At 65.4% G+C, this 50,668-nt stretch carries 46 protein-coding genes and 2 pseudogenes; 27 read left to right on the top strand and 21 right to left on the bottom strand.

What is annotated here, in order from left to right; genetic code table 11:
- Positions 1 to 31: 31 nt before the first annotated feature.
- Both BST27_RS16275 and BST27_RS16280 read right to left on the bottom strand, forming a co-directional pair.
- A pseudogene (locus tag BST27_RS16275) lies at positions 32 to 955 on the bottom strand (serine/threonine-protein kinase); the annotation flags it as partial.
- 138 nt (positions 956 to 1,093) lie between these two features.
- Complete coding sequence (locus BST27_RS16280; RefSeq protein ID WP_069417256.1) at positions 1,094 to 2,239, bottom strand: thiolase family protein; 1,146 nt, start codon at positions 2,237 to 2,239, stop codon at positions 1,094 to 1,096.
- 126 nt (positions 2,240 to 2,365) lie between these two features.
- Between BST27_RS16280 and BST27_RS16285 the strand changes: the two genes are divergently transcribed.
- On the top strand, positions 2,366 to 3,571 hold the full coding sequence (locus tag BST27_RS16285) for a cytochrome P450 (protein WP_069417257.1): 1,206 nt from the start codon (positions 2,366 to 2,368) through the stop codon (positions 3,569 to 3,571).
- Here BST27_RS16285 and BST27_RS16290 read toward each other — a convergent pair.
- Positions 3,568 to 3,957, bottom strand: a complete 390-nt coding sequence (locus BST27_RS16290; RefSeq protein WP_069417434.1) for a lipocalin-like domain-containing protein — start codon at positions 3,955 to 3,957, stop codon at positions 3,568 to 3,570. The two genes, BST27_RS16285 and BST27_RS16290, sit on opposite strands and share 4 nt — an antisense overlap.
- Before the next feature lie 141 nt (positions 3,958 to 4,098).
- Here BST27_RS16290 and BST27_RS16295 point away from each other — a divergent pair, with 141 nt between their 5' ends.
- From BST27_RS16295 to BST27_RS16315, 5 genes are all read left to right on the top strand, one after another.
- On the top strand, positions 4,099 to 5,157 hold the full coding sequence (locus BST27_RS16295) for an LLM class F420-dependent oxidoreductase (RefSeq protein WP_069417435.1): 1,059 nt from the start codon (positions 4,099 to 4,101) through the stop codon (positions 5,155 to 5,157).
- A complete protein-coding gene (locus tag BST27_RS16300; protein WP_069417258.1) occupies positions 5,141 to 6,007 on the top strand; it encodes an SDR family oxidoreductase in 867 nt (288 codons plus the stop codon). Before BST27_RS16295 ends, BST27_RS16300 begins: the two co-directional genes overlap by 17 nt.
- Positions 6,004 to 7,038, top strand: a complete 1,035-nt coding sequence (locus BST27_RS16305; protein ID WP_069417259.1) for an NAD-dependent epimerase/dehydratase family protein — start codon at positions 6,004 to 6,006, stop codon at positions 7,036 to 7,038. The genes BST27_RS16300 and BST27_RS16305 overlap by 4 nt, the downstream gene beginning before the upstream one ends.
- Positions 7,039 to 7,153: 115 nt before the next feature.
- Positions 7,154 to 8,533, top strand: coding sequence for a PE family protein (locus tag BST27_RS16310; protein WP_069417260.1), 1,380 nt, complete (start codon positions 7,154 to 7,156; stop codon positions 8,531 to 8,533).
- A 2-nt stretch (positions 8,534 to 8,535) separates the two neighbouring features.
- Positions 8,536 to 9,870, top strand: coding sequence for a PE family protein (locus tag BST27_RS16315; RefSeq protein WP_069417261.1), 1,335 nt, complete (start codon positions 8,536 to 8,538; stop codon positions 9,868 to 9,870).
- A 4-nt stretch (positions 9,871 to 9,874) separates the two neighbouring features.
- On the opposite strand, the gene BST27_RS16320 is transcribed toward BST27_RS16315, so the two are convergent.
- From BST27_RS16320 to BST27_RS16330, 3 genes are all read right to left on the bottom strand, one after another.
- Positions 9,875 to 11,530 carry an acyl-CoA synthetase gene (locus BST27_RS16320; RefSeq protein ID WP_372515508.1) on the bottom strand — a complete coding sequence of 552 codons (1,656 nt, stop codon included), beginning with the start codon at positions 11,528 to 11,530 and terminating at the stop codon, positions 9,875 to 9,877.
- A gap of 81 nt (positions 11,531 to 11,611) precedes the next feature.
- On the bottom strand, positions 11,612 to 12,232 hold the full coding sequence (locus BST27_RS16325; protein ID WP_069417263.1) for a PaaI family thioesterase: 621 nt from the start codon (positions 12,230 to 12,232) through the stop codon (positions 11,612 to 11,614).
- Positions 12,229 to 13,245 carry a Rieske 2Fe-2S domain-containing protein gene (locus tag BST27_RS16330; RefSeq protein WP_069417264.1) on the bottom strand — a complete coding sequence of 339 codons (1,017 nt, stop codon included), beginning with the start codon at positions 13,243 to 13,245 and terminating at the stop codon, positions 12,229 to 12,231. Before BST27_RS16330 ends, BST27_RS16325 begins: the two co-directional genes overlap by 4 nt.
- A gap of 256 nt (positions 13,246 to 13,501) precedes the next feature.
- Between BST27_RS16330 and BST27_RS16335 the strand changes: the two genes are divergently transcribed.
- Genes BST27_RS16335 through BST27_RS16350 form a run of 4 tightly spaced genes read left to right on the top strand, consistent with a single transcriptional unit; the run spans position 13,502 to position 16,431 of the window.
- Positions 13,502 to 14,623, top strand: a complete 1,122-nt coding sequence (locus BST27_RS16335) for a PHB depolymerase family esterase (protein ID WP_069417265.1) — start codon at positions 13,502 to 13,504, stop codon at positions 14,621 to 14,623.
- On the top strand, positions 14,620 to 15,003 hold the full coding sequence (locus tag BST27_RS16340) for a nuclear transport factor 2 family protein (protein WP_069417266.1): 384 nt from the start codon (positions 14,620 to 14,622) through the stop codon (positions 15,001 to 15,003). The genes BST27_RS16335 and BST27_RS16340 overlap by 4 nt, the downstream gene beginning before the upstream one ends.
- Complete coding sequence (locus BST27_RS16345; RefSeq protein ID WP_069417267.1) at positions 14,967 to 16,058, top strand: TIGR03857 family LLM class F420-dependent oxidoreductase; 1,092 nt, start codon at positions 14,967 to 14,969, stop codon at positions 16,056 to 16,058. Before BST27_RS16340 ends, BST27_RS16345 begins: the two co-directional genes overlap by 37 nt.
- 10 nt (positions 16,059 to 16,068) lie before the next feature.
- Complete coding sequence (locus BST27_RS16350) at positions 16,069 to 16,431, top strand: MmcQ/YjbR family DNA-binding protein (protein ID WP_232007123.1); 363 nt, start codon at positions 16,069 to 16,071, stop codon at positions 16,429 to 16,431.
- Between the two features lie 79 nt (positions 16,432 to 16,510).
- Here BST27_RS16350 and BST27_RS16355 read toward each other — a convergent pair whose 3' ends face one another.
- Positions 16,511 to 18,016: an acyl-CoA carboxylase subunit beta gene (locus BST27_RS16355; RefSeq protein ID WP_069417269.1), complete on the bottom strand. Its 1,506-nt coding sequence runs from the start codon at positions 18,014 to 18,016 to the stop codon at positions 16,511 to 16,513.
- A 44-nt stretch (positions 18,017 to 18,060) separates the two neighbouring features.
- Between BST27_RS16355 and BST27_RS16360 the strand changes: the two genes are divergently transcribed.
- The 5 genes from BST27_RS16360 to BST27_RS16380 all read left to right on the top strand — a co-directional run bounded on the left by BST27_RS16360 (position 18,061) and on the right by BST27_RS16380 (position 22,795).
- Positions 18,061 to 19,083, top strand: a complete 1,023-nt coding sequence (locus BST27_RS16360) for an LLM class F420-dependent oxidoreductase (protein WP_069417270.1) — start codon at positions 18,061 to 18,063, stop codon at positions 19,081 to 19,083.
- Entirely contained in the window at positions 19,080 to 20,321 is a 1,242-nt protein-coding gene (locus BST27_RS16365) for a cytochrome P450 (protein ID WP_069417271.1), read from the top strand. The genes BST27_RS16360 and BST27_RS16365 overlap by 4 nt, the downstream gene beginning before the upstream one ends.
- A 1-nt stretch (position 20,322) precedes the next feature.
- Entirely contained in the window at positions 20,323 to 21,150 is an 828-nt protein-coding gene (locus BST27_RS16370) for an SDR family NAD(P)-dependent oxidoreductase (protein ID WP_069417272.1), read from the top strand.
- A 142-nt stretch (positions 21,151 to 21,292) separates the two neighbouring features.
- On the top strand, positions 21,293 to 22,075 hold the full coding sequence (locus BST27_RS16375; protein WP_069417273.1) for an SDR family NAD(P)-dependent oxidoreductase: 783 nt from the start codon (positions 21,293 to 21,295) through the stop codon (positions 22,073 to 22,075).
- 264 nt (positions 22,076 to 22,339) lie between these two features.
- Positions 22,340 to 22,795, top strand: coding sequence for a cupin domain-containing protein (locus BST27_RS16380; RefSeq protein WP_069417274.1), 456 nt, complete (start codon positions 22,340 to 22,342; stop codon positions 22,793 to 22,795).
- Here the strand turns inward: BST27_RS16380 and BST27_RS16385 are convergent.
- Positions 22,792 to 23,949 carry a Zn-dependent alcohol dehydrogenase gene (locus BST27_RS16385; RefSeq protein ID WP_069417275.1) on the bottom strand — a complete coding sequence of 386 codons (1,158 nt, stop codon included), beginning with the start codon at positions 23,947 to 23,949 and terminating at the stop codon, positions 22,792 to 22,794. The genes BST27_RS16380 and BST27_RS16385 overlap by 4 nt on opposite strands.
- Positions 23,946 to 25,181, bottom strand: coding sequence for a cytochrome P450 (locus tag BST27_RS16390; protein WP_069417276.1), 1,236 nt, complete (start codon positions 25,179 to 25,181; stop codon positions 23,946 to 23,948). The genes BST27_RS16385 and BST27_RS16390 overlap by 4 nt, the downstream gene beginning before the upstream one ends.
- 322 nt (positions 25,182 to 25,503) lie before the next feature.
- Here BST27_RS16390 and BST27_RS16400 point away from each other — a divergent pair, with 322 nt between their 5' ends.
- On the top strand, positions 25,504 to 26,463 hold the full coding sequence (locus BST27_RS16400) for an alpha/beta hydrolase (protein WP_069417278.1): 960 nt from the start codon (positions 25,504 to 25,506) through the stop codon (positions 26,461 to 26,463).
- Positions 26,464 to 26,739: 276 nt separating this feature from the next.
- On the opposite strand, the gene BST27_RS16410 is transcribed toward BST27_RS16400, so the two are convergent.
- Positions 26,740 to 27,348, bottom strand: coding sequence for a hypothetical protein (locus BST27_RS16410; RefSeq protein ID WP_276014998.1), 609 nt, complete (start codon positions 27,346 to 27,348; stop codon positions 26,740 to 26,742).
- A 194-nt stretch (positions 27,349 to 27,542) separates the two neighbouring features.
- Entirely contained in the window at positions 27,543 to 28,397 is an 855-nt protein-coding gene (locus BST27_RS16415; RefSeq protein WP_069417279.1) for a hypothetical protein, read from the bottom strand.
- Positions 28,398 to 28,559: 162 nt separating this feature from the next.
- Here BST27_RS16415 and BST27_RS16420 point away from each other — a divergent pair, with 162 nt between their 5' ends.
- A complete protein-coding gene (locus tag BST27_RS16420) occupies positions 28,560 to 29,711 on the top strand; it encodes an acyl-CoA dehydrogenase family protein (protein WP_069417280.1) in 1,152 nt (383 codons plus the stop codon).
- Positions 29,708 to 30,943 (top strand): acyl-CoA dehydrogenase family protein, encoded by a 1,236-nt coding sequence (locus tag BST27_RS16425; RefSeq protein WP_069417281.1) that lies wholly within the window; start codon positions 29,708 to 29,710, stop codon positions 30,941 to 30,943. Before BST27_RS16420 ends, BST27_RS16425 begins: the two co-directional genes overlap by 4 nt.
- 23 nt (positions 30,944 to 30,966) lie before the next feature.
- On the opposite strand, the gene BST27_RS16430 is transcribed toward BST27_RS16425, so the two are convergent.
- The 3 genes from BST27_RS16430 to BST27_RS16440 all read right to left on the bottom strand — a co-directional run bounded on the left by BST27_RS16430 (position 30,967) and on the right by BST27_RS16440 (position 34,821).
- Positions 30,967 to 32,934: a SpoIIE family protein phosphatase gene (locus tag BST27_RS16430; protein ID WP_069417282.1), complete on the bottom strand. Its 1,968-nt coding sequence runs from the start codon at positions 32,932 to 32,934 to the stop codon at positions 30,967 to 30,969.
- A 147-nt stretch (positions 32,935 to 33,081) separates the two neighbouring features.
- Positions 33,082 to 33,507, bottom strand: a complete 426-nt coding sequence (locus BST27_RS16435) for an anti-sigma factor antagonist (protein WP_069417283.1) — start codon at positions 33,505 to 33,507, stop codon at positions 33,082 to 33,084.
- A gap of 288 nt (positions 33,508 to 33,795) precedes the next feature.
- The gene (locus BST27_RS16440) at positions 33,796 to 34,821 is read right to left on the bottom strand and encodes a hotdog fold thioesterase (RefSeq protein WP_069417284.1); all 1,026 of its coding nucleotides are present in this window, start codon (positions 34,819 to 34,821) and stop codon (positions 33,796 to 33,798) included.
- A 247-nt stretch (positions 34,822 to 35,068) separates the two neighbouring features.
- Between BST27_RS16440 and BST27_RS16445 the strand changes: the two genes are divergently transcribed.
- The gene (locus BST27_RS16445; protein WP_139805191.1) at positions 35,069 to 35,581 is read left to right on the top strand and encodes a hypothetical protein; all 513 of its coding nucleotides are present in this window, start codon (positions 35,069 to 35,071) and stop codon (positions 35,579 to 35,581) included.
- 5 nt (positions 35,582 to 35,586) lie between these two features.
- Here BST27_RS16445 and BST27_RS16450 read toward each other — a convergent pair whose 3' ends face one another.
- The 5 genes from BST27_RS16450 to BST27_RS16470 are packed head-to-tail and all read right to left on the bottom strand — an operon-like array spanning position 35,587 to position 41,333.
- On the bottom strand, positions 35,587 to 37,092 hold the full coding sequence (locus BST27_RS16450) for a class I adenylate-forming enzyme family protein (RefSeq protein ID WP_069417286.1): 1,506 nt from the start codon (positions 37,090 to 37,092) through the stop codon (positions 35,587 to 35,589).
- On the bottom strand, positions 37,089 to 38,033 hold the full coding sequence (locus BST27_RS16455; RefSeq protein WP_069417287.1) for an acyl-CoA dehydrogenase family protein: 945 nt from the start codon (positions 38,031 to 38,033) through the stop codon (positions 37,089 to 37,091). The genes BST27_RS16450 and BST27_RS16455 overlap by 4 nt, the downstream gene beginning before the upstream one ends.
- Positions 38,030 to 39,190: an acyl-CoA dehydrogenase family protein gene (locus tag BST27_RS16460; RefSeq protein WP_197518054.1), complete on the bottom strand. Its 1,161-nt coding sequence runs from the start codon at positions 39,188 to 39,190 to the stop codon at positions 38,030 to 38,032. Before BST27_RS16460 ends, BST27_RS16455 begins: the two co-directional genes overlap by 4 nt.
- Complete coding sequence (locus BST27_RS16465) at positions 39,187 to 40,281, bottom strand: acyl-CoA dehydrogenase family protein (RefSeq protein ID WP_069417288.1); 1,095 nt, start codon at positions 40,279 to 40,281, stop codon at positions 39,187 to 39,189. Before BST27_RS16465 ends, BST27_RS16460 begins: the two co-directional genes overlap by 4 nt.
- Positions 40,278 to 41,333, bottom strand: coding sequence for an acyl-CoA dehydrogenase family protein (locus tag BST27_RS16470; protein WP_069417289.1), 1,056 nt, complete (start codon positions 41,331 to 41,333; stop codon positions 40,278 to 40,280). The genes BST27_RS16465 and BST27_RS16470 overlap by 4 nt, the downstream gene beginning before the upstream one ends.
- A gap of 58 nt (positions 41,334 to 41,391) precedes the next feature.
- Here BST27_RS16470 and BST27_RS16475 point away from each other — a divergent pair, with 58 nt between their 5' ends.
- Positions 41,392 to 42,258, top strand: coding sequence for an LLM class flavin-dependent oxidoreductase (locus BST27_RS16475; protein ID WP_069417290.1), 867 nt, complete (start codon positions 41,392 to 41,394; stop codon positions 42,256 to 42,258).
- A gap of 133 nt (positions 42,259 to 42,391) precedes the next feature.
- Here BST27_RS16475 and BST27_RS16480 read toward each other — a convergent pair whose 3' ends face one another.
- Both BST27_RS16480 and BST27_RS16485 read right to left on the bottom strand, forming a co-directional pair.
- Complete coding sequence (locus tag BST27_RS16480; RefSeq protein WP_069417291.1) at positions 42,392 to 43,126, bottom strand: SDR family oxidoreductase; 735 nt, start codon at positions 43,124 to 43,126, stop codon at positions 42,392 to 42,394.
- 8 nt (positions 43,127 to 43,134) lie between these two features.
- On the bottom strand, positions 43,135 to 43,956 hold the full coding sequence (locus BST27_RS16485; protein ID WP_069417292.1) for a FadR/GntR family transcriptional regulator: 822 nt from the start codon (positions 43,954 to 43,956) through the stop codon (positions 43,135 to 43,137).
- Between the two features lie 65 nt (positions 43,957 to 44,021).
- Between BST27_RS16485 and BST27_RS16490 the strand changes: the two genes are divergently transcribed.
- From BST27_RS16490 to BST27_RS16520, 7 genes and pseudogenes are all read left to right on the top strand, one after another.
- Positions 44,022 to 46,418 carry a CaiB/BaiF CoA-transferase family protein gene (locus BST27_RS16490; RefSeq protein ID WP_079219983.1) on the top strand — a complete coding sequence of 799 codons (2,397 nt, stop codon included), beginning with the start codon at positions 44,022 to 44,024 and terminating at the stop codon, positions 46,416 to 46,418.
- 15 nt (positions 46,419 to 46,433) lie between these two features.
- Positions 46,434 to 46,625: a ferredoxin gene (locus tag BST27_RS16495; RefSeq protein ID WP_069417294.1), complete on the top strand. Its 192-nt coding sequence runs from the start codon at positions 46,434 to 46,436 to the stop codon at positions 46,623 to 46,625.
- A gap of 81 nt (positions 46,626 to 46,706) precedes the next feature.
- Complete coding sequence (locus BST27_RS16500; RefSeq protein WP_069417295.1) at positions 46,707 to 47,867, top strand: aromatic ring-hydroxylating oxygenase subunit alpha; 1,161 nt, start codon at positions 46,707 to 46,709, stop codon at positions 47,865 to 47,867.
- Positions 47,867 to 49,423 carry an AMP-binding protein gene (locus tag BST27_RS16505; protein ID WP_069417296.1) on the top strand — a complete coding sequence of 519 codons (1,557 nt, stop codon included), beginning with the start codon at positions 47,867 to 47,869 and terminating at the stop codon, positions 49,421 to 49,423. Before BST27_RS16500 ends, BST27_RS16505 begins: the two co-directional genes overlap by 1 nt.
- A 21-nt stretch (positions 49,424 to 49,444) precedes the next feature.
- On the top strand, positions 49,445 to 49,867 hold the full coding sequence (locus tag BST27_RS16510; protein WP_069417297.1) for a nuclear transport factor 2 family protein: 423 nt from the start codon (positions 49,445 to 49,447) through the stop codon (positions 49,865 to 49,867).
- Between the two features lie 37 nt (positions 49,868 to 49,904).
- Positions 49,905 to 50,028 (top strand): annotated as a pseudogene (locus tag BST27_RS34815) (acyl dehydratase); the annotation flags it as partial.
- Positions 50,029 to 50,214: 186 nt separating this feature from the next.
- Positions 50,215 to 50,668, top strand: a 454-nt coding sequence (locus tag BST27_RS16520) for a PE family protein (protein WP_083148549.1), incomplete at its 3' end; no start/stop codon positions are given.

Consider the following 50,668-nt stretch of genomic DNA (forward strand, 5'->3'; position numbering starts at 1 on the left):
CATCAGCGCGCCCAATAGTTACTGTTTAACCGGGGAAACTCGGTGGGGCCGGCGCCGCGGGGGTGGGCGTCGCGCTGGGAACCGTAGCGGCCGGAACGGTGAAGGTGTCCGTTCTACCGCCCAGGGTTGCCAGTGCCTGCTCCGCCGCCCGGGCGAAGTCACCGCTCGTCGCGTATCGATCTTCCGGTCGTTTCGCCATGCCGCGGGCGATCACGTCGTCCAAAGCCGGCGGAAGCCCCAATCGCGCACTGACCCGAGGCACGGGCTCGGACAGGTGGGCGCCGACCAGGCTAGCGGTGTCGCCGGAGAACGGCGGTGCCCCGGAGATGGCTTCGAACAGCACGCACGCCAGGGCGTAGGTGTCGGCCCTGGCGGTCACCTGGGCCGCGTCACCCCTGAACCGTTCCGGAGCCATGTACGCCCAGGTGCCCAGCACGTCACCCAGCTGAGTCACCCGCTGCTCGGTCGCGGCGTTGGCGATTCCGAAATCCACCAGATAGGCGAAATCATCCGCCGTGATCAAGATGTTGGCGGGCTTGACGTCCCGATGCAGTACTCCGGCGTTGTGTGCGGCATCCAGCGCCGAGGCGATCTGACGCACGACGGACACCGCCTTGGCCGGCGGCAGCGGACCGTTCCGCAGCATCGTGTCCAAGTCGACGCCATTGATCAGCCGCATATCGACGTAAAGGTGCCCGTCGATTTCGCCGGTGGCGTGAATCGGCACGACATGTGGATCCTGCAGTCGTCCCGCGATGCGCGCTTCGCGCTGCAGCCGCCGACGGTAGTCCTCGTTCTGGGCGTAGTCACCTGAGATGAGCTTGAGGGCGACTGTCCGGTCCATGACGGTGTCTTCGGCTTCGTAGACCGTGCCCATACCGCCGCTGCCGAGAATGCGCTTAAGCACGTAGGGCCCGAAGCGGTTGCCGACCGTTGGTACCGTGCCGTCGCTCATCGCTGTTCTCCTGCGTCCAGGTATCCCGGCAGAAAAAATCGTAGACCGGCGCCGCCCATTTCTTCGCAAGCAGACGCAAAATCCCCGGTTAAACAGTAACTATTGGGCGCGCTGATGTCTGCTCGGTGATCGGGATTTTCAGGTGGTGAGAATCGTTGCGGCCGACGTACCGGGCGCCCCGTAAAGCTGGGTGAAGCCCACCTTCGGTTCGCCTGGAACCTGGCGATCGCCGGCTTGGCCACGCAACTGCCTGACGATCTCGTGAATCTGGCGCAGACCGGACGCTCCGATGGGCTCGCCATTGGCGATCAGTCCGCCGTCGGTGTTGATCGGCATCGCACCGCCGATCTCGGTGGCGCCGTCGGCCAACAGCTTTTCCTGGTCTCCGTCGCCGCAGAAGCCGCACTCTGCCATGTGGATGATTTCGGCGCCCGCATCGGTGTCCTGCAGTTGGATCACGTCGACGTCGTCCGGGCTGACACCGGCGTTTTCGAATGCGGCCCGGGCGGCGTAGACGGTGGGGGAGACGTCCTCCTCGACCGGGGCGAAGGTGGTGTTCACTTCATACGCGCCGTACTTGCGGGTGCGCAGTTCGATCGCCTTCAGGTACACGGGCTTGTCGGTGTAGCGATGGGCGATGTCGGCCCGGCACAGCACCGCTGCCGCCGCACCCTCATCCGGGGCACAAAACATGTACTGGGTGAGCGGATAGTTCAGCATCGCCGAGTTGAGGATGTCGTCCTCGGGTATCGGCTTGCGCCGGAACGCATTCGGATTCAACGCCCCGTTGCGGAAGTTCTTGGCCGCCACCTTGGCCAGCGTCCGCTGGGAGATGCCGTGGTCGTGCAGGTAGCGATTGGCCTTCATGCCAAAGAACTGGGTGGTGAGGTACTGGCCGTTCTCGGCGTACCAGCGCGGCATCCCGACCAGGGCGGGATCCTCGGTGAACGCACCCCGCGGATGTTTGTCCAAGCCGACGGCGATGCCGATGTCGTAGTCGCCCAGTCGAATTCCGTCGGCGCACGCCTTGACGGCGCTGGCCGCCGTGGCGCAGGCGTTGAAGACGTTGGTGAAGGGTATGCCGGTCAGTCCCACCATTGCGACGATGGCGTCCGGGTTGGCGACGGTCCAACTGCCGCCGGTGGCCGCCTGAATGTCGGACCATTGCACACCGGCGTCGGCCACCGCGGCGAAGATCGCCTCGACGGCCATTTGCATGGCGGTTTTCCCCTCGAATCGCCCGAAGGGGTGGAGGCCTACGCCGATGACGGCTACTTCATTCACGCTGCGCCTCCCACTGTGCCCGCAAAGATGAATGTCTATAATACTGTAACCATTACCGTTGATCGTGCCGAATGGGTGTCGCGTGGCCGGGCCCAGCGGCGACATGATCTCCAGAGGGGCGGCGTCATGACCACTGCCACAGTGATTTTCGACCCGTTCTCCGACGAGTTCTTCAACGATCCGTACGAGACCTACCGGCGCATGCGGACGGAGGCGCCGGTCTATTACAGCCAGGAGTACGACTTCTACGCTTTGACCCGCCACGAGGATGTGGCGGGGGCGTTCAAGGACTACGAGACCTACTCGTCGGCCTACGGGGTGGATCTCGCTCAGGTGCGCAAAGGCCATGTCACCGAGCACGGTTCGATCATCGCCATGGATCCGCCCGCACATCGCCGCATGCGCGGATTGCTGAACAAGGTGTTCACGCCGCGCGCCATCCAGGCGTTGCGTCCGCTGGTGACGGAATCGGTGGACAAGTTCCTCGCTGCTGCTAACCCGGACGGCTTCGACTTCGTCCAAGACTTCTCGGCGCTTTTCCCCGTCGACGTGATGACCACCCTGCAGGGGGTGCCCGAGCAGGACCGCCAGCAGATCCGGCTGTGGATCGACGACCTACTGCACCGCGACGCCGGCGAGGTCGAGATGAGCGAGGCCGGCCTGAAGTCCGCCGTCGACATGGCCGTCTACTACTTCCGTCTCACCAAGCAGCGCCGCGAGAACTTGGGCGACGACTTGTTGAGCAGGCTCATCCAGTCCGAGATCGAGCGAGACGACGGCGAGATGACACCGCTCAGCAACATCGAAATCACTGAGTTCGCAACGCTGTTGGGCGGTGCGGGTGCAGAGACCGTCACCAAGCTGCTCGGAAACGCCGCGGTGGTGTTCGCCAGGAACCCCGACCAGTGGCAGAAGCTGCTGGACGACCGCGCCAAGATCCCGCTGGCCGTGGAGGAACTGTTACGTTACGAGGCGCCCGCACAGTACAACGTGCGGCGCTCGACCCGCGACGTAACGCTGCACGGTGTGACGATCCCGGCGGGCAAACCCGTGTTCTTGGTCGGGGGTTCGGCCAACCGGGATGAACGGGCGTGGACCGACCCGGACGCGTTCGACATCGAACGCGACCGCACCCAAGCGCAGAATCTGGGTCTTGGCTACGGCATCCACAGTTGTCTGGGGGCGGCGCTGGCGCGCCTGGAGAGCTCCATCGCACTGGACAGGATGCTCGACTTCATGCCCCGCTACGAGGTCGATTGGGCCGGCTGCAGACGAGTCAACATGCAGAACGTCGCGGGTTGGAGCAACGTGCCGGTACGGGTACTGCCCTAGCGGTCGGTCCGGCGGCGCCAGACCAGCGTGCTGTGCAGCCGCGTGCCCGACGCGGAGGTCGTGCTCGCCGAGAGTGTCAGCCGGTCGCCGTCGATCCGAGCGCGCCGAAACAGCGGCTGCTGCAACAACTCCGGCATTGTCGCTATCGCCACATCGTGGCGTACCGTCCCGGCTGACTCGTCGACATCGAAGCGGCCACCGTAGGAGATGTATTCGGCGCCCGGGCCAGGGGTCAATTGCGCGGACATGTGACCGTCAGCGGTGTAGAGAATCAGGCCCCTCGGGTGCTCGCCGAACGTGTTCCTCTGTTCACCGGTCTCTTCATTCCGGGTGACGAACGACTCCAGCCACCAACCGCCCAGCAGGGCCTGACGCAGATCGCTCATCACTCAGCCTCCGTTCGCTGCTACCGCTCGCCCGGGTCAACCGGCCCCGGTTGACCCTACCGAATTGGTTACAGTAGCCTCCATGTCCATGGGCGGCAGGTGTGACCGGCGTCACCGGCGAACAACTGTGCCGCTCTGGTGATGATTGCCCCGCCCAATGCCGGAATCAAGGTCGATGGGGGTATTCCCCTGGACCTCCGACGGGTACCGGCCGTCGCCGCCGAAGTCGAACGGCTCGGCTACGACGGCTGCTGGACCGGCGAGATCAACCACGATCCCTTTCTGCCAATGCTGTTGGCCGCCGAGCACACCTCAACGATCGAGTTGGGTACCAGCATTGCGGTGGCCTTCGCACGCAGTCCCATGACCGTTGCCAACGTCGCGTGGGATCTGCAGTCCTATTCGGGCGGCCGCTTCATCCTTGGGTTGGGCACCCAGGTGCGTGCGCACGTCGAGAAGCGGTTCAGCATGCCGTGGAGCCGGCCGGTGGCAAGGATGCGCGAATACGTCCTGGCGCTGCGGGCAATTTGGGAGTGCTGGCAGAACGGCGTCCGGCTGAGCTTCGATGGCGATTTCTACACGCACAAGCTCATGACGCCGATGTTCACACCCGAGCCGCTATCCGGGCCACTACCAAAGGTTTTCGTAGCAGCCGTCGGACCGGCGATGACGCGGATGTGCGGCCAGGTAGCCGACGGGGTCATCGCACACGCGTTCACCACCCGGCGCTACCTGGACGAGGTGACCCTGCCGGCATTGCTGGACGGGATACGGCACGCCGGCCGCGAGCGTGCCGACGTCGCGGTGACGTGCGCGGTGTTTGTGGTGACCGGCCGCACTGACGCCGAGTTGGCCGCCGCCGCGGCGGCCACAAAGAAACAGATCGCCTTCTACGCGTCGACACCGGCCTACCGCAACGTGCTGGACCTGCACGGCTGGGCCGACCTGCACACGGAGTTACACCGGCTGTCCCGGCAAGGTGAGTGGGATGCCATGGGCGCGTTGATCGATGACGAGGTGCTGGCGACCTTCGCCGTCGTCGCTCCCCTTGGCCAGATCGCCGACGCGCTGCGCACCAGGTGCGACGGCGCGGTGGACCGCGTGTTGCCGGCCCTTCCAAGAGATTTGCCCGCGTCGACGGTGGCGACCATCCTCGACGAGTTGCGCGGGGGAGAGGTGCCACATGGACCACAAGGATAAGGTCATCGGCAGGACCATCGTCGTCACCGGCGGCGCCCGAGGCATCGGCTTCGCGACCGCAGCCGCCCTGCGAGGCCGGGGTGCACGCATCGTCATCGGGGACCGGGACCGGGCCGCCCTGGACACCGCTGTAGCCGAATTGGCCACTGCCGGTTCGATTTCCGGTCACCTGGTCGACGTCGCCGACCGCCGGTCGTTCGCCGAGTTCTTAGACGCCGCCCGGGCCGACGGCAGGGGACGCATCGACGTGCTGATCAACAACGCCGGCGTGATGCCCGTGGGCTCGTTCACCGACCAGTCGCAGCAGGCGATTCGCTCCGCCCTCGAGGTGAACCTCTACGGCGTGCTCAACGGCTGTCAGTTGGTACTGCCAGAAATGGTTGCTCGACGTAGCGGCCACATCATCAACATCGCCTCCATGGCGGGTGTGATGGCGATACCCGGACAGGTCGTCTATGCCGCCACCAAGTACGGTGTCGTCGGACTCAGCGTGGCGATGGCCGACGAATTCGCTTCGCGGGGAGTCGAAGTCAGCGTGGTGCTGCCGCCCTTCACCCAGACCGACCTGATTGCGGGGACGAAGTCGTCCGGCGTGGGCAAACCGGTCCAGCCCGAGGTGGTAGCCGCGGCGGTCGTCGGCGCGCTCGATAAGCCGCGCACCTACGTGGCGTTGCCGCAACCCACCCGTCTCGTCGGGCCGCTGGTGTCGATGTTGGGGGCGCGCGGTAGGCGCTGGTTCAACAAGAGAATCGGCGCAGACAAGCTGTTTCTCGATGACATCGACCACACGGCGCGACGGTTCTACGAAGAACGCGCTCAAGCCGCACTCGGCGTTGTGGAGCGTCAATGACGGGCGTAGAAGAAGCTCACGTGGCTGGCGCCGGCCAGCGCGCGTTGGTCATGGGTGCGAGCGGCAATGTGGGATCCTCCGTCGTTCGCCACCTGGTGCGCGCCGGCGCCGATGTTCGGGTGATGTTGCGAAAGTCCAGTTCCACTCTGGGTATTGACGGATTCGATGTCGAGCGAGTCTATGGGAACATCTTCGACACCGAAAGCGTCACCGCAGCAATGTCCGACCGTGACGTCGTCTACTACTGCGTGGTGGACCCCAGGGCGGAATTGCGTGATCCCACTCCGCTGTTCAGGACGAATGTCGAGGGCCTCGGCAATGTGCTCGACGTGGCCGTGAACGCCAACCTGCGACGCTTCGTGTTCATGAGCACCATCGGCACCATCGCGGTCGGCCTCAACGGCGAAACCGTCGACGAGGACACACCTTTCAACTGGGCGGACCAGTGCGGCAGCTACATCGAATCGCGACGCCAGGCTGAGCAATTGGTGCTGTCCTACGCCGCCGAGCGCGGACTGCCCGCCGTGATAACCAACGTGTCGAATCCTTACGGACCGCCGGATTGGCAGCCCCGGCAGGGGATGATCGTTCAATACGCCGCGCTGGGCAAGCTGCCGTTCTACATCCGCGGCGCGGGGTCAGAGGTCGTCGGCATCGACGACGTCGCCGAGGCGCTGGTACTGGCGGCCGAACGCGGACGCGTAGGCCACCGCTACATCATCTCCGAGCGGTACATGACCCACCGGGAAATGGCCACCATTGCCGCACAGGGTGGCGGTGCCCGACCACCGCGCTTCGGCCTGCCCATGGCCGCGATGCACATATCGGGTCGCATCGCCGATGCCATCAGCGCGCTGACCGGCCGTATTCTGCCGATGAGCAGGCAAAGCGCGAAATTGGTGGAGATGACGTCGCCGGCCAGCCACGCCAAGGCCACCCGCGAATTGGGCTGGCACCCGAAGCCCACCGAGGACTTCATCCGACGAGCCGCCGAAAACTACGTCGCGAGAGCACGATTACACAGTCGTTGACTCTGCGCCTTGGGCGGAAAAGTGCGGGTAGACCGCGCCGTCAGCGCAGAGTCAATGTTCAAAAGCCAGTCAAGCCGAGTCTGACCTGCCTAGTATCTGCTAGGAGGGAGCGTCCATGTCGTATGTGATTGCTGCGCCCGAAGCGCTGACCGCGGCGTCGCAGAACCTGGCCGGGCTAGCGGAGGCGATTGAGGCGGCCGCGGCCGCGGCGGCGCCCACGACGACCGACATCGTCGCGGCGGCGGCCGACGAGGTGTCGGCGGCCATTGCGAAGTTCTTCGGTGGTTACGCCCAACAGTTTCAGACATTGACCTCGCAGGCGATGCTGTTTCACGCCCGATTTGTGCGCGACTTGAGCACCACCGCGGCCGCGTATGCGACCGCCGAGGCCGCGAACGTGGGGCCATTGGGGGCGCTGCTGCAACCGCTGTTCGGCGGGACGGTGGGCCCCAACGTTGCAACGGTGGGCGCGTTGCTCAACTTCGCCACCAACTCCGTCGGCCTAGGCGGCTTGCTGCATTTCCCCTCCACCGTGGCCGTCGCGGGCATCGACGGAGTGACCGGGGTCGAGGTCGGGTTCTCGTTCCTGCGCATTCCGGTGACGGGTTCCTTCCTGGGGATTCCCTACGGGTACGAGTGGCCGGCTCCCGCTTTCTGGTACTTCCCGACGCAGGCGGGCGGGGCGGTGAACGCCGTCGGCATCACCTATCTGCAGCATGGTTTCGCCGCGATCGGCTGGTTCTACCAGCCGCTGGCCATCGAGTTGGCCGGGCAGACCAACAGCGTCGTGGTGACTCCCACCATTCCGTCCATTCCGTTGCCGTTCGGCCTGGGGTTGGGCACCCCGGAGATGCAGCACGGCGTGGGTTCGCTGTTCCTCGGCGGGCAACCGGCGCTGAATGCCGCCGCGCATTGGGCCGGCTACCACGGCACGCTCCCGCAGGACTTCGTGCTGACCGGACATTCCGCCGGCGGGAACCTCGCCACGCTGGCCGCCAGCAATTACCTGACCCTCGGCGGTACCCCCGGCAACCTGCACGGGGTGGTGATGTTCGACGGGGTCGCGAGCAATTCGACGGCCTTCGGTGCCGCGATAGCCAACCTGCAATCCGCGAACATTCCCGTCTACGCGGTGGTGGCACCGCCCCAACCATGGAACGCGTTCGGGGCGACCACGAAGCAGTTGGTCAGTCTCTACCCGAACCAGTTCACCGGCGTCGAGATCGTCGGCGGCTCGCACGTCGACTCGATGCTGGGCGGCAACCCGCTCGTCGACTTTGCGGCCCAGTTGCTCACCGGGTTCTCGCCACCCGGCGCCACCGCGGCCGTTTACACCCTGTCCACGGGCTGGATCAACGACCTCTACCACGGCGGAACCCCCGCCGCCCCGATATACGGAATCTACGGACCCGGCGGACCCGGCACCCCGTACGTACCGCCTGGCGGCCAGCAGATAATCCTGGGGCCGGCTACCGGAATCGTGCTGGGAGGCTAGCCGTGTCGTATCTGGTCACGGCTCCTGAGGCGCTGGCCGCGGCGTCGGGGCACCTGGCCCTAATTGGAGACGCGGTCAAGGAAGCGGCCATCGCCGCTGCGCCCTCGACGGAGGGGATTGCCGCCGCGGCCGCGGATGAGGTATCGCTGGCTGTTGCGCAGCTTTTCGGCAGCCATGCCCAGGAGTTTCAAGCGCTGACAGCGCGAATAATGTTGTTGCAAAATGGGTTTGAGCGATTGTTGAGTGCGTCCGGCGCCGCGTATGCTTTCGCTGAGGCAGCGAATATGGTTCCGCTGCAGTCGATTTCGCTTGCCCGCGCATCGCTCGGAGCGGTGCTGAACTCGGCCACCAATGCCGTCGGCCTCGGTGGGGTGCTGCATTTCCCGTCCACCGTGGCGGTCGCGGGGATCGACGGAGTGACCGGGGTCGAGATCGGGTTCTCGTTCCTGCGCATCCCCATTGGCGGTTCGGTTCTCGGCATTCCGTATGGGTACGAGTGGCCCGCTCCCGCTTTCTGGTACTTCCCGACGCAGGCGGACGGCGCAGTCAACGCCAACGGCACCGTCTATCTGGCGCACGGCTTCTCGGCGATCGGCTGGTTTTACCAGCCGCTGGCCATCGAGCTTGCCCAGCAAACCAACAGCGTCGTCGTCACTCCCACGGTGCCGTCGCTTCCGTTGCCGTTCGGTCCCGGGATCTTCAGCGGGGAGTTGCACCAGGGCGTGGCCTCGTTGTTCCTTGGTGATCAAACGGCACTGAACATCAGTGCGCAGGCGGCCGGTTACCAGGGCACGCTGCCAGAGAAATTCGTCTTGACCGGACACTCGGCCGGCGGTGGGGTCGCAGTAACCGCCGCGGGCGATTACGTCGCGGCGATCGGCTCAAACCTCGCCGCAAACAACCTGCTCGGTGTCGTGCTGTTCGACGGGGGCGACATCAATTTCCTCCACTTCGCGGCTTCGGTAACCAACCTGCAGGCGGCGGGCATCCCGCTGTACACGGTGACCGCGCCGCCCCAACTTTTCAACGGTTTCGGCATCCCCACGAATTACTTGGTCAGCATGTACCCGGGCCAGTTCGTGGGTGTCGAGATCGTCGGCGGCTCACATATCGATCCGATGCTGGGCGCCAAGCCCGTCATCGACTTCGTCAGTCAGCTGATTACCGGATTCTCTCCGCCCGGCGCCACCGCAGCCATATACATCCTGGCCACGGGTTGGATCAACGACTTCTACGCCGGGGGCGGCCCGACCAACCCGATATACGGCATCTACGGCTCCGCTGGGCAGCACATCGCTCTCGGTCCGGCAACCGGGATCGTGCTGCCCGCCCGTTAAACAGTCACCCTTGAAGCGCCTGTTCCCGCGCCCACCGGTAGTCGGCCTTGCCCGAAGGGCTGCGTTGCAGGACCGGGCGGAACACGATGGCTTTGGGAAGTTTGTAGCGCGCCAACGACTTTCCGGCGTGCGCGACCAACTCGTCGGCTTCGGCGGTGGCTCCCTCCGCGAGGGCGACGATCGCGACGACTTCCTGGCCCCAGCGTTCGCTCGGGCGTCCGGACACCACCACGTCGGCCACCGCGGGATGCGACGCGATGGCCGTTTCGACCTCCTCGGCGAAGATCTTCTCGCCACCGGAGTTGATCGTGACCGAGTCGCGGCCGAGCAGTTCGATGCGTCCGTCGGCGAAGTGGCGGGCCCGGTCGCCGGGCACCGCGTACCGAACGCCGTCGATGACCGGGAACGTCGCGGCGGTCTTGGCGGCGTCGCCCTTGTAGCCGAGGGGAACATAGCCACGTTGGGCCAGCCAGCCGTTCCCGTCGTGACCGGGCGGCAGGATGGACGTCAGGTCCTCGGCGGCGACGAAGGTGTCCGGCCCGGCGTTGAACGTGCCCGTCGACACCGCCCCGGAGGTGGACAGATGGTGCATCTGGGCGCCGGTCTCCGAGGACCCGACGCCATCGATGACCATGGCGTTGGGCAGGGCTTCGATCAGGCGCTGCTTGACATACGGGGTCAACAGCGCGCCGCCGTTGGCAATCACCGCCAACGACGACACGTCCGCAATGCCCTTCTCGATCGCGGCCACCAATGGCCTGGCTATCGCGTCGCCCACCACCGTCACCACCATCACCCGCTCCCGCTCGATGGTGCGCACGACCTCCTCGGCGTCCAAATGGTCTACGACGGAGGGGAATACGATGGTCTGGCCGGTGTTCATCGCGGTCATCACGCTCCACTGCGCGGCGCCGTGGATCAGCGGCGGCAAGATCATCAGCTTGGTGCCCGGATTCGCGCCCACCCGCGTCACGATCTCGTCGATCGAGGTCACGAACTGCCCGCCGACCAGGTCGCGGCCACCGAACGACGTCATGAAGATGTCGTGCTGGCGCCACAGCACACCCTTCGGCATCCCCGTCGTGCCGCCGGTGTAGAGGACGTAGAGGTCGTCGGGCGAGTGCCGCACCGGGGGCTGCTCGGCGGCAAGTTGCGCGCCCAACGCCAGGGCTTCCTCGTAATCCACTGCGCCGTCGAGCAATTCGTTGCCCGAGTCGTCGGCGATCTGGATCAGCACCCGCAGGTTCGGCAGATCCGGGAGGACCTCGGCCACGCGCGGTGCGAATACCGAGTGGTACAGCAGCGCGATCGCACCCGCATCGGACAGCAGGTATTGCAGCTCATTCTTCACGTAGCGGAAGTTGACATTGAACGGAGCGACCCGGGCGGTGAAGCTGCCGAGCAACGCCTCGACGAACTCGTTTCCGTTGTAGGCGTACAGGCCAAGCAGGTCCTGTCCCACCTCGTGGCCGGCGAGTTCGGACCGCTCGGTATGACAACCCAGCCCCTGCGCGCGCAGGTATGCGGCGAGCTGTCGTGATCGCTCGACGATCTGCGCGTAGGTGTAGCGCCGGTCGCCCTGAATGACCAGTTCTCGGTCGGGTATGGCGGCCGCCACCGCCGCCGCTACTTCAGGAACCGTGAATTCCGTGGTGACCAAGGTCAATCCTCTCCGCGAGCAGTAGACACAAACTCGTACTCATGAGGCTCGCACAGCACAATTTTGCGTCTGCTCGCGCGGTCAGGGTTGGTGGGGGAGTAGGCGAACCATCAGGCCGTTGGCTTCGGTGAGCAGGGTGCCGTCGGCGCTGGTCATGGTCGCCGCGATGAAGACCTTACGGCCCTCCTCGTGGCTGATGCGCCCATGCGCGACGAGCGGCTCGTCGATCGGGGTGATGGCCCGGTAGTCAACGTGCAGATAGCCCGTCCGGATGGGGTGAATCTCGGCGGTGGAAACCACCATGCCGAAGAGCCAGTCGTAGAACAACGGGATCATGCCGCCATGCACGGCGTTGTTTCCGCCCACGTGCGACCTGCTGAAGTGTCCCTCCATGGTCACGCCGTCGGGCCCGGACTCCGTGATCATCCAGGGCGGCAGCAGCGGGTGGCCCAGCCCGGGCAGGTCCAACACCCGGCCGCCGGGCGCCTCGGTCTCCGGCGCCTGGTGGCATTCGATCAGCGCACAGGCGTCCTTGACAAGGCGGGCCGCACTGACCCACAGCGCCGGATCGGGATTTGTCGACACGGCGAGATCCTGTAACCGGCGCAGCGCGGCCACGAACTCCCCCAATTCGGGGTGTGGTTTGTCGACGGGTTTGATGTCGGGAAAGCCGCCGTGCGTCCCGGAAGCGGTGTCGGTCATGCTGGCGCCTTCGCGGGTTCGCGTGGTGGCACGTCGTAGAACTGAGTGGCCCATTTACGGAGTGCCATATACCCTTTCGCGTCGACCTTGGACAGCGGTGGGTGCTCGACGTATACCTGGTAGCGCCAAATCTGCAGATCGTCGAACACGGTTGACAGGAACTGCTTCTCGACAAGCTCGCGGAGCTTCCCCTCAGGCACGGGCGCGTCATCGCCCGGGTTTCGCGGCCACCAGATGGAGTAGAACAGGTCCGAGCACTCCTCGTCGACCGGTGTGCAGGTGAATATCAGCCGATGATTCTGTGCGCCTTCGAAAACACTGATTGCGCCGCCGAGGCCGAACAGGTGGCTGTGAAACTTCAGCGCGAAATCGTCGGGGTTGTCGCTGCGCGCGTCCGGCCAGCCCGCGGTGAACTGCCATTCGTGGTCCACGATCCGCCAGTCCAGCACCCGAGGCGTCACCGTGGCGTGGTGTACGTATTCGAAATGCGCGCTGTCGGGGGCGTTCTCCGCCACGATCTGCGGATGCACCGGTTCGCGCTCGGCGCGCCGGGAGAACTCCGGATACGCCCGGTAGTAGGCCGCCGGGTCGGTTTCGAACTGCGGAAACTTTCGGAAGATGTCCGGCATCTCCCACTGCGGCTCCTTGCCGTCGGGATGATGCCAAACGAACGCGCAGTCGTACTGCTCCATGACCGGGTACACCCGCAGCGTCAGTGCGCGGTTGGGGCGGTCCGGCTGGTACGGGATGTAGCGGTTGGTGCCGTCCGGTCCCCAGCGCCAGCCGTGAAACGGGCACTGCACGCAATCGCCGACGACCTTGCCGCCGTGGCCGATGTGCGCGCCGAGGTGTTTGCAGTGCGCCTCGAGCACATGCAACTCGCCGCCCTCGTCACGGTAGGCGACCAGGTCCTCGCCGAAGTAGTGCAGCGGCCGAACCTCGCCGACCGGGAACTCGGGCGACCAGCCGATCATGAACCATCCGGTGACCTTCCACGTGAACGGAACTTTCACGGCGGCTCCTCGGCTGGGCTGATACTAAGTTCGTTACAGTATAGCTTTCAGCAGGTCAGCACCATGCGGCGAGGAGGTGGCCGGACGCAATGCTCGACGTTCGAGTAGCAGCGGGAGCGGACGGAGCGTGCATCCGGGCTGCCGCCCCTGGTACAACGGGGGCAAAGCGCTGGCGGGGCCGCGGAATGGCGCCGCCGCTGCGACGAGATCGCGGTCGGCGGGTCACACCGGGTTCAAACTCAGGTAGGGAGTAGGTATGTCGACGGCAACGCGCGCCCGCGATATCGCCCGCGAAATGGCTCTAGTGCTGCCGAGGACGGTATCGGGCCTCAACCAGTCGACCGGCTGGGTCCCGACCTCGCGGAGCGGCGTGCGCCAGTTCGGCGAAGTGTTTCTGGACGAGCTTGTGCTGACTGGCTTTTCGCTGCTGGGCGGGAATCTGCCCAGCGATATCCGGCCGCTGGACGGCTGCGCCGCGGCGGCCGAGGAACTGTCCGCACTGGGCGTCGATGGAGCGCACGCCGACCCGGAACCGCTGCTGATACGCACGATCAAGCGACGCCGCGTGGGCGGTCTGGCCTATGAACGAATGACGTTCCGGCACGAGCCGGAGTTGCCAAACACGTTGCTGGCGGAGGGCTTTGGCGGCCCCGCAACGGCGGTGGTGCATCTGTGCCGGCATACCGACGGCCCGCGCCCCTGGCTGGTGTGGGTACACGGGGCGGGTCAAGGGCGTGCGGAAGACCTGTTGCTGTCCCGGATCGATCGTGTGCACCGCAAACTCGGCTTCAATGTCGCGATGCCCATTCAACCGGGTCACGGCAGCCGGCGTCACGAATGGCCGCAGTATCCGGACATGGATCCGCTGGGCAATGTCGCGGGCATGATACGGGTGGTGTCGGAGGTGCGCGCGGTGGTGCGGTGGCTGCGCCGCCAAGCCACCGCCGTTGTGGTAGCCGGGATTTCGATGGGCAGCCCGGTTGCCGCCCTGGTCTCTCATCTGGAGGACGACCTCGATGGGGTCGCGGTTTACACGCCGATCCTCGGCCTCAACTCGATGATCGCCCACCACCTCGGGCGCTCGGGGCCGTCGCGTACCGAGCTTCGCCGGCTGCTGGGATCACCGGAGGTGTCGGCGGTGACCTCGGTGATCGACCCGTTGGCCGTGGTGCCCAATCCGCCCCGGCATCGCCGGCTCATCGTCGGCGCGTGGCACGACCGGATGGCAATGCGCGAGCCCGCGCTCGCGTTGCAGGAACGTTGGGGTGGCGAACTGTACTGGTATGACGGCAGCCATGTCGGACACGTGTTCTCGCGGCGTGTGCAGCGGGTGTCGGAGCGATTCCTGCGCGGGGTCGCCCAGGATGCGCGCGCATGACCGCGCCCGCGCGGACGGCGCGCGAAGTGGTGGAGTTGTACAACCTGGTGGTGTGGAATGAACGCAACCTCGCGCTCGCCGAGGAATTGTTCGCCGACACGGTGATCCGCCACGAGGTCGGTGGGGCGCACACGCTGACCCGGGAGCAGGCGGTCAAACGGGTCGAGGACATGTGGGCACTGTTCGACAAGCTGCGGTTCGACCTGAATGTCGTGGTCGCCGGTGACGACGGCGAGCACGTCGCCATCGTCTACGACTCCGCCATGACCCTGAAGGACGGCAACGAAACCAACATTGGCAGCATCGAGGTGTTCCACGTCGTCGACGGCAAGATCACCGAGGTGTGGAACTGCGGCTACCAGCAAGGGGTTTGGAAGTGAGCTTGGAATCGGGCGCTAGCCCCCTGAATGAGTTGGGTTACTACCTCCTGGCGGGTGCCGGGGGAGAGGGCCCGGCGACGCTGATGGATGAGGCGCGCCGCGGCGAAGAGTTGGGTTTCGGCACCGCGTTCATCTCCGAGCGGTGGAACGTCAAGGAGGCATCGTCACTCGTCGGCGCGGCCTGCGCGGTCACCAGCCGGATGCAGATCGCCACCGCCGCAACGAATCACAACACCAGGCACCCGCTGATCACGGCATCGTGGGCGACCACCATGCACAGGTTGTCGGGAGGACGCTTCACGCTGGGCATCGGTCGCGGCATCGCGGCCATCTACGCGGCGTTTGGCATACCCGCCGTTACGACGGCGCAGATGGAGGATTGGGCCCAGGTGATGCGCCGACTGTGGCGCGGCGAGGTGATCTTCAACCACGATGGCCCGATGGGCAAGTACCCCATCCTGTTTCTCGATCCCGACTTCAACGAGGATATTCGCTTGGCCCTGGTGGCCTTTGGGCCCAACTCGCTGAAACTGGGCGGCCGCGCCTTCGACGACGTCATTCTGCACACCTACTTCACCCCCGAGACTCTCCAGCGCTGCGTCGCCACCGTCAAGACCGCCGCCGAGCAGGCCGGCCGCGACCCGGACAGCGTGCGGGTGTGGTCATGCTTCGCCACCGTTGGCGATCACCTGCCCGAGCAGTTGCGGCTGAAGAAGACCGTCGCCCGGCTGGCCACCTATCTTCAGGGCTACGGCGATTTGCTGGTGCAGACCAACGGCTGGGATCCCGCTGTGCTGCAACGGTTCCGGGCGGATCCGGTGGTGACGTCCATCGCGGGCGGAATCGACCACAAGGCCACCCCCGAGCAGATCGAACACATCGCGACGCTGATTCCCGACGAATGGCTGGAACCGTCGGCCACCGGTTCGCCGCAGCAATGTGTCGAGCGGATTCGGCGCGAATTCGACTACGGTGCCGACGCGCTGATCATGCACGGTGCCACCCCCGACGAGCTGCAGCCCGTCGTCGAGGCCTACCGGGCGCGGCGGGACTAGTCTCATGGCCTTGTCCAGGTTGCAACGGCTGGAGAAAATCATCGCACCACTGCCCGAGGCGACCCGGGTCGACATCGAGGCGTGGGGAGGCCAGCCGACGTTTCGGGTGCGCGGCCGTAACTTCGTCTTCGCCGCCAATGACGGATCGAGCATCTCGGTGAAGCTTTCCCAAGCCGAAGCGGCTGCGGTGGTTGCCTCCGATCCCGACGCCGAACCGACGGGTTACGGGTTGGGTCGACACGGGTGGGTCTCGATCCGCATCGGCGCCCGCGCCAGTGCCGAACGGTGGCGCGAGATCGAGGAATGGGTGCACACGTCCTACAGCCTCGTCGCCCCCAAGACATTGGCCAGAAAGGCCGGGCTATTGCCCTGACTACCGGCCGCGAGCGTGCACAGTTGTACGGGATGCGCGGCGTGTCGCTGGCACGACACGCACGCTCGCGGTGGCTAAGTCAGGGCAGGATCACGGTGCGGGTCACCGGCTCCGGCGCGGCCTGCCGGCTGTAAAGGGCGCGCTGCAAACTGGCGAGCAGGGCGTCGCGCGTTTCCCGGGGATCGATGAGTTCGTCGAAGCCCATGTTCGCGGCCGACCGATACGAGGCCTGCAGTTCGGCGTTGCGCAGCTTGGTCGACAGGTCCTCGTCGGCATTCGAGGCGCGGCTCAGCGCCGCGGCGCTCATGGCCCCCATCGTGGCGCCCGGGTAGGCGAAAGTGGCCGCCTGGTGGTCGAACCCGAGCAGCGACATGACCATCGACCCGAAGCCGTAGGCCTTACGCAGTGTCAGGTGCAGCTTGATCGTCGTCGCCGCGGTCTGCGCGGCGAACATCCTTGCGCCGCTGCGCAATACGCCCTGACGCTCCGAGCGGCTGCCGGGCAGCATGCCGGGGTTGTCGGCCAGGAAGATGATCGGCAGGTGGAAGGAGTCGGCCACCATGATGAAATGTGCCGCCTTGTCCGCCGCGTCGGCATCGATGGACCCGGCCAGCACGCGTGGTTGGTTGGCGACGACGGCGACGGGATGACCGCCCAGGTGTGCCAGCGCGCAGATGATCGCCTTTCCGAAGGCGGGCTGCACCTCGAACCAGTCGGGCCGGTCGAAGACCACGTCGAGCACCGCACGCATGTCGTAGACGCGACGGTTGTCGCGGGAAACGATGTCGAGCAATTCGGGTGTCGGTCGCGGCCCCGCTGACTCGTCGCGCTCGTCCTCGGATAACGAGGGCGGGTACGACCAGGCGCTCGGCGGAAAGTACGACAGGTAGCGGCGGATCTCGTCGATCACGGCCTCGTCGTCCTCGGCGACGTTGTGGATCACCCCGCTGGGCAGCGCCACGTCCGGCCCGCCGAGGTCCTCTTTCGAAATCTCTTCGCCCGTAGACTCTTTGACCACCGGTGGCCCGGCGGTGAAGATGGTGCCCTGCCTGCTCATGATCCGGAAGTCGCACACCGGCGCCACCAGGGCGCCGTGCCCCGCCGACGGCCCCAGCACCGCGGCCACCGTCGGCACCCGACCCGAGCATTGCGTCTGGGCCAGCAGGTCGGTGGGCGAGCGGCCATAGTGCCCGCCGGTGGGCCGGAACCCGGCGCCGTCGAGCAGCATCACCAGCGGGACCCGGTCGCGCAGTGCGAGTTCGGCGATCCGGTACCGCTTGGAGTTTCCGCCCGGTCCGATGCTTCCAGCGAGCGTCGTGAAATCCTCGGCGCCGACCATCGCCGGCACCCCGTTGATGTAGCCAGAGCCGATCACGATGGCGTCGGCCGGAACGTCACCGCCGACCAGCGTGCCGAGTTCGCGGAAGGTGCCGGGGTCGAGCAGGCGCTCGATGCGCGCCCGGGCATCGAGCTTGCCCATGCCGCGGTGCTTGTCGAGTCGTTCCGGCCCGCCCATGCCGCGCGCATGTTGACGGCGACGGTCGAGGTCCTCGAGCGTCGCCTCCCATTCCTCCGCTTTCGTCATGAGTCTGTCCTACATACTGGATCGCTTACTGTAAAGTTGCCCGCATGGGTAGCGCCGCCCGCCTCAAGGTCGACGGTGGAATTCCGAATCAGCTCGCCAAAGCCGCCGACGCGGCCCGCAACCTGGAACAGCGTGGGTATGACGGGGGCTGGACGGCCGAAACCAGTCATGACCCCTTCCTTCCTCTGCTACTGGCCGCCGAGCACACGTCACGCATCGAACTCGGCACCAACATCGCGGTCGCTTTCGCGCGCAACCCGATGATCGTCGCCAATTTGGGTTGGGACTTACAGGCGTACTCCGAAGGCCGCTTCATCCTAGGGCTGGGAACCCAGATTCAGCCTCATATCGAGAAGCGGTTCAGCATGCCGTGGAGCCATCCGGCGCGTCGCATGCGGGAATTCGTCGCGGCGCTGCACGCCATCTGGTCCGCGTGGCGGGACGGCGGAAAACTGCAGTTCGAGGGCGAGTTCTACACCCACAAGATCATGACGCCGATGTTCACGCCCGAACCGCAGCCGTACCCGCCGCCGAAGATCTTCCTGGCCGCCGTCGGTGAGGCGATGACCGAACTGTGCGGCGAGGTCGCCGACGGCCATCTCGGCCACCCGATGGTCTCCAAGCGGTTTCTTACCGAGGTGACCTTGCCGGTGCTGCGGCGCGGCTTGGAACGCGCGGGTCGCGACCGCAGCGAGTTCGAGGTGTCGGCCGAGGTGATGGTCGCTACCGGCGAGAACGATGACGAACTCGCGAAGGCGATGGCCGCCGCGCGTAAGCAGATCGCTTTCTACGGATCCACGCCGGCATATCGCAAGGTCCTCGAGGTCCACGGTTGGGGCGATCTGCAGCCCGAGCTGCACCGCCTCTCCAAGCAGGGCGAGTGGGACACCATGGCCTCGCTCCTCGACGATGAGATGTTGCGGACATTCGCCGTAGTCGGCCCGGTCGAGGAGATCGGCGCGGCCCTGCGCGAGCGCTGCGAGGGCGTCGTCGACCGTGCACTGCCGATTTTCTTTGCCGCATCGCAGAACTGTATTAGTGCCGCACTCAAGGAGTTTCACCAATGAGCGCTCCAGCCAAGGTCCGAGACGACGCCGCCAAGGTGCTGGCGGACCCCCAGGCGTACACCGATGAGCCGCAGCTGCACGCGGCGCTGACCCACCTGCGCACCAACGCCCCCCTGTCGTGGGTGGAGGTGCCGAACTACAAGCCGTTCTGGGCGATCACCAAATATGCCGATGTCATGCACATCGAGCGCGAGAACATGCTGTTCACCAACTGGCCGCGACCGCTTCTGGCCACGGTGGAGGGCGACGAGATGCAGGCGGCGGTGGGTGTCCGCACGCTGATCCACCTCGACGACCCGCAACACCGGGTGGTCCGCGCGATCGGCTCGGACTGGTTTCGGCCAAAGGCGATGCGGGCGTTGAAGGTTCGCGTGGACGAGCTGGCCAAGATATACGTGGACAAAATGATGGAGTGCGGGCCCGAATGCGACTTCGTGCAGGAGGTGGCGGTCAATTTCCCGCTCTACGTGATCATGTCGCTGCTCGGCATCCCGGAAGCAGATTTCCCGCGCATGCTCAAGCTGACCCAGGAGCTGTTCGGCAGCGACGACAGCGAATTCAGACGCGGCACTTCGGCTGAAGAGCAGTTGCCGGCGCTGCTGGACATGTTCCAATACTTCAACGGGGTGACGGCTTCGCGCCGCGAGCAGCCCACCGAAGACCTCGCGTCCGCTATCGCCAATGCCCGCGTGAACGGCGAGCCGCTGTCGGACATCGAAACCGTGTCCTACTACTTGATCGTCGCCACCGCCGGCCACGACACCACCAGCGCCACCATCTCGGGCGGCCTGCATGCCCTCGTCGAGCACCCGGATCAGCTGCAGCGCCTGCGCGACAACCTCGCACTCATTCCCAACGCCACTGAGGAGATGATTCGTTGGGTTACCCCGGTCAAGCATTTCATGCGCACCGCTTCCGCGGACACCGAGGTGCGTGGAACACCGATCGCGGCGGGCGAATCCGTGCTGCTCTCCTATGTTTCCGCCAACCGCGACGAGGACGTCTTCGACGACCCGTTCCGCTTCGACGTCGGGCGTGAACCCAACAAGCACGTGGCCTTTGGCTACGGCGTGCACTTCTGCATGGGCGCCGCACTGGCCCGCATGGAGGTCAGCAGCTTCTTCACCGAGTTGCTGCCGCGGCTGAAATCCATTGAGCTGGCGGGAGATCCCCAGTTCATGGCGACCACGTTCGTCGGCGGGCTCAAGCACCTGCCGGTTCGCTACACTCTGGTCTGATATGACGCAGAAGACGATTGTCATCACCGGTGCCAGCGACGGCATCGGTGCCGCTGCAGCCCGGCGACTGACCCGGAACGGGGAAAAGGTTGTCGTCGTCGGCCGCTCGGAAATCAAGACCAAAGCGGTGGCGACGGAGTTGGGCGCGGACTATTTCGTCACCGACTTCTCCGACCTGTCCCAGGTGCGGGCCCTGGCGGACAAGCTCCGCTCGGAATACCCGCGCATCGACGTACTGGCCAACAACGCCGGCGGCATGAGCACGGCCGTCGTCATGACGGGTGACGGATACGAGCGGACGTATCAGGTGAACTACCTGGCGCCGTTTCTGCTCACCACGCAGTTGATGGACGTGCTGGTCGAATCCCGCGCCATGGTGCTCAACACCACCAGCAACTCGCAGAAGCTGCTGCCCCGCGTCACAGTCGATCAACTGGAGAACACCGCCCAGTCCAGGCCCAGCCTCGCTTACGCCCGCACCAAACTCGCAATCATCCTGTTCACCAGGGAATTACACCGCCGGTACCACTCACAGGGAGTCGCGGCTGCGACCTTTCATCCCGGCTATGTCAACTCCAACTTCGGTGACGCATCGGGCTCGAAGTTCTTGAACTTCATGAAGCGTTACTCACCCCTCGAGCGATTCACGCTGTCGGCCGACGAGGGAGCCGACCAGTTGGTCTGGCTCGCTTCGAGCACGCCTGGAATTGATTGGCGGCCGGGTGAGTACTACTCGAAGCGCAAGGTCGCAAAAGCCCACCGATCGGCCTACGACCCCCACCTCGCAGGTCAGTTGTGGGACCGGACGCTGGCCAAGGTCGCCGACTGAGTCGAGCCGTTCACACTCGGCGACCCGGCTCTCAGCCCCGTGACGCCAGGGCGGAAACTGTAGACGTGCTAGCTGCCCCTTACCCGACTTGTACCGGCAATTTCCAGCCCAGTCTTGGGCGCCGTGTTGCGAGGTTGGCGGCGTGAGCGCCCGCACTGCGCTGGTCACCGGCGGCGGATCGGGGATCGGACGGGCGGTCGCCGATATGCTGCGCGAGGCCGGTCACAACGTGGTGGTGTGGGACGTGTCGGGGGGAGACATCGACTGCGACGTCAGCGATGCCGACGCCGTTACGGCGGCGATGGAGCAAACCGTCCGGGAGCACGGAGTGCCCACTCGAGTCGTGACTTCCGCCGGTATCGGGTCGTCCGGCCTGTTGTTGAAGGTGCCACCCGCGGAGTGGGAGCGGGTGCTGTCGGTCAATCTCACCGGGACTTGGTACACGATCCGCGCCGCCGCCCAGGCCATGATCGATGCCGAAGTGGAGGGTTCGATCGTCGCGGTCTCGAGCATCAGCGGCACCGTCGCCGACCGCGACATGGGCGCCTACTGCGTCTCCAAGGCCGGTGTGGACATGCTGGTGAAGGTCGCGGCGGTGGAGTGGGGTGTCCACGGCATCCGGGTCAATGCCGTCGGACCCGGCGTAACCCGAACCCCGATGCTGCCCAACGCCGAGACATGGCCGGCGTGGATCGACGGCGTGTCCAAGAAAACAGCTTTGCGTCGCTTGGGCGAGCCGGACGATGTGGCCGGAGCGATCGTCGGCATCCTCGAGATGTCGTGGGTGACGGGACAAGTGGTACACGCCGACGGGGGGCTGGCGCTACACAGCCCCATCGATGCGTACGGGCAAGTGGAAAAGCTGATGCGACTCAAGCGGCTGCGAGCCATCGCGGAACAACGCGACAAAGCCAAGAAGGACTAGTCGCGTCGCAGGTCACACCCCGTGAAGCCGAGCTCACAGAAACCTCACAGGCTGGAATGGGAAGGTAATTGCCGTCGGTCGCGGCTTTAGATGGCGGCAGTGCATGCATCACCGGGCGCGGCGGGGGCCGGTAGCTGCTGTCGGGCGGGCCGGACAGGGTGCGGACATCGTGGCGAAGACGTGCGTACCCGGCCGGCGATCTCGCGGCACGGACCAAGGGGTCCCGCTCGGTCGCCGGATGTGTTTCAGTGATACGGGGTGGCAATGCGCGAAAAGACAACCAGCACCACGCAACTCGTGCTGAGAAATGTCGTCTTCATCGTGGTTCTGCTTGCCCTCGGTGGTTGGCTGGGTCACCAGCTCATCGGACCGTCGTCAACTCCCAGCGTTGACTACGACGTCGTCGCGCAAAGTTCGGACCAGGGAAGAAAGTTCATCGTTCGCGATACCACGATCGAACCGGGCGGCAGCATTGGCTGGCACTGGCACCGAGGCCACGTCATCGCCGTCGTCAAGGAAGGGACCTTGTGGCATTTCGGCAGTGACTGCAGGGTCGACGCCGTCTACAAGCCGGGTGACTCGTTCATCGAGCCCAGCGGTCCCGAGCATGTGCACGACGGCAGAAACTTCGGGAAGACACGGGTGGTGCTCGAAGTGCTCTACGTCATTCCCGAAGGCACGCCGCTTCTTGACACCGCCCCGCCGCCGGCAACCTGCTAGGCGATACCGAAATCGATTACTCCTCGGACGATTTCGCCGTTGAGTAGGTCTTGGTAGGCGTCATTGATGTCGTCGAGCCGATAACGCCTGGTGATCATCTCATCGAGCTGCAATTGGCCGGTTTGGTAGAGCTTGGCCAGACGGGGGATGTCGACTTTGCCGTTGCACGAGCCAAATACCGTGCCCGCCAAGGTCTTATTCATCAAAATGAAGTCCTGCAAATCGATTTTGACCGACCGCGTCAGTTGCGAAGTCATGCCCGTCAGCACGCAGGTACCACCCTTGCGGGTGAGTTGTAGCGAGTCGCGGACGTCGTCGGGGGTGATCAGCGACGGCGAAACCACCACCGCGTCGGCCATCACGCCGTAGGTCAGGCCCCGCACCAGATCCAGCGCTTCGGCCACCGAAGCGGCAGTGTGCGTAGCGCCGAAGAGCTCAGCCGATTTCCGTTTGAAGTCCACCGGGTCGACGGCGACGATCTGAGCAGCCCCGTTGATCCGCGCACCCTGGATGGCGCCGGTACCGATTCCGCCGGCTCCCACGACGACGACGGTATCGCCGGCACGCATGCCGGAACGATTCGCCACCGAGCCGTAACCCGTCGGAATCGCGCAGGACAGCAGGGCACTCGGTACCAGCGGCAGATCGGGTTCGATCTTCACAAGCGAATTCGTCGACACCACCGTGTGTTCGGCGAAGGCGCCGACCTTCGAGATGTGGCCCAACGGCCGGCCGTCGGAGGTGTGATGGCGGAACGTACCGTCGGTGGGCATACCAGGGGTCATGGTGCCGATGCCCGCATCGCAGATGTACTCCATACCCGAAGCGCACCAACGACATTGACCGCAGACGGCGACGAATGACATCACCACGTGGTCGCCGACGGCGAAATCGGTGACACCAGGACCGATTTCGCGGATGATGCCGGAACCTTCGTGCCCACCGATCGTCGGGAACATGGTGGGCAAACCCAGCGATCGCAGCACCTCGTTGGGCGCCGACATGTCGCCCTTGAGGATGTGGTCGTCGGAGTGGCACAACCCGGCGGCCGCCAGCTGAACCAGAACCTCGCCCGCGCGCGGAGCGTCCAGCTCGAATTCCTCGACAGACCACGGCCCGCCGACATCGTGCAGGATCGCCGCGCGGCTTTTCATGGGGCGGGGGCGAAGGTGACCGGAAGTTTGTTCGGCGACCGGAAGGTGAGTCCGACGATCTTTGACTCCACGCCGGTCCCGTCGTCGGCGACGAAGGTCAGGTCCTGGACCCGGTCGAACAGGCTGTTCAGCATCACCCGGGTCTCCATGCGGGCCAGGTGCATGCCGAGGCACATGTGGATGCCGCCGGCGAAGGAGATGTGGGCCTGCCGCGGGCGGCGGATGTCGAAGGTATTCGGGTCGGTCCAACGGGTCTCGTCGCGGTTGGCCGAGCCCATACACATGTCGACCTGCGCCCCCTCGGGGATGGTCTTACCGCCGATCTCGACGTCCTGCGTGGTGGTCCGCGTAACCATGGTCAGCGGTGTCTCGAACCGCAGGCCCTCTTCGATCGCCATCGGTATCAGCGACCGGTCCCGGTAAACCATGTCCAGTTGTTCCGGGTGGGTCAGCAGCAGGTACAGCAAATTGCCCGAGGAGCGGTAGGTGGTCTCCAGTCCCGCCGGTAGCAACAGGCGCAGGAACGCGATGATGGCCTCGTCGGAGAGTTTCTCGCCGTCGATCTCGGCGGCAACCAGATCGCCGATGATGTCGTCGGTGGGTTTGCGGCGCCGTTGCTCGACCTGTTCGAGGAAGTAGCCGTGCAGTTCGGCCGCGGCTGTCAACCCCGCCATGATGTCGGTGGGGATGGAGATGAGGTCGAGTGAAAGCCGGCGGAACAGGTCGAGATCCTCGGGGGGAAGTCCGAGCAGGACCGAGATGATCCGCGTGGGGAACTCGAACGTGACCGCCTTGACCAGATCCGCTTCGCCGCGCTCTTTGATCTCGTCGACCAGTGCATCGCACACGGGACCGATGACCGACGGTTCCCAGCGTTCCAGCGCCGTGGCCCGGAACGCCTTGGCCACTAGGTTTCGATGGTCGTGGTGCTCCTTGCCGCCCATTGCCAGGATGGTGTGGCCCATCACCAGACCGATGGTCTTGTCGTATTCGGCTGAGGTGAAGATGCGGTCGTCGCGGAAGGCGTGAAAGACGTCGTCGTAGCCGAACAGGACCCACTCGTCCTTGGGGCGCAGTTCTTCCGGTATTTGCGAGGTGTCCTGCAGGCTGCCATGCCACACCGGATCGGTACGCCGCATCTGTTCGAAAAACGGGTACGGGCTGGTTTCGCCGGTGAAGTCGAGGGCCAGGGCCTGGCCCTCAGAATCGAAGCGATCGGTGCTGAGCGACATCAGCGCTCCTCCCTGGGCATGAATGTCGCTATCATAATATAAATAGCAACGAAGCTTCGAAGGCGGTGACTCGACCGGCACCGGGCCCCGTGGTGGCCAGCCGGCTGAAGCACGTGTCAGACGTCACCACCGAGGTCGGCCGAAGCACTGAACGGCGGACTGGCCCGCTGCATCCTGCTGAACCGCTGGAGTCTCACGGCAATAGAATCCGACGTCGTGCACACCGATCCAGCTGGATCACGTGGTCGCTGACAGCTCGCGGTGCGAACTACCGCATCTGTCATCAGATGGAGTCGCAGGTTTACCTCGAAGAAGGGTTTGCATGACGCAGACGAATCTCACCCGGCCACAAGGCCTTAGCCGCATCGACCCGGCGCTGAGGGAAGCCGCCGCCGAGCTGGAAATCGTCGAATTCAGCCTGGAAACTCTGCCCGCCGAGCGGGAACACGCCAACCGGGTCGCCGCCGAACGGGCCGCGAAGGTCGACACCACCGGCGTCGCCGTCGACGACCGCTCCATCACCGGTGCCGGTGGTCAGCAGGTGAATCTTCGTTTGTACCGCGGGGATACCGGATCCGGGCTGCCCGTGCTGATCTACGCGCACGGCGGTGCTTTCGTCACCGGCAACCTGGACACCGACCACCCGCAGTGCGTCGAACTGGCCCGGGCGGCCGGTTGCCTGGTGGTATCGGTCGACTACCGGCTTGCGCCGGAGAATCCGTGTCCGGCGGCCATCGACGACCTCGAGGCGGGTCTGCGCTACGTCGTCGAGCACAGCGCCGAACTTGACGTTGACGCCGGGCGGCTGGCGGTAATGGGACGTGATGCGGGTGGGGCGCTCGTCGCCAGCCTGGCCCAGCGCATGTTCGACGACGAGGGCCCACGCATCCTGTTGCAGATCCTGCATCAGCCGATGCTGGACTCCGATGCGACGCCGTCACGGCGTGAGTTCCAGCGCACGCCCGGCCTCAATGGCCAGGCGGTGAGCCGCGCATGGGGCCATTACCTCGGGCACGCCACCCCATCGGGGCAGCACGTCCCCGGGCACCGAGCCAACCTGGAAGGCTTGCCGCCGACGTTCATCAGTTGCGCGGCGATCGACCCGTGCCGCGACGAAGCCATCAGCTACGCGAACCGGTTGCTGCATGCCTACGTGCACACCGAGCTACACGTGTTCGCGGCAACCTTCAATGGATTCGACTCGGTGGTGCCGAGTTGGGTTGTATCGCAAGAGAACTGGGCATTGCATGCCCGCTCCTTGCGCCGCGCGTTCGCGATCTGAGCTTCGAGCTAGACCAGATGGCGGCGACCCGCTGCGCCCGGCTTCGCCGCGCTTGCGATCGCCGGACCAGATGGCGGCGACCCGCTGCGCCCGGCTTCGCCGCGCTTGCGATCGCCGGACCAGATGGCGGCGACCCGCTGCGCCCGGCTTCGCCGCGCTTGCGATCGCCGGACCAGATGGCGGCGACCCGCTGCGCCCGGCTTCGCCGCGCTTGCGATCGCCGGACCAGATGGCGGCGACCCGCTGCGCCCGGCTTCGCCGCGCTTGCGATCGCCGCTAGACCGGCGTGAACTTGGTGATCAGCCACTTACCGTCGACGCGAGCCATCGTCACCAACACGCTGCTTGCCGCCATCGTCGGATCGGGATGCTCCTTGCTGGTCGTGCTCTGGTCTACGAACACCAGCACCACGGCCGCATTCGGATGCAACTCGGACACCGCCGCACGCATCACGTGAGCGGTGGTTCTCAGCGACTTCTGCTTGGCCGCCGGCGCCACGATCTGCTGCGTGAATTGGTCGTAATAGGACAGGAAGTCCCCACCCAGGTGCGACTTGGCGGTCGCGAAGTCCTTGTCGAGCGTGTCGGGTGAGTACGACAGCAACGCGACGGTGCCTTCCGACGCGGCGTTGATCACCTCGCGTGCGACTTTGGCGTTGGTCATCTGATCGGGCTTGTACTGCTTGACGTACAGCCACGCCGTCGCGCTGGCCGAGATCACCAGGAGCACGAACAAGATCACGGGGACGGGTCTGAGGGTGATCTGAACACGCCAGATATCACGGCGCCAGCGACTCTTCCGGGCGGCGGGCTCCTTGACGCCCTCCTGGTCGTCGGCCACCACGGCCGCATCGGTCACATCGGACTCGTCGGTGTGGTCGACCAAGTCAGGCTCGTCGGACAGGTCGGGCAGGTCGGGTTCGTCGTGGTCTTCGACCTCGCTGAACGCCCTGGGGGCCTCGTGTTCGGCGTCCACCGTCTCTAGGACGGTTGTTTCCGGGTCCGGCTCGGATGCCTTGATGACCTCGGTCTCGTCGGCGGTCTCGTCGGCGGTCTCGTCGGCGTCGCGCACGTCATCGCTCACGGCACAAACTCAACTTTCGACATCTTGTACTGCCCGTCCTCTTCGGTCACCGTGACTCGTAGCCGCCACGCGCGCGGTTCGTCTTTGGCCCCAGCGGAATTCGTGACCCGTGATGTCGCCGAAACCAGCACCACGGCCGTGTGCCCGTCCATGGATTCGATCGCGGCCGCGTTCACCGTTCCCTCGGTGACCACCTTGGACTGCTCGACGACCTTCGTGAAATCTGCTGCGCGCGCCTGGAATTCGCTCTTGAAATCGCCCGTCGAGCTGTCGATCACCCGCTGCACGTCTTCTTTGGCCTTGTTGAAGTCAAGGGAAGTCATATTGACGACGCCCTGTTTGGCTCCGGCCACGAAGGCCGCGGCGCGTTGTTCCCGCTCCGTCGCTTCGTGGTGCTTCCACACGATGTAAGTGCTGATTCCGACGAAGCCCAGGATGACAAGGAGCGTGACCGCTTTGGCGATCGTCGACGGCCTCGGCACCCGCAGTCGGTCTCGCCACGACTTTGCGACGGGCTCGGCTTCCTCGGCTTCCTCTTCGTAACCCTCGGCTTCGTCGTAACCGTCGGCGTCGTCGTAATAGTCGTCGTCTTCGTAATCTTCGTCCTCGTCGATGAGCGTCTCGTCGGCGAGGGCGTCTTCTTCGTCGATATCGCTGTAACCGGTGTCGTCCGCGCCTTCCGCCGAGCCCAAGGCAGCCTCCCGGCGCAACCGGGCCGCACGCGCGCGGGCTCGTGCCGCGGCGGCCAGTGCCTCGGCTTCGGCGGCCTCCGCTTCAGCCTGCTCGGCGAGCGTCAACGCGTCGACGTTCAACGCCGCCGACTCTGTCGGCGATTCGTCGGTGTCAGCCATGGCTGCGGCTCGTCAGCATCATTATCGACGGAACTCCCGTATCTCTTACCGTATCTCTCGTTGCTACGATCGGAATCGCAGCGAACTTCCACCCCGCCGGCCCAGAAGGACCGATTAGGCGATGATCAGCCAAAGCTTCCCCCCTTGCTTCCTTCGCAGATCATGACCGCTGTCGACTCTCCCGAAAAGATACTCTTTACCTCCACCACCCAAGCATTTCTCCAAAAAGAAGCGTCGCTGGGGCATGTCCGCCAGTTGCATGCGGCGGGGAAGTCTTTTGACCGGGACTGGTGGCGTCGGGCCGCCCAGCTGGGATGGACGGGGCTGCTGGTGCCCGAGGAATTGGGCGGTGGCAGTGTCTCGGGTGACGGTGTCTCGGACCTGGCGTCCGTTGCCGAAGAGCTGGGCAAGACCGTGGCGCCGGGACCGCTGTACCCGGTGAGCACCGTGTTGGTGGGCCTGGTCGAGAGCCGCGGACCAGAGGCACATGCCGATCTGATCGAGTCGCTGATCTCCGGCGAAACGGTGGCATCGTGGGCGGTCTCGGAACCCGGTCGTCCCTGGGCTCCGCTCGACCCGGCGGTGACGGCCACACCGACCGACGGCGGTTATCGCATCAGCGGCACCAAGGACCTGGTCGAAGCCGGCGCGCAGAGCGACGTGTTGTTGGTGGTGGCGCGCTGCGACCCGGACAGTTCTGGGGTTCGTCAATTTCTGGTCCCGACCGACGCGCCTGGTCTGACCGTCACGCCGCTTGAGTCCGTCGACCTGGTCAAGCAATACGCACGCGTGCAGTTCGACGATGTCGCAGTGCCACCGTCATCGGTCGTCGGTGATACCGCTGAGACGGCCGCGGTGATCGAACGACAGAGTCAAATCGCCCAAGTGCTGCAGTGCGCCGAGGTGGTGGGCAGCCTGCAGACCGTTTTTGACTTCACCGTCCAGTGGGCGTTGGACCGGCATACGTTCGGTCGTCCGCTGGCGTCCTATCAAGCGCTCAAACACGGATTCGCCGATATGAAGATGTGGCTGGAGGCGTGTCGGGCGACCACCGCCGCCGCGGTCGCCGAAATCGCCGCGCGCTCAACGACGGCCGGACTGTCGGCCAGCATCGCCAAGTCCTACGTCGGTGAGATGGCGGGCCAGATAGTGCAGCGGTGCGTGCAGATGCACGGCGGCATCGGTGTCACCTGGGAGCACGACCTGCACCTGTACCTGAGGCGAGTTACGTTGTACCGGGCCATGTTCGGCACACCCGAGGAACACAACTGCAGGGTGTACGACTGGCATGCCAAAGCGAAATCGGTTGAATGACAGCTCAAGAATCCGTTGCCGAGTTCGCCGCGCGGGCCAAGGCGTGGCTGGCCGACCATATGCCGCCCATCGACCCGTTGGACCCACCGGCCGCGCCGCGTGACGACGAAGCCTCATGGCAACGCGCGCGGGAACTGCAAAAGCGGCTCTACGAAGGCGGATTCGCCGGGATCTGCTTCCCGCGCGAGTACGGCGGGTTGGGCCTGGATTACGAGTATCAACGGGCGTTCGACGAGGAATCGCTGCGCTATGAAATGCCGTTGATTCTCAACACGCCCACCTTCACCATCTGCTGTGCGACCTTGCTCGACACCGGCACCGAGGAGCAGAAGAGGCAACACATCGGCGCCGCGCTGCGAGGCGAGGAAGTGCTGGTGCAGTTGTTGTCCGAACCCAGCGGTGGATCGGATCTGGCCGGTGTCATCACCCGGGCCGAACGCCGGGGTGACCGCTGGGTGATCAACGGCGCCAAGACCTGGAGCACCAGTGCCTTCGCCGCCGACTACGGATTGTGCCTGGCCCGCACCGACTGGGGGGTGCCCAAGCACGAAGGCCTGACGATGTTCTTGGTGCCCATCACCCACCCCGGCATCACCTTGCGGCGCATCACCCAGCTGAACGGCTCGCGCGAGTTCTGCGAGGAGTTCCTCGACGACGTAGACGTTGGCGACGACGCCGTGGTCGGGGAAGTGAACGGTGGCTGGGCCGTGGCGTCGCGGCAGCTGTTCCACGAGCGACGTGCGGTCGGCATGGGTTCGGAGTTCGCCAGCGGCGCCGGCAGCGAAGGTGGCCACACGACACCGGTCGACTATGCCGCCCTGGCCGAGAAGACCGGCCAGGCAGACAGCGAAAGGGTGCACGAGCTGGCCGGCCGCGCACTGGTGCACCGTGCCGTGGCCGAACAGCTGACCGAGCACGTCTACCGCAGCGTCAGGGACGGCCGGCTGCCGCCCGCCGGTGGGACCCTGATCAGGCTCTTTCATGCCGAGACGGTGCACTGCGAGATGGATACCTCGTTGGCCATCGCCGGCCCCGCCGGTGTCGTCGGGCAGATCGGCGACGGCCTGCAAACCGGGCTGCGCTACCTGGCTCGGCAGGGGGTCGCCATTGGTGGCGGCACCATCGAGGTGGCTCGCAACGTCATCGGCGAACGGGTGCTGAATTTCCCTCGGGAATACGCTGCCGACCGCGGCATTCCCTTCAATCAGGTGCGGCACGGCCAGACCCGCTAGTCCCACGTCGGATCAGGACCGTTTTATCGGTCGTCGGCGTACACGTTCTGGTTGTCGTCGCTGCTGACCGGTATTTGGACCAGTGACAAGACGTGGTGTGCCGGGCTGCCCAGCGGTGCCACCAGCACACACTCGCCGCCGTGCTTGACTGCCCGATCGCGCGCCGCTGCCAGGGCGCTGACGCCGGCCGAGCCGAGATGGGTGACCGCGCTGAGATCGATCGTCAGGGGTGCGACGCCGGAGCGGCTTTCGACGGCGATCTGCCGGTCGAGGGTCGACGCGGTATGCGAATCGACGTCACCCCGGACGACGATGTGGCCGGTCTCGGTGACGGTCGAGACGAACTCACTGTCGATCGGCCGTTGGTGCGTCGACCGGCTGACCACCGCGTCGGTGACGAACTGCGCGGGTCGGGAGAGGCGGTGCGTCAAGCTTGCGGTCGTTCCGTCGGCGTTGTGGATCACGTGCGCCTCCGAAACCAGCGCCTCGGCCATCGCCAGTCCACGCCCGCGGCCCTGCTCGCCGACCCGATGGTCCTTCCACCGGCCGTGGTCGATCACCGATGCATGCAATTTGCCGTCGCCGGACAGCGACGCCTCGAGGGTGATTCCGTCCGGAACCTCTTTGCCGTACCCATGTTCGACGGCATTTTCGGCGAACTCTGAGACCGCGTGCACCACGTCGGAGATATCGGCGTCAGCGGCACCGATCTCCGTCAGCCATTGCCGCAGGCGGGACCTTATTGTCCGCGCGGCGTTGATTGAGGAGTCGACCGTCAGCTTCAACGGTGGTGTCGGCGTCCGGCGTTGTACCGCAAGCAAGGTGACGTCGTCGTTGTAGCCGCTGGACCGAAGCAACAATTCGAGTGTCTCCGAGCAGATGCGGTCCACCGGGCGGCCGCCGGCGTCGAGGACAAATCCGCCGACACCCGCGGCGATGCCGGCCGCCAGATCGGCGAACTCGGCGGTGCTGGCAGTCAGCGGCCGGCCTGGGCGCTCGATCAGGCCGTCGGTGTAGAGCAACACGGAGTCGCCGATATCGAGCATCTCGGTGCGCATCGGGAAACCGGCGCCGCTGCCCAATGGGCCGCCGCCGGACGGTTCGAAGTATTTCGAGCGGGCGTCGGCCGTCACCAGCAACGGCGGCGGGTGCCCGGCGGTGCAGTACTGGAACTCGCCGGTGGCGACGTCCAACGAGGCGACGCACATGGTGGCCGACCGCGATCCGGGCACCTGATGATGAAAGTCGTCGACGGCCTGCAGCGCTTCGGTGATGGTGTGTCCCGCACAGATCTGCATGCGCAGGGCGGTGCGCAATTGCGACATTACGGCGGCGGCCTCAACCCCATGACCGACGACGTCACCGACGATGAGCACCAGTCGGTCACCCAAGGCCAGCACGTCGAACCAGTCGCCTCCGGCGGCGGTGTCCTCTGCGGCGACCAGGTACTCCGCGGCCACATCCGCGCCCGACACGACCGGCACCGACGGGGCGAGCAAGGCCTGCTGCATCAGCGCCGCGGAATCGCGGACGTTGCGGTATCGCTCGGACAGCTCGGCCACTCGGGCGTCGGAGGCCAGCCTCGCCTGCACGCGCGTGGTGACGTCGTCGAACATGACTTGCACGCCCTCGATCGAGCCGTCTGCGGCGTGACGTGGGGTGACGACGAAGTCGAAGTACCGTTCTTCGATACCCGAACCCTCGTAGTCGGCCTGCAGTCGCCACTCCGATCCGGTTTGTGGCTCGCCGGTCTTGTACACCCGGTCGAACATCTCGTAGATCTGCTGGCTCTCGAGTTCCGGATATACCTCTTTCGCGGTCTTTCCGACGGTGTCCTTTACCGGATTGAAGGCGCGGAAAGCCGCATTGACCGCCACGAAGCGATGGTCGGGGCCCTGTAACCCGACGACCATTGCGGGGATGTTCTCAAATACGCGTCGCACGTCGTCGGACGTGCCGACCCTTTTGTCCCAGTCCTTTTGGGTCGACATCTTGCCGTCCCTCCTACGGACCGGTGAGCAAACGAGTCAGCTGCGGCGGCGGACGCCGCCAGCAACATCAAGGTTAGCAACGTCCCGAACTGGCCAGCCGCACCAATTTCGGGTCCGCCCGTCCCTGCAACTCGGTTCGAGCTCCGGCTATGCCGCAGTGAGAGCGCTCTCCACGGTCGGATGAAGTGGCAGCACGCCGGAGAGGCCGCACGCGTCGACGACCCGTTGGACGCCTGGGTCGAGACTCACCACACGCAGTTCGACGCCTTGCCGACGGCACCGTTGCGCTTCTTCGGCCAGAACCGCGAATGCGCAGCACCCCATGAAGGCGACGTCATTGATGTCGACGACAAACGGTCCCGGAGCAGTGGCGATTGCGGCGGCCTCACGCACCAGGCGGCGCCAGGTGTGCTCGTTGGCGGCGTCGATCTCACCGCCCGCACTGATGACCACCGCGGAATCGTGGCGCCGCGTCACCGCACGAAGTGTGCTGTGCGGTTCGCCCAACTCGGTCGCCAGCCGTGTGCTGAGCATGACGTGAGTGGTGTAAGACTCCGCTCGAGCGACGTTCATGTTGTACCCCCCGTTCGGCTACGCCGGCCCCCCGGACTAACCGTGCTCTACTTCAATCCGGACTTGGGCCCGTCCATAGGGAATCTAAACGATTGGGCCCCAGTTCGCTGGGCAATAGGTTACACAGAACAATTTCTTGCGGCAGGCATTCGATCCACGCGCGATGCACGCGCAATCCACACGCAACCCACGCGTGATGCACGCTCCATCCACGCACTGGCAACGCGCCATCCACGCGCCGTCCGCGCGCCGAAGTGCCGGTCCCGCATCGTCGTAACGACGTTGCGTCTATTCGCTGGTGGCCGTTTCTTCGTGTTTGATGATGGCGAAATTCACCGTTGCGGTCGCGGCGAGTTCGCTGTCGCTGTCGCCGAAAATGTCGATCTGCATCACCAGGGACCGGCGACCGGCCCGCAACACCTTCGGCACCGCTCGTGCCGATCCCTGCCTGATCGGACGCAGGTAGCGAATGACCAAATCGGAGGTCGTCATGGCCGTGCCGGGTTCGAGGTACTTGAGTCCGAGTTGCCCGCCCGCCACATCGGCGAGCGTGGCGATGAGCCCGCCCTGGAGGGCGCCCGAGGTGTTCACCACCTGGGGGCTGACCGGCATCGTCACGGCGAACTCGCCGTCGTTTGCCGTGGCGGCCGGCCGCAATCCAATCTGGGCGAACAGTTGGGCCAGCGTAGGTTCGCCCGAGTCGTCGTCGGTGTCGCGGATGCCGAGCGCGCGGGTGCAGAAGTCATACAGTTGGCCCGCATCGACCGGTGTCCCGTTCAATTCGGTTCCCAGCCAACGCAACCGGAGCGCACCGAGCATCGTCTGCATGACGATTGCGGCCATTGCCCCGACGTCCAGCCCGGGATTGAAGACGCCCTCGGTGATGCCCTGCCCGATGATGTCGCGGATCAGGTGATGCAGGGGAGAAAGCACCCGGGCGTACTCGCGGGGACGGGTCTCGGCCAGGTGCTGGTTGTAGAGGCTCAGCGCCCGGTTCAGGCTGTCCTGGGTGCTCGACTCGGGCTGGGCGCTGACGCGGTCGAGGACGTGCTTGAGAGCCGCCGTGCTGTCGAGTCCCTGCGTTTCCGCGCGCCACGTGTCCGCGGCCTGCACCATGGTCCGATCGAAAAGTGCCAGCAGCAGTTCGTCTTTACTGCTGAAGTGTTGATAAAAGGCGCGCAGTGAGGTCTTGGAACGCGCGACGACTTCTTGCACGGTGAAATCGGTACGTCCGGTTTCGCCGAGGATCTCGACCGCCGTTTTGATGAAGCGTTCGCTGCGTGTCACTTCGGCTTCATCGCTGGCGCCGGCCATGAGTGGTTTCTCCTCGTCTGGGGCACTGTCCCTGTCCCGGGGCGCTGTCCCGGCACCTTGAGAATGAGGTTACCGCGTGCGTCGCAGGGTTCCGGACCGGCCGGAGGGCGAGCGTCGGCGAAACTTTCTATTGCAATTGACGCCTGCGGGGATATTGTTTGCTGGTGAGGCGGCGATGCAAGCGGTATGCGGTCGGACCTGTTGCTGGCCTACGACTCACGTCCCGCAAGCATAGGAGTTTGTTGTGATGTCTCTTTGTACTACCGCTGCCCGGTTGGTCGCGGTCGCCGCATGCGGCGGTGCCGCAGTCCTCAGTTCGACGGCGAATTCCGCTGCCGCGCCGTCGGGCAAACTCATGGAAATGCTGCCCCCGGGCTTTTCCTCGGCGAATTGCGTCGAAAAACAGGCTTCTGGGCCCGCGGTCGAAAGAGTGACGTGTGACCAGAACAGCGACACGAGCGGACCCTCGTATGCGCTGTTCCTGCTCTATGCGAATTCAAGTGACTTGGCTTCAGAATTCAAGACCGGCCCGGCTGCGGGCGGGTACAAGGTGTCGTCCACCTGCCCGGGCGGCAAAGGTTCGCCGGCGGACTGGAGTGAGGGCAGCAGCCAGACGGCGGGTCAGGTCGAGTGCGCAGTTTCCAGCGAGGGCTATCCCACCGTCATCTGGAGTGACACCTCGAAGCTGAGGGTCGGCGTTCTCGAGGGCAAAGGCCAGACCATCGACAGCCTGTTCAAGTGGTGGAGTGAAAAGGCCTGACGTCCTCAGCCGCCCCGCGCCGCGATCATCGCCGAACGATTGACCTTGGTCGCCGCGGTCCGCGGAATGGCGTCGACGAACTCCACCGTCTTCGGCACCTTGTACGGCGCCAGCCGAGTCTTAGCATACTCGATCACCTGTTGCTCGGTCAGCGGGGCCTTGGCCAGTGGTGATGGCTGCACCACCGCATGCACCCGCCGTCCCCACCGTGCGTCGGACAGACCGATCACGACGACGTCGGCGATGTCGGGGTGCCCGGACAGCGCGGATTCGACCTCGGCCGGAAAGACATTGGCGCCGCCAGTGATGATCATGTCGGCTCGGCGGTCGACGATATAGAGATAACCGTCCTCGTCCAGGTGGCCGATGTCTCCGGCGGACCGGAATCCGTCCTCCGTCGACGGCAGCGGCGGGGCGCCCCCGAGGTAGCGGTAGCCCGCACTCATCGGCGCGCGCAGGTACACATCGCCGTCTTCGCCCGGACCCAATGGGTTCTTGTCCGCGTCCAGGATCCGGATCTCGGTGTCCCGGAACCCGCGGCCAACGCTTCCCGGATGATTCAGCCATTCGTCCCCGCGCAGCGCGGTGAGCCCTAGATTCTCCGTCATGCCATAGGCGATGACGATCTGCTCCGGGCTGAGCAGTTCGAACCAGGTTCGCAGCAGGGGCGGCGGCATCACCGCGGCGCCCTGCAGGATGAACACAATGCTGGACAGGTCCCGCTGCCGGATGTCCGGGAGCGCGGCGATGCGCGCCAACATCGTCGGAGTGGCCGTGAAGTTGGTGATCCGGAACCGCTCGATCACGTCCACAACCAATGCCGCATCGAACTTTTCGAGCACCACCAGATGGTCGCCGTCCAGCAGCATGAAGAAGGTGGCGAAGCCGTTGGTGTGGTACATCGGTGCGGGCACCATGATGGTCTGCGGCTTGGCGACGGGCGTCCAGTTCGCCAGGAAGGGCTCGCCTTGCTGAGGGATCCACAACGACGGTGCCAAGGTCAGGATCACCTTGGGCACGCCCGTCGAACCGCTGCTGCAGATGCCGTTGGCGGTCGGCGAAACCGCCTCGGGCAGTGGACTTCCAGACTCCTTACCCGCACGGGCGTCCAATTCCCACCGGGTCTGCTCATCGACGACGACGGCGGGGTTGATCACCGCGCGCACGCGACTGCGCTCCCACTCGGGCAGATCCCAGTGCATGGGAACGGGGACCGCGCCGATCTTCCAGCAGCCCAGGGCGGCCAGAATTAGATGCAGCGAGTTCGGGATGGCAAGTGCGACCAAAGAACCCGTGGTAGCGCCGGTGGCGGCCAGGGCCCGGCCCCACTGGTTGGCGCGGACATCGAGTTCACCGAAGGTCAGCGCCTGGGTGCTGCCGTCGAGCGCGACGATGGTCACCGCCGGCTTGTCGGGCCGTTCTTCGGCGAGGCCCTGCAACTTGGTCCCGAACGGGATGCCGTCGGCAAACGGGTTGACCGGCTCGCTGGCCGTGGCGGGTTGGGTGCTCATGCCGAAATAGGCGTACTGAACAGGGTTTCCAGCGATCCGTCGCGCACGCCGGGCAGCAGCCGCAGGCTCAGCGCCTCGGTGCTCAGCGGCAGCCGAATCAGCGGCTGGACATGCCGGTCCAACACGCTGATGTCGGACTCGTCGCAAAAGCCGAGCGCGCCGAGCAACTGATGGGCCGTGCGCAGCACCTGGCGTGCGGTGTCCGCGGCCTTGAGCCGCAACAGCAAGGCATCCGCCGTAGCGACCGGTATCGGAACCGATTTCGTCCGGCTGAGAGTGTATTTCGCGAGCTCGTGCAGTCCGCGCACCGCCACGGCGGCATCCGCGACCGCGAACCTGACGGCTTGAAAATCCGCCAGCGCCTTGCCGAACTGGATTCGCGTCTGCACGTGCTCGGTCGCGATGTCCAACGACCGCTGCACCGTTCCCAGAATCCGCCACGATCCCAGCACGAGATGAAGGTTAACGTCGGTGGCCGGCACCGTTCCCTCGGGTCCTTCAGGTCCGGCCAAGGTGGCCGACACCAGGAACGGTCCCAGCTTGGCGTTGGACCGCGGCCCCAGCTGCGGGCGGTAGAGGTGACCGTCGAGGTCGGTGGCAGCCCACTCGCCCGCCAAGTCGCCGTGGTCGATGCGGGGGGCTTCCGGGTTGACCAACGCCAGTCGGGCACCGTCGATCGTGAGAAGTGCTTCGACCAGTGGGTAGGGCAACGCGGTGGCGCCGGCGGCTTGGCAGAGGACCGCTGCCGCGAGGAGGTCGTCGGATCCGGACCGGACATCGAGTTCGAACGCGCCGACCTCGTCCAGGGCGGCGCGAGCGGAGTCGCGAACGGCGTCGTCGGTCTCGGCGCGGAGCGCGGCCTGCGGCCCTCCCACCCGGGCGAGGCGCTTGCCGGCGACGCTGGCGAATTCGGAAATATCCTGTGGTAGTCCGGTATTCACCGGTGTTCTCCTAATACGTCGCGTGCCACCATCATGCGCTGGACTTCGATGGTGCCGGATGCCACGGTGGCGGCCTGTGCGTAGCGCCAATGGTCGTCGATCGCCCCGTGGAGTGCGGCCGACGGACCGCTGTCCAACGCGGTGGGCCCCAACGCGTCGAACAGCAACTCCGCGACCGTTTGGTCGCAGGTGGTGGTGGCGATGCGCGCCGCACTGGCGGCTGCACCCGCGGACGGGTCGTCCTGCAGCGACACGGCGCGATAGGCCATCAGGCGGGCCACCCGCAGGTCGGCCAACGCCCGAACCCAGCGGGCGCGAATCGATTCGGGCAGCTGGTCCCAGTCGTCACCGAGTTCGGCCTGCAATCGGTGCAGCAGCGATTCGCAGCGTGCATAGCGGGCGATGCCCACGCGTTCGAACGCCAGCGCTTCGCGCATCACCCGCCAGCCGTCGCCGGGTTCGCCCAGGATGTCGTCGTCGGTCGCCGGAAGGTCATCGAGGAACACCTCGTTGAGGTGATGCGGCCCGAGCATCGACGGAATCCCCCGGACGGTGAATCCGGGGCGGTCCATGGGAATGAGAAACAGGCTGAGCCGCTTGGGCTTCGGCGCGTCCGGATGGGTGCAGGCCGCCAACACGCACCACGACGCCATCCGGGCATACGAGGTCCACACCTTCTGGCCGGTGATGCGCCAACCGTTCGCCCCGTCCCGGACCGCGCGGGTGCGCAACGAGGCGAGATCGGTTCCGGCCTCCGGTTCGGAAAATCCTTGGCACCAGATCACTTCACCGGATGCGATGGCGGACAGGTGTTTGGCCTTCTGTTCGGGTGTGCCGTGGCGCATGATCGCCGGGCCCACCCAGTTGATGCCCATGTACTGCGGACCCCGGGGCTCGTAGTTGGCCCACATCTCTTCGCGCAGCACCGTCTGCTGCCATATCGAACCGCCTCCGCCACCATGCTCTTTCGGCCACGCCAACGCCAACAGGCCCTCGGCGGCCAGCAATTTGCAGAACGACTCGGTGGCGGCCAAGTCTTTGGGATCGTCGGTGCAGGCCCCGAGGAAATCGGCCGGCAGGTTGTCGGATATCAACTGCCGCAGGTGCGTCCGAAGTTCGGCCGCGTCATCGCCGAGTTCGTAATCCATCGTCGTCATCCCTTCGGCAGCCCGAGCAGCCGCTCGGCAATGATGTTTCGCTGGACTTCGGAGGTCCCGCCGTAGATGGTCGCGGCCAATGCGTCTTGGCGCTCGAACAGCAGGTCGCGGTCGTGCGTCGCGCCCGGACCGGCCACCGCGGCGCTCAATTCCCAAACACGTTGCAGCGTAATAGATCCGAGAAGCTTCATGGTGTCTGCTTCCGGGCTTGGCCGTCCGGCCAGCTCGTTGCTCAGCGCGCGGTAGCCGGTGGCCCGCAGCGCTTCGGCGTCGGTGAGCAACGAACCCAGTTCCGCGTAGACGGCTTCGTCGTCAGCGCCCCTGATGGATTCGAGGCCGCGCTTGATCTCGACCCAGTTCATGATCCAGATCATCTGGCGTTCATGCTGCAGCGAAGCAAGCGCGACGTTCCAGCCACCATTGAGCGGACCCAGGAGGTTCTCGACGGGCACCTCGACGTCGTCGAGGAACACCTCGCAGAACGTCTCGTCCGAGATCGACGCCATCCGAATGGGTTCGATGCGAACACCTGGTGATTGCAGGTCGAGGATAAGGCAAGAGATGCCACGGTGTTTCGGCGCCTCGGGGTCGGTGCGAGCGTACAGAGTGCACCACCGCGACAGGTGTGCCTGCGTGGTCCAGATCTTGTGTCCGTTCACGCGGAAGACGTGGCCGTCCCGCTCGGCGCGGGTACGCAGTCCGGCGAAGTCTGACCCTGCCTCCGGCTCGGACATGCCCAGGGCCCACCACTCGTCGCCACGCAGCAGAGGTACCAGCAGGCGGTCTATCTGCTCTGGGGTCCCGAACTGCCGGATGCCAGGGGCGGCGACATTCGGGCCGGCGATGTTGGGCATCTTGGGCGCAGACCGCAGCGCCGCCTCGACCCGGATTTCCATGGCGTCGCGCAAACCCAGCGAACGACCACCGTGCTCGCGCGGCCAGGTAGGTTGCAGCCACCCCGCTTCGAACGCCGCGCGCTGGTACGCGCGCCGCAGCGTCAGGTCCCAGCGGTACTCGGAATAACGCTCGTAGTAGTCGGCGGGCAGAAACTCGGTCAGCCAGGTGCTGAATTCGTCGATGACGCCGGTCATATTGTGTCCCCGCTCTGGCTGCAGAAGCGGCGGCCTAACTCGGCGTACAACGCACGGCTGTCGCCGAGCATCGCCGCTCCCTGCCACGCGTGCCGGACGTAGAGGTGGGCGTCGTGCTCCCAAGTCTGCCCGAGCGCGCCGTGCACCTGGACTGCGGTGCGCGCACAGTTGGCCGCGGCGTCCCCAGCGGCCGCCTTGGCCATTGCCGCGGTGGTCCAGTCGCCGTTGGCGGCCGCGGCGTAGGTCAGGCTTCGGGCCCGCTCGACGCTGACGTAGTTGTCTGCCAGCGCGTGTTTGATCCCCTGGAACGCGCCGATCGGCGTGCCGAATTGCCGCCTGTTCTTGGCATGTTCGACGGACAGGTGCAGTGCGGCAGCGGCGACTCCGACTAGATCGGCCGACGCGGCCACCAGCGGTGCGGTCAACACCGATTCGACGCTGTTGATGGGCGCCGTCGCCAGGGGTTCCGCGTCAACTTCGACGTCGGCGACGGGATGCGCGGGGTCGTGGGCCTCGCCGGACTCGATTGCCACGCCATTGCCGACGCGCGCGACCGCGACCGCCACCCCGTCGTCGGTCGTGGCCAGCGTGACGAGGAGTTCCGCTCGCGGCAGGTTCGGGACCGCGACCGCGCGCCCGCGCAGCCGTCCCTGCCGCAGCGACATGGGCGCTCCCGCCAGTCGTTGGCCGGGGGAGTGAACAGCCAGCGTGGCGACGACGCCGCTGGCAATCTCGCTGAGGACGCCGTCGAACTCGCTGCCGCACGCGCGCAGCACGCCGGCGGCCAGACCGACGCTGCTCAACAACGGGACGGGCGCCAGGGCCGCGCCGCACTCCTCGAGAACCACTACCCGCTCCAACGGACCCAAGTCCGCGGAGTCCGGCGCGGCCAGCTCCGTCCAGCCCAGGTCCGCTACCGTCTTCCACAGCGGTCGCCAGCGTTCCGGATCCGCGAGGGCTTGGTGTGCAACGTCGGGGGGACACTCGGTGCGCAGGACGTCGCGCACGGTGTCGCGCAACGACAGCTGCTCCGAAGTCAGACCAACATCCATAAGACCCCTAACATAATAAAAATAGTAAACTAGCGGTTCGCTTGCAATCGGAGGGCGCATGGTCGAGTGGTATCTGTTCCTGCCGCAGGTGCGGCTGCCGGTGGCCGACATCGTCGAACGCGCCCGTCGTGCGGAGGCCGGCGGATTTGACGGCATCGCCTTCATCGATCACCTGGAAGCGCCGGGTCGGCCCAGCGAAAGCATCTGGGAGGCAATGAGCATTGCCACTTGGGTCGCCGCCAAGACGCAGCGCCTAAAGGTGGGTCACCTGGTGCTCTGTGACGCCTTTCGGCATCCGGCGGTGCTGGCCAAGCAGGCCGTCACACTGTCGGCCGCGTCCGAAGGCAGGTTCGAGCTCGGTTTGGGTTCCGGGTCCTGGCCCGCGGAGTTAACCAGATTCGGTGTCGGCCAGCAGGATCCGATAGCGCGGGTCGAACAACTGGGTCGACACCTGGCCGTCATCAAGGAGTACTGGGGTGACGGAGACCGGGGCCAGCTGCCCAGGCCGGAATATCCAATCCCGCTGATTCTAGGCGGTCGCGGGCCACGGATGATGGAACTTGTTCGTACATACGCTGATTGGTGGAATCTGCAGTGCACCCACGTTGACAGGCTGCCGCAGTTGGCCGCCGCCGCGGGACCGGCGCGGATCTCGGTCCAGCAGATGGTGGGCTTCGTCCGCGCCAAGGACGATCCCGCTGCCGTCCGCGAGGTGAGCAACCGGCGCTTTGGCCATCTGGGACCGGGGTTGGTCTGCGGCGATGCCGGCGAACTCGTCGAGTATTTCGAAGGTTTGGCGGCGCAACGAGTGGAGCGGTTCTACGTGTGGTTCGCCGACTTCGCCGCGCCCGAATCACTCACCGAATTCGGCGAATCCGTGATCAAGGGCTTTACTCCCGAGCACCTTGGGCGCCTTGGGCGTTGAGTCTGCGCGTGGGGCGGAGAAGTGCGAGTAGACGCCGCCAAAAATGCAGAGTCAACGGGAGGGTGGGGCGTTGCGGCGTTGAGTCTGCGTCTGGGGCGGAGAAGTGCGAGTAGGCGCCGCCAAAAGTGCAGAGTCAACGCGAGTCGGAAGGCCGCGCCGCCTCGGCGCGGCGGAGAGCCTCCGTCGGCACCACGGGCGGACGGGCGAAGGGGCCACGCTGCACGGCGCTCAGCCTGATCTCGGGTAGGTCGACGGACGAATCGACGGTGTCCAGCCACGCGACCGTTTCAGCGACGTCGGAAACTTGGATCGCATACATCTCGAAGGGAACGTCTTGCAGCATCTCGGTTTCCACCGGACCCGGCGTCACGATGTGGACACTGATCCCGTCACGGTCGACTTCGAGTGCCAGAGCACGGGCGAACGCGTTCATGCCGGCCTTCGACGCGGAATACGCAGTGCGGGCGGGCATCGGCTCGTGCGCGGCCGACGAGGAGATGAACACCAGTCGCGAGCCCGCGCGCATTCGCGGCAGCACAGCCGAGGTCACCACGAAGCAGGAATCGAGGTTCGCCGAAATGATGCTCTGCCACTGGTCGAAAGTCTGCTTGCGCGCATAGGTTCCGCCCAGCGTGCCCGCCGCGTGGACAACGAGGTCGATTCGATCGAGGTGGCTTATCGCCTCGCTGAACCCGGTCGGATCGGAGGCATCGGCCACAATGTAACGCGCGCCGATCTCGGTGGCCGCGGCGCGCAGCGGCGCTTCCCGGCGCGCCACCAGAACCACGTCATAGCCACGTTCACATAGCTTGGCGGCGCATCCCTTTCCGATCCCACCGCTGCCGCCGGTGACCAACGCGGTACGCAATGTCTCCCTTAAGGTCGCCGGATATCCCGCGTGCGCGACAACGCCTGCGGGGACAGCGCATAGATCCGTTGGTCGGGCCGGCCGGACAACACATAGGTCTGCGTGTCGGCCAGGTGGCGACCCGCGATGCGTCGCGCCCGGTCCACATCACCTTCGGCGATCGTCTCGGTCAGCTTGATGTGAGTGTTGAGCGCCGCGCGGCGCTTGGCCAGGGACGGGTAGGTGCCCCGGGCGGAGGTCTCATCGGCCCACTGTTGCTCGTGGCTGGTCCACAGGGTTTCCAGGCTGCCGACGACCGCGATGATGGTGTGGTTTCCGCAGCCCTTGACGATGAGATTGTGAAACTGCCGCCCGATTTCGGTGAAAGCCCGCCCGTCGTCGAGGTTTTCGGCCATGGCGTCGTTGACCTGCTTGAGTTCGGGCACCAGGGTGTCGGCGCGGTCAGGCCGCTGGGCCGCGAGTGCGGCGCAGGCGGGTTCGAGTTCCTGCAATGCCATGCCAAGGTCGGCCACCGCGACGGACTCGCTCTGCAGCAGCAGACCAAGCATGTAGGCAGCGCTCGTCTTGGCCGGCGCATGCACGACGGCGCCGCCGCGGTTGCCCCGCCGCACCGACACCAAACCTTCGGTCTCCAAGATCCGCAGCGCTTCTCGCAGCGAGACCAGGCTGACATTGAACTGCTCGACCAGTACCTCTTGGCGCGGCAGCAGATCGCCGTCGGCGAGTTCGCCGTCGATGATCTGGCGGCGCAACTCGTCGGCTACGATTTCGGCGATCCTCGGCGCCGATAATCGGCGACGGGCGTCGGGTCCACTTCCCAAGGCGGTCATCCGATCCTCGCGGTTCGCACAGTCACTGGCTTAGCTATTTTAGCAGTAATGGTATAAATAGCCGCGTGAGTCGCGAGGCCGATAATCGGCCCACACCACTCGACGAGTTGCGTGTCGTTGAGATCAGTGACCGCATAGCGGGTAGCTACTGCGGCAAGCTGCTGGTCGACGCGGGGGCGCAGGTTTACAAAATCGAACCGCCGCAAGGGGATCCGTTGCGACGGTATTCCGCAACCTGCTCGCCGATCCCGGACGGCGCCGACTCGCCGTTCTTCAGCTACCTGAACGCCGGCAAGCGCAGCCTTTGTATCGCTCCGAATTCCGATCACTACCGTGCCGAACTCGAGGCCGCGGACGTCGTGATCGCCACCGTCGGTCGCGCGCAGGCACCGGAGCTGGGTATCGACCCGCAACGGCTGCTGGCCGATCATCCCCGAACCGTCATCGTCACGATCTCCGATTTCGGCTGGAAGGGGCCGTGGGCCGATCGCGCGGCCAACGAGTTCACGCTGCAAGCCTGGTCCGGCTCGCCCGGCTTCCGCGGTGATCCCGCCGGACCACCCATATCGATCGGCGGTGACCTGGGGGAGTACATGGGCGGGGTGTACGCCGCCTTCGGTGCCCTGGCGGTCCACCGGCGTGTTCGGCGCGGCGGTCCAGGCGAGCATCTCGACCTGTCCATGCTCGAAGCGTTGACGGCAATGCAGAGCAGCGAGTGGCTGCATTCGCAGCTGCTGCAGGTTGGCCCGGTCCGTCGCACGCTGGAAGTACCATCCATCGTGCCGGCCAAGGACGGCTACGTCGGCATCACCATGGTCACCGGGCAGCAGTGGCTGGACTTCGCCGCGATGGTGGAATGCCCGCAGTTCGAAGAGATTCCGCAGCTTCGATTCCAAATCGGGCGTTGGGAATTCCGCGACTACATCTTTGAATCGATCAAGCCGTGGATGACCTCGCGGACGGTCGAGGAAATCGTCGAGTTGGGGCAGCTGTTCCGGTTGCCGATCGCGGCGCTGGGTAACGGAGCCACCATCCGCGAGACGGACTATGTGACCCAGCGCGGGGTCTTCGTACGCAATCCGGCCGGTTTTCACCAGCCGCGCCCGCCGTGGCTGATGTCTCGGTGTGCGCCCGCGCCGGTGGGCAAGACCCCCGGTATCGGCGCTGACAACGCCGCTGACAACGGTGAAACACCCTCACACACCGATAAATTCGAGAGTGCGCCGGTGCAGCTAGGGTTGCCGCTGCAGGGTGTCCGCGTGATCGACTTGACCGCCTTCTGGGCCGGCCCGGCCGCGACCCATCTGCTGGCCGCCTTCGGCGCCGACGTCATCAAGGTGGAGTCGATTCAGCGCCCCGACGGCATCAGGAACTCGGGGGGCATGCGCACCGACGTGGACGACTGGTGGGAATACGGTTGGGTCTTCCACGCGATGAACACCAACAAGCGTTCCATCACACTGGATTTGGGTTCCCCGCAAGGCCGCGAAATGTTCCTCAAGCTCGTCGCCGGCGCCGACGTGGTGATCGAGAATTTCTCGCCCCGGGTGATGGACAACTTCGGGCTGACCGCCGACGTCCTGCTGGAGGTGAATCCCAAGGTCGTCGTCGCGCGGATGCCGGCCTTCGGGCTGGAGGGGCCGTGGCGGGAGCGGGTCGGATTTGCGCCGACCATGGAGCAGATCGGGGGCTTGACCTGGGTGACGGGCTTGCCGGAGACGCCTCCGGTGACCCCGCGCGGTGCTTGTGACCCGCTGGCCGGCGTCCATGCGGCGTTCGCGGTGCTGGCCGCGTTGCATTTCGCTGAACGCACCGGCTTGGGTCAACAGGTTGAGCTGCCGATGGTCGAAGCGGTTCTCAATGTCACCGCGATCCAACCCATCGAGACCGAGGTGTTCGGTCAGACCCTGAGCCGGCGCGGCAATCGTGGCCGGTGCGGAGCAGTGCAGAACATCTATCGGTGCACCGGCGACGACGAGTGGATCGCGGTCAGCGTGCGTGACGACCGGGATTGGCGGGCGCTGGTCGACGTCATGGGTCGACCCGCGTGGTGCGACGACTCCTTGGGCACTTTGGCCGGACGACGGGAGCGAGGCGACGAGATCGATGGTCACGTCGCGGCGTGGTTCGCTGGCCGAGAACGCGACTCGACGGTAGAGCTGCTGGCCAGCGCGGGGATTCCGGCCGCCCCGGTGGTGTCGCCCTCGTTGGTGACCGAGCACCCGCAATTGCGTGACCGGGGCTTTTTCGAGTCTTTGACGCATTCGCGGATTGGGCAGGCGCTGTATCCGACGCCGCCGTTCGCCCTGCTCACCGGCCAGCGAGAATGGCTGCTACGCCCGCCGCCCACCCTGGGCGAGCACAATGAAGAGGTACTGCGCGATCAGTGCGGGCTGACCGAGCAAGAACTCGAGTCCCTCGCCGCCAGCGGGGTCATTGGGACTCGACCGGTCGGGCTGTAGAGAAAGGAGCCTTCGATGCGGGTAATTGTCGACGCGGACATGTGCGAGGCCAACGGTTTCTGCGAATCGATCGCCGCGGACATCTTTGAGTTGGGTGACGAGGACGTGGTGCAGATCGCCGACGGTCCGGTGCCTCCGGATAGGGAGATCGACGTCCGCGCCGCGGTGGAACAGTGCCCCAGGGCCGCCCTGCGGATCGTCGAATAACGGCGTGCCGCCGCAGTCAACGCCCGAAAAGCATTGCGCTACAACGGGTGAAGCTCCGCATGCCCGCCGCGTTGACGTTCAATGCTTAAAATAGTAAAAATAGAGCCAAGACGTCGAACCGGAGAGCTCGTGACGGACACCGTTTCTGAATCCGCAGACCCGTCGGAACGTGAGTTCGGGTCGGCGGGCATCGCTCTGTCGAAATACCGCTTTCCGACGGGGTGGTTCATCGTCGCCTTCGCCTCCGACCTGGGTGCCGGAGAAGTCAAGCGGGTGCACTACTTCGGTGAGGAGCTGGTGCTGTTTCGCACCACGTCCGGCAAGGTGCACGCGTTGGATGCCTACTGCCAGCACCTCGGCGCCAACATGGGCGTCGGCGGGAGCGTGGAGGGCGAGCACATCGTCTGCCCGTGGCACGGATGGCAGTGGCGCGGCGACGGCACCAACGCGCTGATTCCGTACAGCAAGATCGGCTGCAAGAACAACGTCCGCATCCGGACCTATCCCGTGACGGAGTGGTACGGCTTCATCCTGGTTTGGCACGAGCGCCACGGCCGCCCGCCGTACTGGCAACCGCCCGTGCTGCCCGAACTCGAGACCGACGAGTACTACCCGCTGCACCCGCATACCCGGATGGTCAACCGGGTCAAGGTGCATGCGCAGATGATCATCGAGAACGCCGCCGACCCATACCACGTCCAGTACGTGCACAAGGCCGCCAACCCCGCCAACACCGCTTCGTTCGAAGTCTCCGGCTATCACCTGCACGCGACCGTCAACGCCAATTTCGGAGGGGGCCGGGCGAAGACCTGGTTGACGCCCAACGGGCCGGTCGACGCCAAGATCATCTACGACAACTACTCGCTGGGACTGGGCATCGTCCGCTTCCCCAGCGAGCTGGTGGCCACCGTCCAGGTCACCGGACAGACACCGGTTGACGAGGACTACACCGACTACTTCTACACCCAGGCCTCCATCCGCGAGCCCGGCGACACCGGCGACGTGCCCACCGGGCGCGCCGCCAAGTTCCTTGCGCTGCAACAAGAGGTCATCAAACAGGACTTCTTCACCTGGGAGAACATGAAATACCTGGAGAAGCCCAATCTGGCGCCCGAGGAGGCGCACGACTATGCGGCATTGCGCCGTTGGGCGCATCGCTTCTATCCGGGGGAAGAGCCCTCGCCCAACGACTTTGGTTACACCCCCGAAGGCCGGCCCGACCCCGCTGCCGCGCAAGCGTAATGAGCGGACCCTTGGGTCCCGCCGACTTCGGCGTCGAGCGATTCACCGTACCGGCGGTGCTGGATCGCAGGGCCGAGCAGCATCCCGACCGGGTGATGATGTCGATCGGCGGCACCGATATCACCTTTGAGCAAATGCGGCAGCGATCATGCGAGGCGGCAAACCTGTTGGGCGAGTTGGGTGTCGGCCCAGGTGACTGCGTGGCGCTGTTCTCCGGCACCTGCCCGGAGTGGGTCTATCTATGGCTGGGCGCGGCGCGGATCGGCGCGTTGAGCGCGGCGGTCAACGCCGCCAACAAGGGTGACTTCCTACTGCACAACCTTCGATTGTCGCAAGCCAAGGTGATCTTCACCGACCCGGCGCGACGCCCACGTCTCGACGAGGTTATCGACCGGCTCGACACCGTGGCTACCGTTGTGACACCGGAGGATTGGCCAAACGACCCTGGTACCGAGGTGGACCACGCTGCCGAGCCCGAAGCCGTCGGCGCGCTGTTCTTCACCTCGGGCACCACCGGGCCGTCGAAAGCGGTTGCCACGTCGTGGCATTATCTGTTCACCGTGGCCGCGACGGCCGCCTCCGCGTGGCAATTCGCTACTGGTGAGACGCTGTGGACGGCGATGCCGCTGTTCCATTTGAGCGCCGCACCCAGCGTGCTGGCGCCGATGCTGATCGGCGGAACGACGTTGCTGGCGGACGCTTTTCATCCGACCGAGGTGTGGGACGACGTGCGTGCCCGCGGTGCCGTCGGCTTCTTCGGCGCCGGTGCCATGGTATCGATGCTGCAAGGCCTGCCACCGGATCCGCGGGACGCGGACCTGCCGCTGCGGTTCATCTCGGCGGCTCCGATCGACGCCAAGGCCTATCGCGAGATCGAAAAGCGTTACGGCTGCCGCATCGTGACGATGTACGGGATGACCGAAGCGTTTCCCATCGCCGTCAAAAGTGTTGCCGACGAAGGCGTGCCCGGAACATCTGGACGCCTCAACCCGAACTTCGACGTACGGATCGTGGACGAGGACGGCGCACTGTTGCCGGCCGGGGCGGTGGGCGAGATCACCTGCCGGCCCAAGTATCCGCACATAATGAGTGAAGGCTACGTCGGCGACCGGTTGCAGGTGCATCGCCACGATGAGTGGTTTCGCACCGGCGACCTGGGCCGAGTCGATGCGGAGGCGAACCTGACCTATGTGGATCGCGTCAAGGATTCGCTGCGGCGGCGCGGTGAGAACATCTCCTCGGTGGAAGTCGAGACCGTCGTCATGGGCCACCCCGCCGTGGCGGAAGCCGCGGCCGTCGCGGTCGCCAGCGACGTGGGGGAGGACGACATCTTGATAGTCCTGACATTGCGCCCCGGCGCCCCACTGGATTACGCGGAGTTGCTGGATTTCTGCACCGCCCGCATGCCGTACTTCTGCGTTCCACGCTACGTCGACATCGTGGATGAACTTCCGCGAAACGGGATCGGACGGGTACGCAAAGACTTGCTGCGTGCTCGTGGTCTGTGTCGGGGCGCGTGGGATCGTGAACATCACGGATATGTCGTCAGCCGGTAAGTAGCGTTTGGAGAACAGAAGATGTCCATGACCTACCAGGAACAGCAGATGCTGCAAGCCGCCACGGGCCGCGCCGCCATCTTGGACCTGACCGCCCGGCACAACAGGGCATACTCCGCCGGCGATCGCGACGCGTGGATTGCCACCTTCCGTCATTCCGGCGCCAGCTATACGCGGGATGGGCATGAGTTCACCGATCTGCGTGCGGCCTTCGACGGCGGTGACGGGCGACGCCTGATCACCGCCGACCACGAGATCTATGTTGATGGAGTTAATGCCACTCAGCGTTGCGTCGCAATACTTTTCGCTGGTGTGCACAGCGACACAACGTTGCAGGCCACCGGGACCTACCGGGATCAGCTCGTCTATGAGCGTGGCGGCTGGTATTTCACATCTCGTGAACTGCAATGGGATTCGTTGCCGAGTCGCCATCTCGTCATGTAGGCGGCAGGGCCGCGTGGATCGCAAGCCTGCCAACGGCTTGAGTTACCGACTGGCTTATCGAGACCTACGAAGATGCGCTGCGGATGGTCGGCACGATGACCGAACCACGAGCCGCGGCGACCGTGATCAGCGGTGCGCGTATCCAACTTTTCGCCGCGCTGACAAATCGGTACGGTGCGTCGTGCTGCCCGGTGGGTCGGATAGACCCCTGTAGGTGCGTCGATTACTTCGCCGAATCGATTGTGTGGAACGGGCGCAATTATTGCTGGTAAGCGGTTATGGTTGCGGCCTACCGCGTTATTAGCTTCTGCGTAAATTCTGCGCCAAGTCCTACTGATGGGTGTGCTATGTCGTCTCACGTCTTTGTTTCGCCGGAGGTCTTGGTTGCGGCCGCGTCGGATTTGCGCGCGATCGGGTTGGCTGTGGGTGCGGCCGGTGCGGCGGCGGGAGTATCGACGACTGGTGTGGCGGCGGCTGCCGGTGATGAGGTGTCGTCCGCGATTGCGGTGTTGTTTGAGACTTATGGCCGGGAGTATCAGGCGGCCAGTGTGGCGGCGGCGGATTTCCATGCTCGTTTTGTGCAGTTGATGGTGGGCGCTGGTGGCGCGTACGGGGGTGTGGAGGTGGCGACCGCGGCGTCGTTGCAGTCGCTGGAGCAGGCCTTGCTGGATGCGATCAATGCGCCGACGAATGCGTTGTTAGGGCGTCCGTTGTTGGGTCCGGGTACCGATGGTGCGGCGGGGTCGGGGGCTGCCGGTGGTCCAGGTGGGTTGCTGATTGGTCGCGGGGGCAATGGCGGGT

Source organism: Mycobacterium intermedium, from assembly GCF_002086275.1.
GTDB lineage: Bacteria > Actinomycetota > Actinomycetes > Mycobacteriales > Mycobacteriaceae > Mycobacterium > Mycobacterium intermedium.

Bases quoted from the DNA above. Each gene is read 5' to 3' on its own strand.
- BST27_RS16305 (WP_069417259.1), top strand. From the start codon at position 6,004: ATGACGGGCGTAGAAGAAGCTCACGTGGCTGGCGCCGGCCAGCGCGCG.
- BST27_RS16295 (WP_069417435.1), top strand. From the start codon at position 4,099: ATGATTGCCCCGCCCAATGCCGGAATCAAGGTCGATGGGGGTATTCCC.
- BST27_RS16340 (WP_069417266.1), top strand. From the start codon at position 14,620: ATGACCGCGCCCGCGCGGACGGCGCGCGAAGTGGTGGAGTTGTACAAC.
- BST27_RS16285 (WP_069417257.1), top strand. From the start codon at position 2,366: ATGACCACTGCCACAGTGATTTTCGACCCGTTCTCCGACGAGTTCTTC.
- BST27_RS16460 (WP_197518054.1), bottom strand. From the start codon at position 39,190: ATGACGACGATGGATTACGAACTCGGCGATGACGCGGCCGAACTTCGG.
- BST27_RS16495 (WP_069417294.1), top strand. From the start codon at position 46,434: ATGCGGGTAATTGTCGACGCGGACATGTGCGAGGCCAACGGTTTCTGC.
- BST27_RS16400 (WP_069417278.1), top strand. From the start codon at position 25,504: ATGACGCAGACGAATCTCACCCGGCCACAAGGCCTTAGCCGCATCGAC.
- BST27_RS16325 (WP_069417263.1), bottom strand. From the start codon at position 12,232: ATGACCGACACCGCTTCCGGGACGCACGGCGGCTTTCCCGACATCAAA.
- BST27_RS16470 (WP_069417289.1), bottom strand. From the start codon at position 41,333: ATGGATGTTGGTCTGACTTCGGAGCAGCTGTCGTTGCGCGACACCGTG.
- BST27_RS16310 (WP_069417260.1), top strand. From the start codon at position 7,154: ATGTCGTATGTGATTGCTGCGCCCGAAGCGCTGACCGCGGCGTCGCAG.
- BST27_RS16440 (WP_069417284.1), bottom strand. From the start codon at position 34,821: ATGGCCGGCGCCAGCGATGAAGCCGAAGTGACACGCAGCGAACGCTTC.
- BST27_RS16355 (WP_069417269.1), bottom strand. From the start codon at position 18,016: ATGACGAAAGCGGAGGAATGGGAGGCGACGCTCGAGGACCTCGACCGT.
- BST27_RS16445 (WP_139805191.1), top strand. From the start codon at position 35,069: ATGTCTCTTTGTACTACCGCTGCCCGGTTGGTCGCGGTCGCCGCATGC.
- BST27_RS16510 (WP_069417297.1), top strand. From the start codon at position 49,445: ATGTCCATGACCTACCAGGAACAGCAGATGCTGCAAGCCGCCACGGGC.
- BST27_RS16450 (WP_069417286.1), bottom strand. From the start codon at position 37,092: ATGAGCACCCAACCCGCCACGGCCAGCGAGCCGGTCAACCCGTTTGCC.
- BST27_RS16380 (WP_069417274.1), top strand. From the start codon at position 22,340: ATGCGCGAAAAGACAACCAGCACCACGCAACTCGTGCTGAGAAATGTC.
- BST27_RS16430 (WP_069417282.1), bottom strand. From the start codon at position 32,934: ATGTCGACCCAAAAGGACTGGGACAAAAGGGTCGGCACGTCCGACGAC.
- BST27_RS16465 (WP_069417288.1), bottom strand. From the start codon at position 40,281: ATGACCGGCGTCATCGACGAATTCAGCACCTGGCTGACCGAGTTTCTG.
- BST27_RS16365 (WP_069417271.1), top strand. From the start codon at position 19,080: ATGAGCGCTCCAGCCAAGGTCCGAGACGACGCCGCCAAGGTGCTGGCG.
- BST27_RS16335 (WP_069417265.1), top strand. From the start codon at position 13,502: ATGTCGACGGCAACGCGCGCCCGCGATATCGCCCGCGAAATGGCTCTA.
- BST27_RS16425 (WP_069417281.1), top strand. From the start codon at position 29,708: ATGACAGCTCAAGAATCCGTTGCCGAGTTCGCCGCGCGGGCCAAGGCG.
- BST27_RS16300 (WP_069417258.1), top strand. From the start codon at position 5,141: ATGGACCACAAGGATAAGGTCATCGGCAGGACCATCGTCGTCACCGGC.
- BST27_RS16390 (WP_069417276.1), bottom strand. From the start codon at position 25,181: ATGTCGCTCAGCACCGATCGCTTCGATTCTGAGGGCCAGGCCCTGGCC.
- BST27_RS16360 (WP_069417270.1), top strand. From the start codon at position 18,061: ATGGGTAGCGCCGCCCGCCTCAAGGTCGACGGTGGAATTCCGAATCAG.
- BST27_RS16475 (WP_069417290.1), top strand. From the start codon at position 41,392: ATGGTCGAGTGGTATCTGTTCCTGCCGCAGGTGCGGCTGCCGGTGGCC.
- BST27_RS16290 (WP_069417434.1), bottom strand. From the start codon at position 3,957: ATGAGCGATCTGCGTCAGGCCCTGCTGGGCGGTTGGTGGCTGGAGTCG.
- BST27_RS16500 (WP_069417295.1), top strand. From the start codon at position 46,707: ATGCTTAAAATAGTAAAAATAGAGCCAAGACGTCGAACCGGAGAGCTC.
- BST27_RS16435 (WP_069417283.1), bottom strand. From the start codon at position 33,507: ATGAACGTCGCTCGAGCGGAGTCTTACACCACTCACGTCATGCTCAGC.
- BST27_RS16420 (WP_069417280.1), top strand. From the start codon at position 28,560: ATGACCGCTGTCGACTCTCCCGAAAAGATACTCTTTACCTCCACCACC.
- BST27_RS16415 (WP_069417279.1), bottom strand. From the start codon at position 28,397: ATGGCTGACACCGACGAATCGCCGACAGAGTCGGCGGCGTTGAACGTC.
- BST27_RS16505 (WP_069417296.1), top strand. From the start codon at position 47,867: ATGAGCGGACCCTTGGGTCCCGCCGACTTCGGCGTCGAGCGATTCACC.
- BST27_RS16485 (WP_069417292.1), bottom strand. From the start codon at position 43,956: ATGACCGCCTTGGGAAGTGGACCCGACGCCCGTCGCCGATTATCGGCG.
- BST27_RS16385 (WP_069417275.1), bottom strand. From the start codon at position 23,949: ATGAAAAGCCGCGCGGCGATCCTGCACGATGTCGGCGGGCCGTGGTCT.
- BST27_RS16370 (WP_069417272.1), top strand. From the start codon at position 20,323: ATGACGCAGAAGACGATTGTCATCACCGGTGCCAGCGACGGCATCGGT.